This window comes from Campylobacter sp. FOBRC14 (assembly GCF_000287855.1).
Lineage (GTDB): Bacteria > Campylobacterota > Campylobacteria > Campylobacterales > Campylobacteraceae > Campylobacter_A > Campylobacter_A curvus.
The window spans coordinates 57,672-115,342 of sequence record NZ_ALJJ01000016.1; the positions used below are offsets into that span (position 1 = coordinate 57,672).

The window sequence follows — 57,671 nt, forward strand, 5'->3', positions numbered from 1 at the left end:
GCTTATCCGAAAATTTAGCTCCATTTTCTACGGCAAATTTAAAAGTATCCATATCTCTATCGACTAAAACGTTTACAAGAGAGGGATGGTTTACCTTGCCGGCACTTAAAATATCTTTCACGAATAGCTCTTTACTATCTTTAATCCCATCACGTTTTTGAAGATCGTTATTATGCACAGCGATTTGGCCACCATTTATTACAGAGTTGCCACCGACTCGCCCCATTTTTTCGACCACTAATACGTTTTTACCTCTCTTAGCGGCCGATATTGCCGCAGCAAGCCCTGCAAAACCGGAGCCAACAATAACAACGTCGAATTCTTCATCAAATTTGACGTCTTTTTGATTTAATGCCGCTTGTGTATCTAGCCCGCTTAATGCAAGCATACCCGCACCAGCCACACTCATTTTGACGAAATTTCTCCTAGAGATACTTGACATGACTACTCCTTTAAGATATAAAAAGATAAATTTACATGGATAATAATTCAAATTTTACTTTATGTCAAATGCGAATTTATCATATCTTGATAGCTTTTTAGCTATGATGCACGAAAGGATAAAAAATGAATTTTAAACAAATGCAAATAGTGATAAAAGTAGCCGAGGAAAAGAGCTTTACAAAGGCTGCAAGAAAGCTTAAAATTTCTCAGCCGACACTTAGCAAAAGCATTTTAAGTTTAGAAAAGCAGCTTGGTGTGACATTATTTAATCGTTCACAGTCTCCTATAAGCCTTACCGATGCAGGAGAGATGTATTATAAAAAAACGAAATCCATACTTGAAATTTATAACGATTTGATGACTCAATTAAATAAATATTCCAATATAAAAACGATAAATAGCATCAATATAGGCATTTCTCAGTTCGCTTACGCTCTAATGTCGGATATTTTGCCCAAAATTTATAAAAAATTTCTAAGTGCAAATATCAAAATAAAACAAGTAAATTCGACATTAGAAGTCAAAAAGATGTTACTTGATGGCGATATCGATATCGGATTTTTAGTTTTGCCGACAAATTTAGACGGACTTAAATATAAGGCTATAAAAGAGCAAAACATGGTTTTGGCGATGTCTAAATCACACCCGCTCGTACAAAATTTCAAAACTTTAATAGATAAAAACAAGAAAATTTCTATAACGAATTTAAGAAACGAAAAATTTATAATACCAAATCAGGTACATAAAACCTGTCCAACATATAATGAAATTTTTAAGAATTTTGACTTTTTACCAAATATTTTTTGCGAGAGTGACACGCTAGACATTACAAGCGACATGATAGCCTCAAATATCGGCATATCTTTCATGTTACCTCAATCAATAAAAGAAAGCAGAAAAGCCGACATAATTACTTTTGATATCGATGAACCACTGCTTAAAAGAACGCTCGTACTGGCGTATAAAAAAGACAAAAAGCTTTCGCGTATCGAGAAAGAATTTTTAGATATCGCCCTGCAAAAGGGGTGATCAGCGTATATTGAGGCTACCAGCCGGTGTATCTATACTAGGCTCGCTATCGTCGTTAAATGGTGGTCCTTTAGTCAGCAAAGTCGTGATCTCGGAGGCAGTTTTAGGATCCATTTTTGCCATTACGGTCGAAATTTTCTTTGGCTCTAGCGCATACATTATGCTAGCAGCCTGTGCACGGCTCATCTGCGAGAGCACGTCCGCGGCGGCTTGATCTTTCATTTTAGAGTAGGACTCATTGACTTTATCGGTCGTCATCGTGCGAAGCTGGGTCAAAATTTTATCGTTTTTAGCCACTTGATCGTCTATCTCTTTACGCTTTTGCTCCAGCGTTTTCATGGTCGCGTTTATGTCGGCTTCTTTTTGAGCGAGCTTTTTTAGCCCCTCTTCGTAGGCTGCTTGCGCGCTGGCACGAAACGCTTCTAGTGCTTGGCGCTGCTCATCGATGACTTCGAGCTCTTTTAAAATTTCATCTTTCCTTGCTTCAAAAATTTGCGTGCAATCAACCGGAACATCATATGCAAAAGCAAAATTTAAAACGAGCAAAAATGCAAGCACTCTACGCATCTACGGCCTTATCTTTAGTGGCGAATTTTATGATCGCAAACTCATCAAGCGCCAAGGACTCGGCTCTTTCGATACGCTTTATCTCACGCTTAAAGTCCTCTTTTTCCAGATATTTCATCTTTTCATACTCTAAATTCGCGTTTTTATACTGGTGCTCGAAGTGAGCCACCTCTTTTTTGGCAAGCTCGAGCTGCTCTTTATATGAAGCAAGCTCATCTCGCATGATCTTTAAAAGCTCCAAATCCCCTTTTAGATCGTTTGCATTGCCGCTTTTTGGCAGATCAAACTCATCTAGCTTGCCTCGAACCGCCTTGAGGCTAGCCTCCAGCCTTCGCACATTTAGGCGAGCCGCGACGAGTCTCACTTCGATCTTGTCCATCATCTGCTTTTTGACGCGGACGACACTGGAAAATTTGCTCTTCATCTAATGATGGTATCACTTCTTTCAGGGCTTGTCGATATCAGTCCCACCTTTACGCCCGTTAGCTCTTCGATGCGCTCTATGTAGCGTTTGGCATTTTTTGGCAGGTCGTCATACCTTGTCACGCCTTTGACACTATCCCAGCCCTCGAGATCCTCGTAGATCGGAGTGACGTTTTCAAGATCGGTCGGGACGTAGTCTATCGTCTCGCCGTTGTATTGATAGGCTTTGCAAATTTTAACCACCTCAAAGCCGTCTAGCACGTCAAGCTTCATTAGCGCGTATTTATCGACCGCATCGAGTCTTGAGGCGTATTTTACGCTGACTGCGTCAAACCAGCCGCATCTCCTGCGCCTACCTGTCGTAGTGCCAAATTCTTTACCGACCTCACACATTTTATCTCCGTCGCTACCCTTATCCTCGGTAGGGAACGGCCCAAAACCCACGCGAGTCGTATAGGCTTTGATGACACCGATGACTTCGCCCATCTCTTTTGGGTTTAGTCCAAGCCCGGTGCAAGCGCCGGCACTTATGGTATTTGAGCTGGTGACGTATGGATATGTGCCGTGATCGATGTCAAGCAACGTGCCTTGAGCGCCTTCTAGCAGCACTTTCTTACCATCGTCAAGCGCCTTCCAAACAAGTCTTGTGGTGTTCGTGATATAAGGAGCCAGCGCCTCTTTATATCGCTTTAGCTCCTCTAAAAGCTCGTCACGTTTTGGAATTTTCACTCCAAGTGCGTTAAATAGGCTTTTGTTCATCTCAAAGTCGCTCATCAAGGCCTCGCAAAGCCTCTCTGGCTCGAGCAGTTCGCCCACTCTATGACCGCTGCGACTTATTTTATCCGCATACGTAGGCCCTATGCCTTTGCCCGTAGTTCCGATGGCTTTATCGCCTTTTAGACGCTCTTTGGCCTGATCTATCAAGCCGTGATGAGTCAAATTCAAATGCGCCCTGTCGCTTATATAAAATCTGCCCTCAAGATGGTCAAACTGCGCCATCTCGTCTATCAAAACATCAGGACTGACGACGACGCCGTTACCGATGACGTTTACGATATTTTTGTGTAAAATTCCGCTTGGTATGAGGTGCATAGCATATCTCACGCCATCGACCCATATCGTATGACCCGCGTTATGACCGCCTTGCGAACGACAGATCATATCGTAGTTAAGCCCCAGCATATCGACTATCTTGCCCTTGCCTTCATCGCCCCATTGAACGCCTACTACTAAATCCGCTTTCCTCATCTTGTATCCTTAGATTAATTTGATTGTTCTATCAACGCATCGGTATAAACCGCAAAGCCACTGCTTGAAATGCCGTCTATCTCATAGTTTCCGCCGCCTGCCAATATGGCGTTGGCGCTTAAAAATCTAAAAAATAGCTTATCGTAATATCTCATTTTCGAGTAATATAGCGGAACTATTCTTAAATTTTTATATTTCAGCGAATTTGCAAGCTCTTTTAAACTTTCAAGCGGCGCTTTCAACTCACCGGGCACGAGAGGTATCATCTCGCTAAGCTCGCCAGGGGTCTTTAGCAGTGCCAAACGACTAAGCCAAGCGACATCTTGGGCTAAAATTTGCTCTATCTGCCCCTTTTCAAAAATTTCGATCGGCAAATTTAAAATTTTACACACCGCACGCGGGATCTCTATATTGCTAAGCTGCAAAAACGCTTCAAATTTCAGCTCCTCCAGTAGCTGCGCGACGATCTTTACGCTCTTTGAAACGTCGCTTTCACCGATCAGCTCGGCTCCGATCTGATAGATCTCCGAGCTTGGATAGCGGAAAACCGGCTGGATGTAAAACCATCTTTTATTGATATCTCCTTTTAGCCTTCTTAGCACGATACGCACGACATCGACAGTGCTGTCCGCGCGCAGGCTTATTTGGTGATTTGCACTGTCGCTAAAGCGTAGCAGCTGCGTGGCATTGACGCTAAGGTGCTGATGATACGAGAAAAACGGCGTAACTATCTCGCTAAAGCCCTCATTTTCTAAAATTTCGCTTGCCTTTTGCTCGATGCACCTTTTTAGCTTCGCGCTTTTGCCAAAATAAAGCCGACTGCCCACTGGTATCTCATGCTCATAAACGTTTAAATTTTGTATATTTTCACTCATTCATATCCTTTAAAATTTCATCACACATCGCGTTTGCTTCGTTTGCTAGCCTAAGCGCCTCGTCTTTGTTTTGAGCGCTTAAAGCCCGCTTTAACAAAGTGCAAATTTGCTCGTATGGATTTTGACTTCGTATCTTTTTGGCTATCTCGTCTTTTATGTCCTCGTTTAAATTTTCCTCGTTTTGCAGCCACGAGACGATCTCAAGAGCGCACTCTTTTAGCTCTACGCACTCTTTTAGTCGCTCAAACTGCGCATCATCGATATGACGCTTTAGATCTAGCCCGCTGATGCCCTTAAATTCATACCTTAGCGCCTCGTCCAGTCTAAGTGGCTTTGTGAAAAAGTTACCCTGAAAGCACTCAAACCCAAATCCGCATAAAATTTCAAGCGTCTTTTTATCCTCGATATTCTTGATCGTCGCCTTAAGGCCAAAAACATCCGAGATCTGCTTTATCATGCGTAGCGTCATTATCGAAGCCTTAGAGTCAAAGGCCTGACGCGAGAGCTGTTTATCGACCTTAAAGCGCTCGACTTTGAGCAAACCAAGAGCCTCAAAAGAGCTTGAATGCGACGCAAAGTCATCAAGCACGAAGCGCACGCCAAAGCGCTTGTATCTTTGTAGCGCCTTTTGAGCCGGCTGCAGGTCTTTTACAGCGTTAGCATCGACTATATCGATGACTAGCTCGCTGAAATTCAGCCTCTTGTCGGCATTTGCCAACTCTTTAAATTTTACGAAAAATTCATCCGAACAAAGCTGCTCGATGTTTAAATTCACGCAAGCTTTGGCATCTTTGCCGTTTTTGCTCCATAAAATTTGCGCTTCAAGCGCCTTTTTGATAGAAAAAAGCGCGATATCGTCGATGATGTATTGCTTTTTGATAAGCGGCAAAAAATCGTCCGGATAGATGACGCGCCCCTCGCTTTGCCACCTGATAAGCGCCTCGTAGCTTAAAATTTTGCCCGTTTTGATATCGATCTCGGGCTGATATTCGAGGAAAATTTCATCATCTCTAAGCGCTTTTAGTATCTTTGAGGCCTCTTCGTATTGGTTTTTGAAATTCCTGTCTTTGCTCGCGTCAAACACATAGTATCTGTTTTTCCCACCAAGCTTTGCTTGATACATCGCCCAGTCTGCCTGCTCGAGCAGATTTTCGGCACTTGTTTGCGCTAAGCTCGCCATACTGACGCCTATGCTCGCACTGATTTGAAGCTTCACGTTTTCATACCAGACCTCGCTTGAGGCGATGCGTAGCATATTTTGCACGATCTCATAAACTTCGCCCGCGTTTTTATAGACGATGATGGCCACAAACTCGTCTCCACCGATACGCGCAAACATATCTCTCTCGTCAAAGAGCCTATCGATGCCGCTTGAAATTTCAGTCAAAAATTTATCTCCGGCCTGATGACCGTATGTGTCGTTTATACCCTTAAATCCGTCCATATCAAGATAGGCGATCGCGATATGCCTATCGTTTTTAGCCAGCATATCTTCAAGCTTGCGCGTGAATAAAATTCTATTTGGCAGTCTGGTGAGCGGATCGTGATAGGCGATGTATTCGAGGTAGTCTTGATTTGACTCGATATCGTTTATATTTGAGACCAGCAAAACGTAGCAAAAAAGCCCTCCTTGCACGTCATTTAGCGGTGCTAGGCGCGCCAGCTCGAATCTATTCTCGCCGTTTTTGTTTTTATTTAAAATTTTACTCTGCCAAAAGCCGCCTTTGGCCGCCTTCGTCATATCCTGCGTGAGGCCGCTTAGACCGGGCTTTATGAAAGCTACGTCTTTGGCTAAAATTTCATCTCGCTCGTAACCGCACATCTGACAAAACGCGTCGTTCGCGTCTATGATCTTAAGATCGGCGCTTAAAGTAGCCACGCCCTCTTTGGCGTAAGAAAACAGCTTACAAAGCAGATCTTGATAGATGATGGCTTGATTTTGCTGGGTCAAATTTTTAAACGCGCCTTTGATGAGACACGCTTCGCCGTTTTCGTCAAATTCTAAAGCCCGCGCCCTCACGCCGATATAAACTGCGCTTTTATCCTTAGCGTGAAATTTCAACTCGCCAAAATAGACGCTCTCATCAAACCTCATGCCTTCAAAAAGCTGCTCGAAACTCGCGTAGCTACCTGCCAGCAAGGCCTTAAAACGCTTGAAATCAAGCACTCCAAGCTCGTTCGCGTCGTTAAAGCCCAGCATCTTTGCAAATCCATCGTCTACCTGCATGACACCGCTTGTTTTACTCCATGAAAAGACGACTGCTTCGCTCGCCCAGAGTATGTTTTTAAAGCTTTTTTGATCGGCGTCGTATCTTTCTTGAAGCCTCGCAAGATCGCTTAGATCGCTAAAAGAATAGACGATCTTGTCAAATTTGTTCTCCTCGTTTAGGATAAATTTCACATAAACCTTAAAAGGCGTCTTTTGGCCGCCTCTGCCGGTCATTTTTACGATGAAATCAAGCGTCTCTTTGCTACCATCTCCCATCACGAAGAGCTTTTTGGCGACCTCTATGGCATTTATAAATTCATTGAGATTCTCGCCACAAACAAGCGCTCTTAGATCGATAGGTGCGTCATCTTTTATGCCAAATACCAAATTTGCGTTATTTGTGCTTTGAGTGATGATGAAAGGCTCGTCTTTTTGGGCGATCATAATGACGCTAGGAGAGACGAACATATAGTTTTTGATGATCTCGTCGTTCCTGCTCGCGTTTTGCTCGTCAGTGATGTCTTTGGCAACGACGAAATTTAGCCTTTGTCCCTTTAGCTCTATAGGTGAGTCCATAACGCTTATGTCTCTTATCTGTCCGTTTTTGAACACGGCTTTTAGCTTAAAAGGCTTGCCCTTTTCGATAGCCTCTCTTCTATAATAGACCATATCGCTAAAACTAGAATACACGAGGTCTTTTATGTTTAAATTTAGCATCTGTTCGCGCGTGTAGCCGGTCGCTTTTAGCAGGTTGCTGCTGACATCGACTATATCGCCCGTGTATGCGTCGTAGACCAGGATATTTAAAGAGCCCTGCTCGAACACATAGCCAAACCTGCTTTTGTAGCTCTCAAGGGCTAAATTCGCCTCGTCTATCTTTTCATAAAGCGCTTCTACGCTCTTGTTTATCTCCTCAAGCTCGCTTACGGCAAATTTAGCATCTGCCTTTTTGCTCCGATCCCTTAAAAACTCCAGTATGTCTTGCAGCGGAGCCGATATATTTTTTTTAGTAAATGCCGTGTCCTTGATCCAAAGCAGCACAAAAGCCGCGAAACAAAATATCGATACGGCCAAAAGCAGGCATTGAGCTAAAATTTCATTATTTTTAGTAGAGCCGGTGATGACGAAAATTTCATAATCTTTCATATAATCGATCACTTCAAGGCTCATATCCGTTGGCGAAAATATCGTCTTACTCTCGCCAAATTCATCTCCTAGGCTAAGATATTTTATGTATTTGCTTCGCTTGAAAAATCTGCTGAATTCATCGCTTAAGAGGTTGCCGTTTTTATCACACAAAAAGGCGATATCGCTGCTTTGGCTGATGGCGTTGCTTATGCTGACGCTCAAAAGCTTTAAATTTAGCTCCACGATCAATCTTTTGCCCTGGCTCAACCTAAAAGCCGCATATACCGCCTCGGCTCGTCCGCCCTTATACGCGCGGCTAGAAACCACGAAAGGCCTTTTAGCAAGCGCATCGAGCCAAGGAAGATCGAAATTTTTAAGCTCGTGAGCGCCTGTAAATTCGCGCGAGTAGCGCAGAGTAGAGTTCGCGTCTACGATATAAACCGCATTATATAGCTCGCTCAAGCTATCATCGCTCATGGCTGCTTCTTCGCTCAAAAGGCCGCTATCTATCTTTTGAGCCCTTACGTAAAGGTCGTTTTGGATGATGTCTAAATTTCGCCTGATAGAGCTTTGGATGTTTGAATTTAGAGTGCTCACCTCGTATCTGACGTCGCTTTTTGCAGCACTATATATAAACGATGCAAGGGCTAAAAAGGCGAGTAAAGCGAGTAAATTTTTAGCGTGAAAATTTTTGATTATCCAAGAGCTAGGTCTGCTTTTTTTATTTTGTAGCATAGACTCCGAAACCTTGTTGTTAAACTTAAGCTTTAAGCGAGGATTTTAGCGAAATTTTGCTTGTTTTAGCTTATAGGGGTTTTTAAGGCTTTAAATTTATGAGATTTTGACCGAGTTTGCGCTCATTTACGGTGCCGACTACGCTGGTCATCTCGTATCCTGCCTCTTTTAGGCGTTTTAGTGCATTTTTGGCGTCATTTGCATCTACGGCTAGAAGCAGACCGCCCGAGGTTTGCGCGTCAAATAGCAGTATATCGGCGTCATTTGCATCCATGTTTAAAAATTTGGCGCAAAATTCGCGATTTTTGTAGCTCCCCTCAGGTAGCAGCCCTATTGCAGCGACTTCACGTGCACTGGCTAAAATAGGTACATCACGAGTAAAAATTTCAAAGCTTATATCATCTCGTCCCATCTCGCTAAGATGTCCTAAAAAGCCAAACCCGGTGACATCGGTCGCGGCATTTACTCTTATGCCTTCCATCGCGCCCACGGCATAAAAATTTAGTTGAGACATATATCTGGCAGCCTCTTTTATCTGCTCTAAATTTAGCATATCGGCCTTTATCGCGGTGCTTAAAGCTCCCATGCCAAGCGGCTTTGTAAGAATGAGCGTATCACCTACCTTAGAGGTATAATTAGCCCAAAATTTCTTAGGATGTACTCGGCCCGTGACGCTAAGTCCGTAGTACATCTCGGGCGTAGCGATACTGTGGCCGCCGACGATGACGCCACCGCACTCGCGCACTTTACTAAGCCCGCCTTGCATGATCTGGCTTAAAATTTCACTATCAAGGTTGCAACTGTCAAAGCCCACGATATTTAGCGCGTTTATGACCTGTGCGCCCATCGCAAAGACATCGCTAAGCGAGTTTGCCGCGGCGATCTGCCCGTAAAGATACGGATCGTCCACGACCGGGGTGATGAAGTCAAGCGTTTGCACGAGCGCGAGATCATCAGTCAGTTTAAAAACGCTCGCATCTTCGTTGGTATCGGTCCTAGTAAGTAGAGCCGGGTGCGATAAATTCAGTCCGCCAATGCTTTTGTGTAGACCCGCCGGGTCAAGTTTGGCAGCTCAACCCGCAGCGCGGACGAATTTTGTCAGCTTTTTGTTCGTATAGATCACAACTTTATCTCGTCATATTTGCTTAAGATTTCAGCCACTTCATAAGCGTTCGTCATCTCGCCAATGCTTAGTTTATCGACAAGCCCGTAAGCCTCCAAGCAGCTACCGCAGGAAAATATCTTGACCCCAAGGCTTTCAAGATCGCGAAGTGGTTTGAAGCCAGGATGAGATCTGTCGGTAGTCATTTTGACGGCCGTATTCACGCAGACTACGGCGTAAGGTTTGTTGTCGATCTGAGCAAATCCGCCTAAAAATTTTGATAGTAGCACCTCGCCTACGGCTCCGCTGCCGGCGCGATCCTCGTTTAGATATATGACCTTTTTAACGTTTTTACCAATCGGCTCGCAGACATATTCGCTAGCGTCGATCTGTTCGTTTATTTCGCCACTTTTAATAGCCTTGATGACGTATTCGCCGCCGCCAAGCTCTTTTCGTTTGAAATTTTGCCCTTGTGAGGTTAGGAATTTCGAGACGTTTTCAAAAGAAGCCACGGAATTTAGTAAAATTTCAAGCTCTTCGCCCTCTTTTAATCCGCCAATCGCATTTTTGGTTTTGATGACAGGCTCGGGGCAAGCCAAATTTCTGCAGTCTAGTTGCATATTTTTCCTTTATGTTTTCGTTTTTCAAACCTTGAAACTTGCCGTGATTATATCCAAAAAAATTTTAAATTTTGCTCTTTTTTGGCGCTAGTAATGGCGCTAAATGATGAAAATTTAGCGGCTTTGACTAGTCGTTTTATTTGTTTGTTTTGGCTTTTTGCTTATCCAAAAACAGCTCCTTAAAGCGCTTATTTGCATACTCTTCGATATCACGCTGAAGCTGTTTATAAGCGTTTATGAGCTCATAGGCGCGAGGATTTAGCGTAGTGCCGGCGTCCTCTTTGCCTCCTCGCTTCGTGTTTACCAGCTCTTCGTCTAAATTTTGAGCCAAAATTTTTAGATGCGTCCAGCATTTTTTGTAGTTCATGCCCAAAATTTCAGCTGCTTTGGCTATGGAGCCAACTTGCGCTATGACTTCAAGCACCTGCGTTTTGCCCTTTCCAAACAGCAGCTCCCCTTCGCTGTTTTCTATCCAGGTCTTCGTCTTTACTATCATTTTCTCCCCTTTGTCCGAAAATAAAAGGCACACGACAATCTAGAGCGAATTTTACGCCATTTTTTATAAATTTTAGCTCTTTTGCACGAAAATATCGATATTTTATCATGACAGCTTCGCAAATTTCACTCGCTTCAGGAGTGATCGATATCTAGAAAATAAGCAGCATTCGAGCAAAGCAGTATCTGTGACAAGGATGAAGCTATCTTGTAAATCGTCGCTTCTAGAGTTTGAACTACGCGATTAAGATAGTAAAAATTTTTAAATAAAAGCGATAAAAAAGAAAGGCTTCGCCCGTATAGACGAAGCCTGGAATTTAGCTTAGTTTGTTATAGACTTTTTCGTAGTCTGATACCGGGATCTTGTTTTTAGCTATAAGCTCTTGATACCAGTAGTGATGAAGTACATAAACCTCTTCTTCTTCCTTGTAGCCGTTGATCATCGACCAAATAGCCCCATGGATCGCGATAGCCGCCATGTAGATATGCACCAGGAAAAAGACCGCGCACACGATACCAAGCACATTATGGATCAAAACGCTCCAGCGAAGGATATTTATCTGCGCCGTTCCAACCCAAGTAGAAACGTTTGGCGTCGAAAAATCAAGAAAATACATTGCTGCACCGGTTGCTATCATGACTAGGCCACCAGGTATCGCTACCCAGTACCACGCCTTTTGTCCGGCGTTAAATTTACCTGCCGGCACAGGGCGCTTTTTCTTTGAAAGATAGCCGCCTACGATCAGCATCCATCTGATGTCGTATATAGCCGGCAGCATCCTTCTAGTCCAAAGAAGTAGCATCGGGCTGATAGAGATCGCAAACAAAACCGTAGCAAAAACGTGTAAATTTTGCATAGTGTCAACAAAAGTTCCACCGCCAAATGTGCTGCCCCACATCATTATGATACCAGTCGGCACGAGCACTATCCACGAGATCGCAGCCATACCGTGAGCGATCCTTTCTATCATGCTAAAGGCATAAACCTTTTTGCCGTCGTGGCTGAAGTGCTTTGGTCCGATTATCAAAAAATGCAAGGTAAATGCACAAATAACCGCCAAAATAAGCATTACAACGCCATAAGCGAAGTAGTCGTTCCCCTGAATAAAAGTAAAAATCGGCCCAAGCCCGTCTTCATAAGGCTTGATATTCTCGATCCTCGCCGCCGCCCAGACATTGCTGTCGTACTGGTTAGTTCCCGTTGGCATTTCGTGGGCAAAAAGGCTCATCATACAGGAGATAAAAGCAAAAAATACTCTCATACTCTGTCCTTTGTAAATAGCGATCTTTCAAGTCGGAGATTATTTAATGTCTTTGCATTACATGATCTTGCGCTGACCGAACTCGACAAATCTTGCGTATTATATCAGATGTTACCACAAGTAAATCTTTAGTAAAAAATGTTACTTTATAAATTTAATTTAAACCTAATTTCGCCTCTTGTATTCGTCGTAGCCAAATTTTCTTAAAATTTCGATCTCTCCGTTTTCCTTCAAAAGTAGCAGGTCAGGCAGTTTTATACCGTTAAAAGTCGTGTTTTTTACGATCGTGTAGTGTATCTGATCCTCAAAGATGACCTTGTCGCCGATCTTTAGAGGCTCGTTAAATTTATAGTCTGCATTTCCGGCATCTTGCCCTACGATATCGCCTGCAAGGCAGGTATTTCCGCCAAATCGGTAGCTAAATTTACCGCTCCTACTTTCGCCACGCATCGCCGGACGATATGGCATCAAGATCGTATCTGGCATATGCGCTTCGGCCGAGGTGTCAAGGATCGCGATATTTTTCTCGTTTTCCACGATGTCAAGCACGCTAGCTATCAAAAATCCGGTCTGCCAGCCTACCGCTTCGCCAGGCTCCAAATAAACCTCTACGCCGTATCTCTCGCGGAAATTTTTTATCAAATTTATCAAAAGCTGCACGTTATAATCGGCCCTTGTGATGTGATGTCCGCCGCCAAAATTTACCCATTTCATCTTTGAAATTTCAGAGCCGAATTTCTCCTCAAAGCTCATCAGCACGGTCTCCAGACTCTCCGCACTCTCCTCGCAAAGTGCGTGAAAATGCAGCCCCTCGATACCATCAAGACTGTCGAATTTGTCTAAATTCGCCCTCGTGATGCCAAGACGGCTAAATCTCGCGCAAGGATTATACGCGTCTGTCGGCGAGGCCGAGCTTTCGGGATTTATGCGAAGCCCACACGAAATGCCGCTAGCAAGGGCTTTGTCTTTAAATTTACGCCATTGATTTAGTGAGTTGAAGACTATGTGCTTTGAAAGGCTCAAAATTTCATCTATCTCCTCGTCCTTAAATGCCGGCGAATAGGTGTGTATCTCGCCTTTTATGAAATCCTTTGCAAATTTCGCCTCGTATAGCCCGCTAGCCGTCGCTCCGTCGAGATAACGACTGATCATATCCATCACGCCGCTTAGCGCAAAGCCCTTGAGGGCGACTAAAATTTTAGCCCCGCTCTCGTCTTTGACGTGCTTTAAAAGCTCTAAATTTGCGCGAAGTCTAGCCTCCTCGCAAACGTAAGCCGGGGTTTTGATGTCATTTAAAATTTCGTTCATTATCCACTTTCTCTCATAAAAATAGAAAATAAGTATATCTAAATTTTTTTTTAAGTAAAATCAAGAAAAATTTTTAATAATGAGGGTAAATTTATGGTCGAAGTCGAGTTTTTAGGACCGATAAAATTTGAAAATATCAAGCTTGAGGCGTCAAATTTAGGCGAGCTAAAAGATGCACTCAAAGGCTTTAATGAGCTTGATCTCAAAGAGTGGCTGCAAATCTGTGCCGTAGCCGTGAATGACGAGATCGTGACATCGCTTGAGACGCCGTTAAAAGACGGGGATAAAATTTCGATATTGCCGCCGGTTTGCGGAGGCTGAAATGGAAATTTACGAAGGAAGCCTCGATGTAAAAGCGATCACAAACCGCTGGTACGACGAATTTAAAGATAAAAACTGCGGCGCGCTCATCACTTTTGTGGGTATCGTGCGCGAAGAGGACGGCATCAGCGCACTTAGCTTTGACATCTATGAGCCTATTTTAGAGAAGTGGCTAAAAGGCTGGGAGCAAAAGGCGGCGGCGCAAGGCGCGTGGGTGCTCTTTGCTCACTCAAAGGGCGATGTGGCAGTGCATACGAGCTCCTATGTCGCAGGGGTCGTGAGCCCGCAGCGAAAGGTCGCACTCGCGCTCATAAACGACTTTGTCGAGGACTTCAAAGCAAACGCGCCCATCTGGAAATACGACGTCGTGGGCGGCGAGCGAATTTACGCCAAAGAGCGCAGTCATATTATAAAAGGAGCCGGGATCTTAGCCTAAAATAGCAAAGCTAAGCCCGCCAAGCTGGCTTAAAATTTAATGGCTCTGTTATAATAAATCATTGACACTTGCTTTGCTTCTGCTTTGCAGTTGCGAACGAAGTGAAGCAAAAACCTTGCTCACTCCGCAAGACGCCAAACATGTAGCACGATTTTTTGCTTCGTTGCACTCGCAACTGTAAGCAGACCGCGGTCAGCTATCGCTTCCCTGTCCTCGTAGCGAAGTCTCGTTACGAGTACGTAGCACGAAGTAAAAATCGGCGGCGATAGCGTCGCTTCACAAGGTTTTTACAGGGATGCTGTTCGCATTCTCCTGCTTTGAAAGATGAAAATCAATGAAATATTGTAACAGAAGCCTTTATATAAAATAACATATTCATAAATTTTAAATTATCAAGATGACACAAATTTATCATTTTTCATCATTTCAAAATTTTTAAAAACGAAGCTTCAATCGCCTTTTTAAGCTATTTTACCATCTAGTGTAAATTTAAAGTTAATTTTTTATTGAAATTTAATTTGGGAATAATATAATTCCGTCAATAATCATTATTAAAATCAAAGGAGGAAATATGAAATACAAATTATCCTTAGCACTGTCGATTTGCCTGATGTCAAATTTCGCTTTAGCTACCGATGATGTAAATTTAAGCGAGGTAACGACTTACGGCAACCTCTCTACGACGGAAGGCACTGGCTCATACACCACGGGTAATATGAGCACCGCAACGGGACTAAATTTAAGCATCCGCGAGACACCGCAATCTGTGAGCGTCGTGTCAAATCAGGTAATAAAAGATTTGAATTTAAACAGCGTAGATAGCGCATTATCCTATGCACCAGGAATAACAGTCAGAAATGATACTGGAAGACTTAGAATAAATTCTCGTGGATTTGATGTAGATAATATCCAAGAAGACGGCATAGCTTCGTCCGTTTCATCTTCAGTCCAAGGGCCTCTTGGCTTTTCAAAAGAATTCACCGATCTTGAATTTTATGATCGAGTCGAGGTTTTACGTGGTGCAGCGGGACTCACACAAAGTAATGGCGAACCTGGCGGAACGGTAAATCTAGTCCGTAAACGCCCTAGTAGCGAGCTTGGAATAAATGCGAGCTTAAGCGCTGGTAGCTGGGACAACTATCGAAGCACATTTGATATCACAAACGCGTTAAATGAGAGCGGTAGCATAAGAGGACGTTTGATAGGAGTTTTAAGCAAAAATGGAACTTATAAAAATTATGATGACGGTTGGCGCGGTGCATTGGGTGGAATTTTCGAATTTGACTTGACTGATGCGACACTTCTAACAACAGGATTGATATGGCAAAAAACAAAAGAAGTTTACGACATTTACGGTGTTCCTGCTATAGACAGTAACGGCAACTATCTAAATTTAAGCCGCAAAAGCTACTTCGGGGCAAACTGGAACAATAGCATTTATGAAAAATATAACGCTTTTGCCGAAATTTCACATAATTTTAATGATGATTTCAAAGCCTATGCAAAACTAAACTATACAAAAAGCGATGGCATGATAAAATTTGGCTCAATGGGGGGAGTCTCTCCATATAATGGTACTACTTCGCACGACATTCGCTTTAGGAAATACGACAATAGCTCTGATGAAGTAAATTTAAAGTTAGGTCTTGACGGTAAATACGAGCTTTTTGGCAGGAAACATGACTTTTTCATAAACGGGCAGATGTCAAGAGAAGTATTTGAGGAGCAGGACAAATGGTCTCCTGATACCTCTTTGACAGCGTTAGGGCTTGGAATTTATAATTGGAACTCATCTATAATACCACAACCTGATTGGGACTCATCAAATACAAGCGTAGTAAGCTTTAATAAAAAATTTACAAATACGATTTATCAGCAAGCTTTCGCACTAGGGACGAGATACAATTTCACTGACGATTGGCATTTGCTAGTAGGCGGGCGATTTTCACGCGTAAAGTATGACAAATTCAATGAAAACTATATAGCTAATACAAGATCGAATAACACGATTATAACAAAGTCAAAATTTACACCTTATGCAGGCTTGACATGGGACTTTACGAAAAATCACTCATGGTATGTAAGCTATGCTGAAATTTTTAAACCACAAAGTGCGACAGATAAAAATAAAAATGTCCTTGATCCAGTCGTAGGCTACAATATAGAAACCGGTCTAAAATCAGAATATTTTGATGGGGCTTTAAATACAGCTATTGCACTATTTCAAGTAATTCAAGAGAATAGAGCTATGACCGATCCGACAGATTCAAGTGCTTCGATAGCCGAGGGCAAAGTGCGAAGCCGTGGTATCGATGTTGAAATTTCAGGAGCGATAACCGACAGATGGAATATATTCTCAGGCTATACATATAACAAAAGTATCTACATGAAAAGCGAGAAAGAAAACTCAACGACAGTAGATTACAGCAGAGGTGCAGATGCCAAAAAATATATCCCAAGGCATCTATTTAAAATTTATACAAGCTATGAGTTACCTATAAATAATACTCAAAAGATTAGCTTTGGAACAGGAGTAAGATTTCAAAGTAAAACTAGTGGGATATATGTAAAAAATAATTTGTCATCAGGCGCTACGATAGGATATTACGTACCTGAGCAAAAAGCTTATGCTCTTTGGGACGCAAATATAAACTATACAATAAATAAAAATTTCAGCGTAGCCTTAGCAGTCAAAAATATCACTGACAAGAAGTATTTCGTAAATACCCACAATAGAACTGCTGGTATGAACAACTTCTACGGCGATCCGCGAAATTTCATGCTTACTCTTAACTACACTTACTAAAATTTTAGCTTTGGGGTTGTAAAATCCCAAAGCTAAATTCAGGGTCAAATTTTGGATACTTTAAAGCATTTTTTCGAGATCGTAAGCTGGTATTGGTTTAAAAAAGACGCGATAAAAGCGTGGCTCATGCTCGCTCTAACGCTTGGCTTTAGCCTCGCTATCGTCAAGGTCGCCACCCTCATGAACGCCTGGGACAAGAAATTTTACGACGCCTTGAGCAACTTTCAAAAAGAGCTCATCTTGCCGCTTGTGGGCGAATTTCTCATCTATACCGCATTTATCGTGCTTTTCATAGTGCTTGGCAGCTGGTTTAAAAAGCTGCTCGTGATCTCGTGGCGAGAGAGCCTGAGCGATAAAATGGAAAATCTCTGGCTGCAAAATGCAAATTTTTACCGTCTTGCACAAAACGAAAGCTTTGACAACCCGGATCAGCGTATCGCCGAAGATAGCCTGCTTCTAGCCGATATGAGCGTAAATTTAGTCAAGTCCCTAGTCTACAACCTCTCAAAGCTGGTCGCCTTTACCGCGATCTTGTGGGAGGCGTCAAAGGTCGTAAATTTCACCCTCTTTGGATACGACATAACAATGAGCGGCTTTTTAGCCTATATCGCCGTCATCTACACGCTCGTTTGCTCGCTTATAACGCACCTCATCGGTAAAAATTTAAAAGGCCTCAACTATGAAAAGCAACAAGTCGAAGCCAACTACCGTGCAAATCTACTCATCACTCGTGAAAATGCCGAAGCGGTCGCGTTTTTAAAGGGCAGCAAAGCGGAAAAAGAGCGCTTTAGAGGCGGCTTTTTAGACATCGTGAAAAACTGGCGCGTCATAATGAATACGGAATTTCGCCTCGAGTGCTTCTCTGCCAGCTATCTAAAGATCACGAACCTGATCCCGATATTTGCGTCGCTACCGCTATATTTCGCGCGTACGATGAGCTTTGGCGATATGATGCAGGCACGCTCGGCGTTTTATAGCGTCCAAGACGGCTTGGCGTGGTTTATGGACTATTACAAGCAGATCATGACCTGCGCGGCGAGCGTGGAGAGGATCTATAAATTCACTCACGCCACGCAGCAAAGCCATAAAATTTTAGAATTTGATCACACTCAAAATAGCGTCAAATGTGAAAATTTAGAGGTGAGGACGCCAAATCAAAAAGTGCTCACTAGCGGCCTAAATTTCACGCTCACGCCCGGTAAATGGCTCATGCTAAGTGGCAAAAGCGGAGCCGGCAAAAGCAGCGTGTTTAGGTATCTGGCGGGCATCTGGGAGTTTGGTAGCGGCCTGGTGGCGATGCCGCGCGATGGCGTGATGTTCCTACCGCAAAAGCCGTATCTAGCCAAGATGAGCCTAAAAGCGCTCATTGCCTACCCGCAAGATCCAAGCGATGAGGACGCGAAATTCGAGCGGATTTTGGAGCGCGTAGGGCTAGCGAAATTCAAAAGCGATCTAAACGAGCGTAAAGACTACGCCAAAATTTTAAGCGGCGGCGAAGCTCAGCGCGTGGGCTTTGCGAGGATCTATTTTCACGAGCCTAAAATTTTATTTATGGACGAGGCGACTTCGGCTCTGGACTCGCCTTCTGCGCGCGAGCTTTTGATGAATTTAAAGGCCGATTTTAACGAGCTTGGCGTGCTAGCGATACTGCATCAAGAAGAGCTCAAAGATATATTTGACGAGACGATCAAGATCAAATAATGACTAAATTCAGCACGAACTATCGCCTCGTAAAATTGACTTCGCTTGAAAAAGCCTTTTACTCCTTGCAAATGAGCGGACTTATCGTCCGTAACCCGCACAAGTAAAATTTAAAAATATTCCAGACATCGATAGGCATAATTTAAATAATTTTTCCCGGTCGTAAGGGGGTTTGTGTAAATGACCGAAGCGATCAATCAGAAATTTACCTAGAAAGTTGCAACGAGTGATAAATTTAAAAAGAGTAAATTTAAATATTCAAGACAAAATAGGCGTAGCTTGGATTTTGATTTTGTCCCCACGAAGGAGCGTATGCTTTATACGTGACTGACGTGGGGAGCGAAATCAAAATTTAAAATCCGTCATTTGTGGGGAATTTTGGAGCAAATTTCAAAACTATTCCAGACAGATTGTATATAGTTTATTTAAAATTTTACTCCTTGCAAATGAGCGGACTTGTTGTCCGTGATTGCAGCAAGGAGATAAAATTTTAATTAAAATCTACCCGAGCTGGGGAATTCTGCGGTTGAAAACCCCGACATATAGGGCAAAGACAAAGCCTACCGCCACTGCCCACGGAGCCGTAGCAGTGATACCTGCTCCGCTGCTTGCTAGTAAAAAGTTATGCGCGATCGCAGCACCGGCCATCATGCCGATGATGAAGATCACGGAGCTTAGATTTCCCGCACCCATTTGCACCAGATGCTTACCCGGGCAGCCCTCGCTCAGGCTAAAGCAAAGCCCCGCAAGCACCATGCCAAGGAAATTCCAAACAAAGTCATTGTGCGCGATAGGCTGGCCTTCAAAGCCGAATTTATACTGCCCGAGTACCAAATTTGCGATGCTGGCAAAAAGTATGATACTGACGATGCCGCTAAACATCGAAAAATCCCTCTTAAAAAGCCTACCGAATGCGCCCACGCTGCAAAATTTGCTCTTATGCATGAGTGCGCCTACGACTATACCCGCCACGAGCGAGATACCGACTGCTGCGTGTTGCGCTCCGGGGCCTTTTGCGGAGGTAAATAGCGCGCCGCTTTCACCGACTTTTAGTCCGAACACAAGCGCCAAAAGTAGCAAAATGCCAATTACTGCTGGCAAGATACCGACCGCAAAATTCGCCCTTTCGCCATCGCTTAGCTCATAGCCGCGCTTTTTGAGAAAAACGCCGATCGCCACGCCCGCAAATAGCCCCAAAAAGCCCGCTATCGCCGTCATATCGCCACCGCCTAGGCGCAAAAACGCTCTCCAAGGGCAGCCAAGAAAAACCAGGCAGCCTATCATCGCAAAAACACCTAGAAAAAAGCGCGTAAAAGGCGATGATCCCGTGCTTGGCGCAAACTCTTTCGTCCAAAAAAGGCTCGCTAAAAAGCCGCCTAAAATGAGCCCGATTATCTCGGGGCGCACATATTGCACGACACCAGCTCTATGAAAGCCCAGCGCGCCCGTGATGTCGCGTAAAAAGCAAGCCGCGCAAACGCCCATATTGCCAGGGTTTCCGGCAAACACGAGCAACGCACCGAGCACCCCGAGCGCACCGCCCGAGATCACATACCATTTTGTAGAATTCATGAAATTTTCCTAAAAATGAAGTAAAATCAACCTGATTTCTTAAACGATATTTTAATACGCCAAAAATAAAAAAGTAATAAATCAAGCGTTATTTTGGCAGACTAGTGACGCAAATCATAGCACAAGCCTCAAATTTAGACCGCATCTAAATCATCAATAGTGTTTAATGCAAAAATGTTAAAATAGCCAAAAATTTAGGAGCGAAAATGAAGCAAAATTTCCCGAGCTACGAAGAGACGCTACAAACGCTAAAAAGCACTATCACGCCGTGGGAGCGCGTAGAAAAGGTAGCTATCACCGACGCACTTGATCGCCACATCGCATTTGACGTCATCGCAGCGGACAACTACCCTGCGCGTGCGACTTCGGCGATGGACGGATACGCCTTTGCGTGGAGCGAAGGTTTGAGCGAGCTCACGCCGCTAGCCGACCTACCGGCAGGCAGCGACAAGGGTATCGTCGTGAGGCGGGGCGAGTGCGTAAAGACCTTCACTGGCTCGCTGATGAGCGAGGGCACGGACACGCTCGTCCCGGTCGAAAACGTGGAAATTGCGGGTGGCAAAATCATCATCAAAACTCCCGTCAAAAAGGGCTTTGCCGTGCGCGAGATCGGGGAAAGCTACAAAAAAGGTGAAATCTTGATAAAACGCGGCACTCGCCTAAACTACGGTGAGATCGCACTTTTAGCCGAGCTCGGGCTGTTTCACATCAGCGTTTTTGTGCGCCCAAAGGTCGCGATATTAGCCACGGGAAGCGAGATAAAAGACCTTGGCGAGCCGCTGCTAAATGCCGCGCAGATCCACAGCTCAAACCACATCGGGATCGCCGCCATGGTGCGTAAAATGGGCGCTGAGCCGATGCTATGCGAGATCGTGCGCGACGAGGCGGACGCGGTCAAAACGGCGATGCTAAACGCCCTAAAAACCGCCGACATCCTCGTCACCACGGGCGGGGTGAGCATGGGAGATTATGACTTTGTAAAGGGTGCGCTGGGTGAAAATTTCACGCTCATCATCACGGGCGTGGCGATCAAACCGGGGCGACACATCAAAGTCGCAAAAGCCGGTGAGCGATACGTCTTCGCGCTGCCTGGCTTTCCCTACACGGCGATGGTGACGTGCGCGCTTTACGTGCGGGTGCTACTAGAGGCGTGGCTGGGGCAAGAGCAACACAGGCTCACGGCGATCATGGACGAGGATTACAAAAAACGCTCGCCGTTTTTGGAATTTACGGCGGTAAATTTAACGAGCCGCGAGGGCAAAAATTTCGTAAATTTAAACGGCAAGAGGCTTGGCAGCTCGGCGATCGTAAATAATCTGCTAAATGACGCCGCACTTTTAGTCATCCCGCAGGAGAAGGACTTCCTCGCCAAAGGCGAAGTGGTCGAAGTGCTGAAAATGGTTTGAATTTTACTCAAATTTGTAAAAATCGCAGTAAAATAACGCCGAAATTTCACTACAAGGAACAAAAATGCTCGTCATCGGCGAAAACGCCCTTTATAAATTCGACATCGATTCAAAAGAAATAATGGAAAAATACCTCTGCGAGCTTGGCGAGGAGCTGGAGGTCGATATCAGCGACTACACCTTTGCTGCAAACTACATCTGGCTCTCAAACGTCAGCGGATTTTACGCGATCGTGAGCGAGTGCTTTTGCCTGTTTGCGATGAGCGGTAGCGAGCTAAGCATGCTGCTTCCGCCTATCGGCAGACTCAAAAACCTAAAAACCGCGATAGAAAAGTGCTTTGAGATAATGAATCAAAACAACAGCTCGCAGCATTTCTCGCACATCGACTACGTCGCGGAGTGTATTTTGGAGAAATTTGCCATCTCGATCGACGAGAGTGCCAATATCTTTGACGTTTTCGAGGATTATTTGTTTGAAAAGCGGCTGGCAGACTACATTTATAAGGCCGAAAACCTGATCGAGCTAAAAGGCAACTCCTATCACACCAAGCGCACCGAGATCAATAAATTTAAAAACACATACCCAAATTTCAGCGTCCAAACGCTCATGCCCGAAAAGCACAAGGGCGAGATCATCGAGCTTTCAAACAAATGGGCTAAGGAGCGCATGAAATACATGCCAAAAGAGCAAGCCGACGCCTTTATGGAGGGCATCTATCAAGAGCATGCCGCGATAAAACGCATGCTAGATCACTACGACAAGCTGGAGCTAATCGGCATCGTGCTTTACATCGACGGCGTGATGCAGGGCTTTACGGTCGGTGAGCGTATCAACGAGGGCGTAGCGAGCGTCATCCTGGAAAAGACGAATTTTGAGATCTTAGGATGCGCGCAGTTTATTTTCAGGGAATTTAGCAAAATTTTAAAGAGCGAATACAGCTGCGAATTTATAAACGTGGGCGATGATATGGGCTTTGAAAACCTAAAAAAGGTCAAGATGAGCTACCGCCCCGAGCGGCTTGATATCAAATACACGATCTTTCAAAAGTGAAATTTAGATGATAGAACGGGCGAATTTAGATGATGCCAGCGAGCTTAGCCGCCTTGAAAACGAGGTCTTTGATAAATTCAACAGCCCGCTTTCAAAGCGCAGCTTTGCTTATCATATCCGTAAAAATTTGCTCCTCATTTTTAGACAAAATGGCGAAATTTTGGGCTACGTCCTAGTCTTTATCTACCTTAAGACCCCGCGTATCTACTCGCTAGCCGTCAGTCCAAAAGCCCGCGGCAAAGGCATCGGCAAAGCCCTTTTAGCGGCCATTACGGCTAAATTTGACACGCTTAGGCTGGAAGTGCGCACCGACAATCAAAAAGCGATAAATTTATACGAAAGCTTTGGCTTTAAAAAAGGCAAAATTTTACCGCACTACTACGACGATGGCTGCGACGGGATAGAGATGAAATTTAGCAAAATCACCTCGAAATCAGCTCTCAAGGAAACAAAACGAACGAAATTTTAGCGACCATATTGACCGTCGTAACGGCGCATTTTCTAGCTCTCATCAGCCCCGGACCTAATTTTTTGTTCATGGTTAGAAGCTCACTTCGTAACAAAAAAATCGGTCGCTATCGCCACCGCACTTGGTATCGCCGTAGCAAACGCCCTATACATCGCACTTTGTATCATCGGCGTGGGCTCAGTGATCGCTCGCTCGCTTGTGCTGATGAGTGTGCTAAAACTACTTGGCGGAGCGTTTTTGCTAAGCGTCGCATATCACGCGCTAAAAGCAAGGCGGAGCGACTACACGTTTATAACGGACCTTGAGACTGGCAGCAAAGCACAAAACTCGTTCGCGAAAGAATTTGCACTAGGGCTTTTCTCGGGTCTGTCAAATCCCAAAAGTATCATCTTTTATCTTAGCCTATTTTCGGTCATCCTAACGCCAAATGTGAGCCCTGCTCTTAGCATCGTGCTTGGAGTGTGGATGAGCCTGCTCGTATCTTTGTGGAATGCGGCGATAGTTTTGGTACTTTCCGGTAGGCGCGTGCGAGCGGCCTTTGGCAAGGCGGCGTTTTACATAGACAAGCTTGTCGGCGTGCTACTGGGACTGATTGGACTAAAACTGCTTCAAAGCGCGCTGCAAAGGGATCCATAAGAGGCTTTGTTACGGCTTTTATAGGGCTAAATTTTGACCTGCTCTGTTTTAATGTCTCAGACGAGCCCCTCGCAAGATGAACAACGATACTCAAAGGGCATTTTAATGAAAGCGAAGCGACCGAGTCCTGCGGGCTTCCTTAATTTTTCATTTCTTTGCACTACTTAAACGCTGTTTGTGCTTTACCTACAAGCAGAGCGTTGCGAACGCGTAGCATGAAGCGTCTTGAAAAGCAGAAGCGAAGCAAGTGTCAATAATTTATTGTAACAGAGCCTAAATTTATATCCCTTGCCGCAGTGAGCGCACTTGCAAAGGCAAAATGCAGATTGTATCCGCCAAGCATTCCGGTCGCATCCAGCGCCTCGCCGACAAAGTAAAGCCCGCGCACATTTTTGCACTCTAAATTCGCACTAAGTCCGCTCGTATCGACTCCACCGCGACTGACCTCAGCCCGCTCAAAGCCAAACGTCCCAGCTGGAGCGAAGCCGTAGTCAAAAAGCCGCAAAACCTCGCCCTTTTGCGCCTCGCTAAGCTCGTCAAACGCACCGTCACGCACGTCGATCGCCTGCAAAAACCCAAGCGTGAAACGCCGCGGCAATGGCAAGAGCGTCGAGATTTGCTTCTTCGTGCCACGCAGGTTTCGCGGGTCAAATTTGGGCGCGAAATTCACGCTTATCACGCCATTTTGCCAAAAAAGCGAGGCATTTAGCATCGCTGGCCCGCTGATACCCTTGTGCGTGAAAAGCACGTCGCCATCGAGCTCACGCTCCGCCACACGCACCCGCACACCAAAGCAAACACCGCTTAAATTTTTAAACCAAAATTCGCTTCTTTGCACGGTAAATCCCACGAGCGCGGGGACAAACGGGCTAAATTTGAGCCCAAAATTTGAGGCGATTTTAAGCGCGATATCGCTTGCTCCAAACGATTTGTAGCTCGCGCCTCCACTTGCGACGACGACGTTTTTAGCGTGAAATTTCTCACCGCTAGCGGTCAAAATTTTAAAAATTTCGCTTAAATTTCGGCTTTGAGATACCGCCACCACTTGCATGCCATAAAAAATTTCCGCCCCGCTTTGTCTAGCGCGCTTTAAAAGCACGCCCAAAACGTCACGCGAGCCGCTATCGCAGAAAAACTGGCTTTGCTTTTGCTCGCTAAATTTCAGCTCGTTAAAAAATTTCAGCACGTCGTTAAATTTGAGATTTTTTAGGATATTTGAGATAAAGTCGTGATCGCCTACGTAGTTTTTCGCGCTGATGTGACGGTTTGTGATATTGCAGCGTCCGCCGCCGCTTGCGACGATCTTTTTGCCAGCGGTGGCGTTTTTCTCGAGGATCGCGATGCTTTTACCACGTAAATTCGCAGCCGCAAAGAGCCCGGCCGCTCCGCCTCCGATGATCAAAACATCGTATATCACGCTTTTAAGATATCTCTTATGTGTGCTTCGTCTATTATGGTGTTGTCAAATTTCACGACTTGGTTTTTACCGGATTTGTAGCACTCTACGATACCCCTGACACCGTCAAGAAGCCTAAGATCAGGCGCATTTGAGGCGTCAAAATAGATATTTTTAAACGCACGCGGATCTTTTAGCCTAAAAAGTAGCACGAACCACACCGCACAAAGCACGATACAAATCACCGCCAGCACCTTGAAATCATGCTCGTGAAGTATGTGTCCGCCGATCACTCCGCCCATGAAACTGCCAAAATATCCAAACGAATTAAACACGCCAAGAGCCGCGCCTTTTTGATTTGATTTGGCAAATTTCGTTGCGCAAGACTGCATTATCGGCTCGTGCAGGTTAAAACCTATGAAAAATATCACGACGCCAACGATAAAAATACCGGCAGTGCCGCTGACCGCAAAAACGCCGTAAGAAAGGATAAAAAGCGCCACTCCAACGATCAAAATGCCCTTACTAAGGCCCTTGCCATCGCCTAAAAAGCCGCCAAGTCCCATTGCCACAAAGCCAAAGCTCGTACTTACGGCATAGACCCTCCACAGATGCGCCTGTTCGTAGCCAAGCTCCTTGACAAGCACGATAGGGATCGCCAAAAATGCGACGCTAGTGAGCATCTTTTGCATCATGCTGGTGATATTCATAAGCATCAGATCTTTTTGAAAGATAAGCTTTTTAAGCGGGACTTTCTCATCGTGATGGACGAATATAGGCTCGCTTGGCACGACTATATAAAGCAGCAAGATGCAAAATACGCTAAGAGCAGCGCTTATATAAAACAGGCTATCAAGGCCGAATCTCTCGCTTAAGATCGGGCTTAGCACCATAGAAAGCGCGAAACTAAGCCCTATGAAAGCGCCCATGATCGCCATCGCTCGCGACCTGATCTCCTCCTTGGTATAGTCGCTTATCATCGCCGTAGCCACCGCACCTATGGCACCCACGCCCTGAAGCAGCCGCCCGGCTATCATCGTGTAGATATCCTGTGCTCCTGCACAAACAAATGAGCCGACGATAAAGATACAAAGGCCTACTGTCAGGGTCTTTTTGCGTCCGATCTTATCAGAAAGCGTACCAAAAGGCACCTGAAAGATCATCTGCATGATCGCATACGCACCGATCAAAAGCCCGATCAAAAACTCATTTGCGCCCTTTAAATTCAGCGCATAAAGGCTAAGTACCGGCAGAACGATAAAGATACCAAAAAATCTGCTGCCAACTATAAATGATAACGGCAAAACGCTTTTTAACATGAATTTCCTTTTGCTAAGAGTGCAAATTTTATCATCAAAACGCTAATATAAATTTAAAACACTTATGTTTTTAAACGGGTTTAAGGTAGAATCATGCAAAATTTTAGATGAATTTTGCGTAAGATGGCTGGGAATTTATTCCAGACAGATTGTGTGTAGTTTGGATAAAATTTATGCGCTGGCAAGGGAGCGTATGGGCTATACGTGACCGCCGCGAGCGTATAAATTTTATTCAAAATCCAGCCGATATGGGGAATTTCAAAAATGAAAATAGTTTTGGCAACGAGCAATCAAGGCAAAGTTCGGGAGATCAAAGACTTCCTACGAGGCTATGACATCCACGCTCTAAGCGAGATCTGCGAGCCGTTTGAGATCGTCGAGGACGGCACGACGTTTCAGCAAAATGCACTCATCAAGGCGCGCACGGTTTATAGCAAAATTTGCGAGCTGAATTTGCAGGACGAGTTTATCGCGCTTAGCGATGACAGCGGCATTTGCGTCGATGCGCTTGGCGGCGAGCCAGGGATATTTTCGGCGCGTTTTAGCGGTGCGGGTGCGAATGATGCCAGCAACCGAGCAAAGCTTATAGCGCGACTAAAAGAGCTGAATTTAAGCAGCTCAAAGGCCCACTACACCGCCTGTATCGCGGTCGCGTCAAAATTTGGCGAGTTTAGCACGCATGGCTTCATGCACGGCACGGCGATAGCGGCCGAGCGCGGAGAAAACGGCTTTGGCTACGATGCGCTTTTTATCCCGGAAGGCTTTGATAAGACGCTTGGCGAGCTTGACGACGAGACAAAGCTCAAAATCTCTCACCGCTCAAAGGGGCTGAATTTAGCGAAATTTATACTTAAAAATTTGCGGCAAAAATTTGAATCAGCCGACCTGGCGGCCACAAGCAGAGCCAAATTTAAATTTTGAGCGCGCAAAAGCCTTCGAGGCGCGAGATATCAAGTCACTAATCGAAAAGTTAGCATAAAAATGACTACTGGAATTTGGAGATAAAATGAGCGAAATTTTACTGCGCGGCTTTTTGCTGGGAGCTAGTCTCATCATCGCTATCGGCGCGCAAAACATATTCGTCTTAAAGCAATCTTTAAGCAAAAATCATATCTTTGCCATCTGCTTAACGTGCGCACTGTGCGACACGGTGCTACTTAGCATGGGCGTGTATGGTGTGGGTGAAACGCTTGGGCGCAGTAAAATTTTTAGCATCATCATCGCTGTTTTGGGCGCTATATTTTTGTTTGCTTACGGCGCACTCGCGTTAAGATCGGCATTCAAGGCACAGAGTGAAGTAAATTTAAACGCACAAAAAACAAGAGCCACGCTAAAAACGACACTAGCCAAAACCCTTGCCATTACACTACTAAATCCGCACGTTTATATCGATACCGTCGTCATCGTGGGCGGTATCGCCGCGACTATCCCAGCATCGCAAAAGGCGTTTTTCCTTTTGGGTGCAGTAGTAGCGTCTTTTGCGTGGTTTTTTGCGCTTGGATACGGCGCGAAGGCAGCATCCGTACTTTTTAAAAGCCCCAAAACATGGTGCATTTTAGATCTGGTGACAGCGGCAATAATGTTTTACATTGGCGCACTGCTCGTGAAATTTGTGATAGAAAATTTATAAATTCCTGTCTTTAAACAGATCGCGTAGGCTAAATAACTAACGATTTTAAAAATTCACTGCACATTTTCATCGCAAAGCATGAAAAGTATCCTGCCCTGCTTTCTCGTATCGCTTTCAAAAAGCTTTTCTTTGCTTGATTTCACGTTTTCAAAGTCCTTTTTGCCAGTTTCACTCGTTAAATTTGGCGTCAAAAAAGCCGCGGATTTTATATCAACGCCGTCCTTTACAGCTAGCGTCGCACTTATATCGGTCGTAAAATACTCTTTTTTATCGTCACTAACGTAGTAGTTTGTCACACTTTTCGCACTCACTTTTTCGTTTGCCAAAAACGCTGCACAGACGGATTTGTCGCTATTTGAGGTATAGGCGATAGACTCGATGATACCTAGACCGATGTCGTAAAATTTAAAGCTCCTTGCCGCACGAAACTCCGCCATATCGTCTTTGTTTGTCGGCACGACGTTTTTATGCGTATCTAAATTTATGACGATGCTACTTTTATCGGGCGCGAGCGAATACATATGTCCCAAAAATTTCACGCTATCTTTTTTCTTTAAAAATGCCTTACCGACGAGCCCTCCTTGTGAAGACTGCCCCTGCGAATACGCCGTATATAGCGCGGCAAAGCCTATCTGCTCTTTTGAGCCGTTGTTTTCGACGTAGCTTATCCACTCGGCCGGCTTACTAGGATCACGCCCCGCCAGATCGTCCATGATCCAGCCGCAACTACTGAAAATCACCGCTAAAATGGCGCAAAGGACGTAAATTTTGAAATTCATAAGGACTCCTCAAATTTTGACCATGATTATACCTTACAAAAATTAAGTTTTAGGGCAAATTTGCTATAATCTCGTAAAAATTCAAGGAGATAGTTTATGGATTCTTACGATGTAGAAAGAGATATTGTTGAATGCGATGAGGAAGTTGATTCAGAAAACGGATCTTACGATATATCATACAAACTAACTAGTTATGGCATGGATCTTCCTGCAGATGTATTATTCTATAGATACCAAGGAAAGCAAATGTATTTGCCAGATTTCCAAAGAAATTATGTATGGAACAAAAAACAAGCATCTAAATTTATAGAGTCATTATTACTGGGACTTCCAATACCTGGTATTTTTTTGTATAAAGAAAAGAATGAAAAAATGCTTATACTTGATGGTTATCAAAGAATAGAATCTCTTGCTAGATATAGAAATAATTTATTTGAGAACAATAACTTCAAACTTAGTGGCGTAAATGAAATTTTTAACAACAGAAACTATCAAGAACTTTCAGATAGAGAACAAAATAAAATAAATAACTCTATAATACACGCAACAATAATTCAAGCAGATGACCCAGAGGATAAAAACTATCACGCCGTATATGAAGTTTTTGAAAGATTGAATACTGGTGGAATCAAACTTAGTCCTCAAGAGGTCAGAAACTGTGTGGCAGACGGGGACTTTAGAAAAAGAATCTCAGAATTAGCAAATAATAAGGATGTTAAAAATTTTCTATCAATCAGCAATAAACGAAAGAAAGATGAAGAAGTTGTACTTAGGTTAATAGCTTTATGCCTTAGGCCATACAGTGGAAACATGAAGCAATTTCTAAATAGTTTTATGTTTGATAACAAAGATCTAATAGATAAGAATGTCAAACAAGTATTAGAAAATTTTATAAGCATAGTGCAATTTATGGATAAAATTCAAGCCAATAAATACTTCAAGGTAAATGATAAATTAAGCTTAGCGATATTAGATTCGATATGGGTTAGTGTATATAAAAACTACGATAATCTAAAAAATATATCAGTAAAAATAATAAAACAAAAATTAGATGAACTAATGAAAGATTCGAAATATGAAAATGCAATAAAAACCGGAACAACACACAATAAGACCAGTGTTGACGACAGATTGAAAAAAGCAGTAGAGTTTTTACAAAATGTTTGATGATTTTAATAAATTTAATCAAGCAATATATGAGTTAAACGGGCAGATAGATACTTTAATAAAAGAATTTAGCGTTGACAAATATGAGATAGTAGGGCACTTAACAAAATATTTAATCTTATTAATATCTGGATACTTTGAAAAATATTTTTATTTCATTATCGAAACCTCTTTGGTAAGCAAACAAACATCTGAGGAATTTAAAAAATATATTTTAGATGATTTAAAAAATATAACAAGCTTAAAACCTAGCAAACTAAAAACCATTTTAGATAAATTCGATGAAACATGGAAAAATCAACTAGATCAAAACCAAATAAGTGCATTAGGCAATATTATCCGTACAAGAAACGATATTGCTCATTGTAATAATACAAATATCTCAAAAGAGGATTATATTAACCATTTTGAACAAGCAAAACAATTATTAAATTTTATAGAAAAAGAACTTTTTGGGAAAATTTAAGGAGCGAAAATGGCAAATATTTTGATAATCGGAGCGGGTGGCGTGAGTCAGGTCGCGACCGTAAAATGCGCGATGAACGCGGACGTCTTCACGAAAATCACTCTCGCAAGCCGCACAAAAAGCAAGTGCGATGCGATCGCAAAATTTATAAAAGAGCGACTTGGCGTTGAAATCGCAACCGCGCAGATCGATGCTGACGACACGGATGCAGTGGTAAATTTGATCCACGAAACGGGCGCGCAGCTACTGCTAAACGTCGCACTGCCGTATCAAGACCTAACACTGATGGACGCGTGCGTGAGAGCAGGCATCGCCTACATCGACACCGCAAACTACGAGCACCCAGATACCGCGAAATTTGAATACAAGTTGCAATGGGCGAAGGACGCGGACTTCAAGGCGGCTGGCACTATGGCGCTGCTTGGTAGCGGGTTTGATCCGGGCGTGACGAACGTATTTTGCGCCTACGCGCAGCATTATTTATTTGACGAGATCCACGAGATCGATATCCTAGACTGCAACGCGGGCGATCACGGTTATGCGTTTGCGACGAATTTCAACCCTGAGATCAACCTGCGCGAAGTGAGCGCAAAAGGTCGCTACTGGGAGCGTGAAAAGGGCTGGATCGAAACCGAGCCGATGGAGATTTCGTTTAAATGGAACTACCCGAAAGTCGGCGCGCGGGACAGCTACCTGCTCTATCACGAGGAGCTCGAAAGTCTCGTGAAAAACATCAAGGGGCTAAGGCGGATCCGCTTTTTCATGACATTCGGGCAAAGCTATCTCACGCATATGAAATGCCTCGAAAACGTCGGTATGCTGCGTATCGACGAGGTCGAGCATAACGGCGTAAAGATCGTGCCGATCCAGTTTCTTAAAACGCTGCTGCCCGACCCTGCGTCACTGGGAGCTCGCACGAAAGGCAAAACCAACATCGGCTGCGTGATCCGCGGCGTAAAAGACGGCAAAGAAAGGCAAGTGTATATCTACAACGTCTGCGACCACGAAGCGTGCTACGCCGAAACGGGCGCGCAGGCGGTGAGCTACACGACGGGCGTGCCTGCGATGATCGGAGCGATGATGGTCGCAAAGGGCGTGTGGAGCGGCAAGGGCGTGTTCAATATGGAAAATTTTGACGCCAAACCATTTATGGACGAGCTGAGTAAACAGGGCTTACCGTGGGAGATCATCGAGATGAAGCCGGGGGAGAGGTATGAGGTAGAGTAAATTTTAGGCGGAATTCGCCTAAAATTTAATATTGGAAAATAAAATGAGCAAGCAAGAAAAACCAAAATTAAGCATTAAAAACCAAATAGAAAAACTTAAACAAAAAGGTGTTAAATTTGAAATTTTTAATGAGGATAAAGCCACCAAATTCTTACAAAATAACAGCTATTTATTTAAAGTAAAAGCATATTGTAATACTTACAAACAAAAAGACAAAGATGGTAAAACGCTTCCATATCAAAATTTAGATTTTGCATATTTGGTCGATCTCTCTACAATAGATATGCATTTAAGGAGATTTATCATAAGACTTACTTTAGATATGGAGCATATATTAAAAACGAAACTTATGCGTGATTTCAATAATAGTGCTAGTGATGGTTATGATATAGTGGCTGAATTTTTAAAAAAAGATAGTTATGTAGATAATTTTATTGACGAGCAAATTAAAAAATCATCTAAACCAACGGCACCCGCACAATTTATTTTACGCGACTACAAAAAAGAGGATTTGGCGATTTGGAATTTTATAGAAGTCATTCAGTTTGGGCATTTTATAAATTTTGCAAAATTTTTTTATGAGAAATATACAAATGATGATTTTAATAAAATAAAAGATAGTTTATTTAATATAAAATGTATAAGAAATGCTTGTGCTCATAACAATTGCATATTGGCTGATCTAAAAGATAATATTTCACAGCCACAAAGGCAAACAATAGATAAAATCTTTAATAAAAAGATTTTTAAAAATTTAACACCAAAAGGTATAAGTAACAATCTTAAAAATCAAACAATCAACGATTTCATAACACTACTTTTTGTCTATGATGAAATTTGTAAAAGTAAAGATATGAAAAAATATTGCTATATAGAGCTAGTAGAACTTTTAACAAAAAGTCTTTTAAGAAATAAGGTATTTTATAAAAACAATATCCTTATAAAGGCTCGTTTCAGATTCTGTACCAGAATTATTAATTATTTAAAATAAGCATAGTTTAAATACTAGTATTATATAATTCGACCATCGTTCGCGGAATGAGATATAAAATTTGATTTCTGCTAAAAGAATAAGGTAGGATTTATTCTTGCCTTATTCTTGGATTTTATTATAAATTTGTTTTCAAATTTATCCAAGCTGACTCTCAAATTTCCCCTTCAACTCCCTAAAAATCTCACTCTTTGAAAGCTCGTATTTGTCTAAGATCACGGCGTCGTTATCGCCGATAGGCTGTATGAGCCCGTAGGCGGCATCTCGGTCTAGTTTCGCGCGCTTAAATTTGACGTTTAAAACATCGATCTTGCGTTTGGCATCGATCGTTTTGACGCTGATTTCTTCTATATCTTTAAAGTAAAATTTAGCAAATCTTGCGCCCTTTTGCACGCCAAATCCATCATCATCGATCTGCAAAAAGCCCACCTGAGCTATCTTTCTCACACAAAACGCCGCACAAAGCAGTCCCATTATCATCGTAAAAATGCCAGATCCAGCAAGCTGGTAGTAAAAGTACCCCGCACATCCCGCCGCAAATAGTACCACAGACAGCACCAGCACGGCCACTGCGCCCTTTTTGTTCTCGTTTATTCGCATATTTTTCCTTTATTTTTTCGCTGATTATACCTTAAATTTAGCGCCAAAGCCCAAACGCCGCACTAAAAACGATATAATTATTACATCATTTTAAAAGGCCTAAATATGAGCGTAAATTTTAAAATTTTATGCCTGTGCTTGCTGCTTGCAGGCTGCGGAAACGGAAATGAAAGCGAGTATTTTAGCGGCTATTTGGAAGGCGATTATCGGTACTTAGCGCCCTCCACCAGCGGCCGTATCGTAAAAATAAACGTCAAAGAGGGCCAGCACGTAAAGGCGGGCGAGCTGCTTTTCGAGCTCGAAAATACCGCGCAAACGGCAAATCTAAGCGCCGCAAATGAAAATTTAAACGCGCTAAAAGCCGAGCTCGCCGACCTAAATTTAGGCAAGCGCGAGCAGGAGCTAGAGACGATCCGTGCGCAGATCGCCGAGGCAAAAAGCAGGCTTTGGGCGGCGGAGCAAAACTACAAAAGAGCTGTCACGTTAAAAAAGCAAAGCTCCATCTCGCAAAAAGAATTTGACGCCGCAAAGGCGGAATTCAACCGCCAAAACGCACTCGTAAAACAGCTCGTCGCAAGCCTTGAAGTGGCAAATTTACCCGCACGTATCAATCAAATAAAAAGCCTCGAAGCAAAGATAAAAGCCGCCGAGGCCAACGTGCAAAGCTGCGAATACGAGCTTAGCAAAACGAGGCTTGCCGCTAATGAGAGCGGGCTGATCGAGCGCGTGTTTTACAAAGAGGGCGAGTGGGCGAGCAGCACCCGTCCCGTGCTCTCGCTGCTACCGCCAAACGAGCTAAAAGTCAGATTTTTCGTGCCGGCCTCGGTGCTGCCTACGCTAAAAGAGGGGCAAAAAGTGAAGCTTTCTTGCCAAAACTGCCCGAAATTTAGCGCTACTATCAGCCACGTCGCCACCCGGCCAGAATACACCCCGCCGGTCATCTACACCCAAAACCAGCAAAATACGCTGACATACCGCATAGAGGCAGTGCCGGAGGAGCCAAGCGAGTTTTTACACCCATCTCAGCCGGTCGAAGTTAGGTTAAGATGAAAGAGATGTTACATTACATCGCATCGACCCAGCCAAGAGAGAGCGCTCAAATTTCAGACGAATTTGCGATCGATGTTAGAGGACTGTCAAAGAGATTTGGCAAGCGCATCATAATCGACAACGTCGATATCCGCGTGAAAAAGGGCTCGGTCTGCGGCTTTTTAGGGCCAAACGGCAGTGGCAAGACGACTACGATCAGGATGCTTTGCGGGCTTTTGAGCGCAGATAGCGGCGAGGGGCAGTGCCTTGGCTTTGACTTTCGGCGAGACTCCGAGCTCATCCGCTTAAACACAGGCTACATGACGCAAAAATTTGGCTGGTACGACGACCTCACTGTCAGGCAAAATCTAGAATTTATCGCGCGGCTCTTTGGCATGGCCGACATCAAGGGCGCGATGGGCGAAATTTTAGAGCAAATGGGGCTGGAAAAAAGAGCAAACCAGCTTGCAGGCGCACTTTCAGGCGGCTGGAAGCAGCGGCTAGCGCTTGCTATGTGCCTCATCCACAGACCAAAGTTACTGCTGCTTGACGAGCCCACGGCGGGTGTGGATCCAAAGGCCAGGCGTGAGTTTTGGGACATCATACATCGCCTGGCAAACGGCGGCATCACGGTGCTGGTTTCGACGCACTACATGGACGAGGCCGAGCGCTGCGTCGAGCTCATCTACATCGCTTACGGCAAAATTTTAGCCAGGGGCAGCGAGGAGGAGATCATAGCAAATAGCGAGCTTGACGTCTGGGAGCTTAGCGGCAAGGACGCGGCAAAATTTGCAAATTTGCTGAAAAACGAGCCTTGTGCGAAGGACGTCTCGGTCTTTGGCAGTAGCTATCACATCGTGGCAAACGACGCTGATGGGCTACAAAAAGCGGTGGCGGATTTTAACGCAGCGGGGTTAAATTTACGCAGGATAAAAACCAGCCTCGAAGACGTTTTCATACATCTTTTGAGCGCCAGTAGCGACAGCAGGTACTAGATGAAGGCGTTTTCGCTCTCACGCACCGCAGCGATGATAAAAAAGGAATTTCGTCAAATTTTACGAGACAAAGGCACTCTAGCGATGATAGTGGCGATGCCGCTACTGCTAATGCTACTCTTTGGCTACGCGATAAATACAAACCCGCGCCACATGCCGACCGCACTCATCACAAGCGGTCGCGGAGAGCTCGTGCGCTCGATGACAAAAGCGCTTGAAAATACGCAGTATTTCGCACTAAAATACATCGGTACCGACGAGGGATACGCGCAAAATTTGATGAAAAGGGGCGCGGTGCAGTTTATCGTCTATTTCCCGCCAAATTTAGAGCGTGCGCTCATGCGAGACGAGCGTCCAAGACTACTCATCAGCATCGACGGAGCCGATCCCTCAGCCTCGGCACAGGTCGCGCAGGCGCTAGACATCGCGCTCGCTCAGGCTCTAGCGAGGGATAAATTTAACTCGGCTGCGAGCCAAAGTGCAGATAAGGGCGAATTCGAGCTAATCGTGCATACGCGCTACAACCCAGAGCTTCTCACGCGCTGTCAGATCGTGCCCGGGCTTGTAGGCATACTGCTCACGCTCACGACCATCTTGCTCACCTCGATCTCGATGACTAGGGAGTATGAGCGCGGCACGATGGAAAATCTCCTCGCCACGCCGCTGCGCCCGCTTGAAGTGATGACTGGCAAAATTTTGCCCTATCTTTTCATCGCTTACGGGCAAATTTACGCGATATTTCTCATCGCCAGATACCTTTTCGGACTGCCGCCTATCGCGGATTGGGGCTCGCTTTTCGTCGCTGCGACGCTGCTGATGCTCGCAAATCTTGGCGTTGGCTTCACATTTAGCACGCTCGCGAAAAATCAAATCCAAGCCATGCAGATGACTTATTTTTTCTTTATGCCTTCGCTTTTGCTTTCGGGATTTATGTTTCCGTTTTACGGCATGCCGCTTTGGGCGCAGGCGCTTGGCGAAATTTTTCCGCTCACGCATTTTTTACGTATCATTCGCGGCATCTGGCTCAAAAACGCCTCCGCGATGGAATTTAGCTACGACATCGCGGCGATTTTCGCCTTTTTATGCGCCAGCACGGCTATCTCGCTTTGGAGATACAAAAGGACGCTGGATTAGTTTTAAATTTTAAGTTTTATAGATAAAATTTTGTCTTTCTTAGTCAAACATAAAATATAAATATTAATATATCTATCTATACTAATATAAATTTTAAGCTTTATTTATGTTATATTTCATTATTATTTTCTTATATTTTTAAATTTTACTGAGAGGAGATAATTAAAATGAAATATTTTGTAAAGAAGCCTCGATGCTGTCTAGATATCGTAAAATTTAGCTTAGCGGCGGCTGGAATTTTACTCGCCGTCTCGGCATCCGCTCAGACGTGGCGTTCGGTAAATTCGAACATGGAAAGAGACGCCGTTGCTAGCAAATACTACTATCCCAAAACCAACGAAAAGGTCATCAACGTAACAAAACAGGTCATCGACGACAATCACATAGACGCCAATATGATCGGCGCGATAAGCGATGAAAATTTCGGTAATAACAAAGATCTAAGCGGCTACACGTTAAATTTCAAAGATATGCAGTCTCCAGGCCGTAAATTTTGGCTATTTGGCGCCGGCTCCAAGCTAGGCAACGTCTCGCAAAACGTCGTAAATTTGACCAACATCACGGGCGGATACGATATGGACGTTCGCGGTGGACACTCTTACAAGGGCGTATCCAGCGGCAATGCCGTAAATGTCGTAAATTCCAAAGTGGATGAAGCAAAAGGCGGCTCGACCAACAGAGGCTCGGCTATAAACAACAAAGTAACCATCAGCTCGAATTCCGAAGTCAGGGTCGTTCATGGAGGGTTGGGTCTTTATAACGCTAACGGCGAGGTAAAAGGAAACGAAGTGAGCGTGAACGGCTCGAACGCATTTTTTATCTACGGCGGAGAGTCGCAGTCGGGCACGATCAGCAAAAACAAAGTCGTCATCAAAGCTGACGGCGCGAAAAGATCGTTATCGCGCGGCGTATTTGGCGGCATGAGTGCTAGCGGCAGAGGTGACGTCGTAGAAAACGAGGTCTTCATCTCGGGCTCGGATGTAGAGAGGAGCTACGGACGCGATATCGGCGTATACGGCGGCAAATCCAACGTCGGAAGGGCGAATTTAAACAAAGTCACGATCACCTCGGACGCTAACGGCAAATCAATAATCGGCGTGGATATATTCGGCGGTGCGAGCGGCTCGCAGCTGATGGGCGATCCTAGAATTCAAGCGCTTCAAAACGAAGTCAATATTATAGGCTCGGACGTGAGGCAAATTTACGGCGGCAAAACGCCTAGCGGCGATGCGAGTGCGAACAAAGTCACTGTAAAATCGGACGGTGTAAATCGCTCTAGCACGCAAAATATTTGCGGCGGCAAGTCAGACGCCGGTAGTGCGGATGAAAATTTAGTTAGTGTTCAAAATTCTGATGTAAACGGCGATGTATACGGCGGCATAACGGGTTTTGGGCTGGGACATGCGAACTCAAACGTCGTGACGCTTGATGACGCGACAGTAAGCGGAGGGGTTTATGGCGGATACAATGACGGATACGCAGGAGATACGATAAACAATGTCGTAAATTTGAAAAATAGCGTCGTGATAGCGGGCGATCTAAGCGGCGGATACGGCACGGGCTCGGATGATTACATCACGGGAAACACGCTAAATATCTACTCCAAAAGCGTGAAAGCCGGTAACATCTTAAATTTTGAAAATATAAATTTTTTCTTGCCTAAGAGCGTAACAAACGGCGATAAAATTCTAACGCTTACCGGAAAAGACGATACCGATCTAAGCAAAACGAACATATCGGCTAAAATCGACAACGAAGCAAGACTTGAAATGGGCGATAAATTTGCCCTGATAGATAAAGAGCAAGGTCATATCACGGCGCCTAAAAAGATGATAAACGCCAATCAAGGCATCTCAAATACCTATCAGCTCTCGCTTGAAGCAAGCGATCATCAAATCGTAGCCAAAGTAGAGGGAAAATCATACAATCCAAAGCAAAAAAACTTAGCAGAGACTAGTGCGGGTATGCAAGGCATGCTTCAAAGTGGCAGCGACCTCTCAAGCTCGCAGGGAAAATCAGCGATGATGAGCTCTCTTGCAAACACCTCAAGCGGGTCATTTGGTGCCGCCGGAGCTAGCAGCGTAAAGCTAAAATCAGGCTCTTACGTAAAGTCAAGGGGCGTAAATTTAGTCGCGGGGCTTAGCAAACAAGTAAACGACACACTTAGCTACGGGGCATTTGTGGAGCTTGGGCTTGGTAGCTACGACAGCTTTAATAGCTTTGGCGGTGCGAGCGTCAAAGGTAGCGGAAACAGCCGCTATTACGGAGTGGGCTTGATGTCGAATTTCGACCTGGCAAATCGATTTTACATAGAAAGCTCTGCAAGAGTCGGCAAGATAAGGGCTGATTATAAAAGCGAGGACTTTGACGGATACGTACCAAGCTATAAAAGTACGAGGACTTACTATGGATTTAGCCTAGGAGGCGGCAAGATCGTTGAGATAAACGAAATTTCAAGCCTTGATCTCTACGTAAAAGCGTTTTACAACAGGATGCTTGGCGACGAGGTAGAGATCCTTAATACGCAGTATAAATTTAAAGCGGTAAATTCCATAGTAGGTAAGCTAGGTATGAAATTTAATCAAGACATAAACGAGAATTCGGCGTGGTATATAGGCGGTGCGTACGAGAGGGAATTCGACGGCAAAGCACGAACTAGAAACCTCACTTTTAGCCAAGATATCACGGCTCCAAGTATGAGAGGAAATACCGGCGTAGGTGAGATCGGGTTTAAATTTTTACCAAAGCAAAATTTACAGATCGATCTGAATCTGCAAGGGTTGGTCGGCAAAAGACAAGGTATTAGCGGCGGGCTCAAGATAGATTATAAAATATAACCAAAGGGCGGAGCTTTCGCCCTTTACTCCGGATCTTCGGTAAATTCATTGTCTCTAAATATCGCGTAAAAATTTATCGCCCAAAGCATGAAAGAGACGGCAAACAAAACCGCAGGTACGCCGATATAAAATTTATCGCTAAAGATCGCCAGTACCGAGCGTGAGATGCCTGCAGCAAAAAGCAGCACGAGTCCAAGGCGCGAAAGGCGTAAAAATACAAGCTCTTGACCGCTATGACGAAGCCCCGCGACATTGAATATAAGCATGATGACGCCCATGACGACGCAAAGCGCGATGAGATGGATGGCGTTGCTGCTAAGGGCCAGATCCAAAATTTCGCTAGCTCCCAGCCAAACGTAACCGACTCCCGAAAAAAGGCTGATCAGATAATAAAATATCACGAAATGATGCCTCAAAAGGCAAAGATGATGCCACTCGCTAAGGCGCGCCAGCAAAATAAATCCGCACCCAAGAGCCAAAAAGCCCACTATCTGGCTCGAAGCGTCCAGCAAAAGCGCAGCAATAAGCAAAACAAATGCACTGATGGCTAAATTTTTATAAACAAAGCTCGGTGCAAACACCGCCTCGTTCATGTCAGGCTCCAGCTTGAAAGCTTCCTTTGCCATCACGATACTCACGCGAAAGCTCACCACCAAGATAGCGATCATATTTAGGTGGATCTGAGCGTTTAAAAATTTCTCATCGCCGCTAAAAACGTATAAAAAATCAAACGCACAAAATGCGATCAAGATGCTAGCGACGCTGAAATTTTGATCGTTCCTATCGCGAATGATGAGCACGAGGCTAAATACGCTAAGATAAAGCCAAAAGCAGCCCATGAAAAAATAGCCAAATTTTAGATCAAGAAACATCGCTACAAGCGAGAGGACAAAGAGCGTGAACATAGCCACGCTGTGCTTTTTAAGATCGCCCGGGAAATTCGTCCAGTCAGGCACGGCCGTGAATAAAAACCCGCCGTATGCCAAAGGGCAAACGAGCCCCAAAAAGGCAAATTTATGAAAGCTGACGAAGTCACCCGCCACGAAAAAGCTAATACAGCCAAGCACCACGCAAAATACGCTACTTAAAAAAAATATCCGCATAGGATGAGTGAAAAAATCGTTAATCAAAATATATCCTTGAGCCAAAATTTTCAGTAGCCATGCGGCTTATAAAATCAAAATCGCGCTCACAAGCCGGCGTGTCGATACGTAAAATTTGCTCCACATTTGCGCCTTTTTGACTTAAAAAATATATCTCATCACTTAGCATAACAGCCTCAAATCTATCGTGAGTAACGAGCACGACGCTCATGCCTCGCTCTTTACGAGATAAAATTTCATCGATCATTATCTCTCTCATATCAGCGTCCAGTCCCGAAAAAGGCTCGTCCATTAGCAGCAAATCAGGCTTTGTCACAAGCGCTCTTACAAAGCTCACGCGCGCCCTCATGCCGCCGCTCAGCTCGTCGGGGTATTTTAGCGCGTCTCTTTTTGAGAGTCCGAATTTCGCCAAAAATGCGTAAATTTCATCGTCGCTTACATCATCGGCGACTAGTTTGATGTTTTCAAGGGCGTTTCTCCACTCAAGCAGGCGATTTTCCTGAAAAAGATAGGTCGTCTTTTTAAAATCGTTTGAAATTCTGCCCCGTTTAGCGTCGTTTAGCCCGGCTATCAGCCGCAGTATCGTGGTCTTGCCACAGCCGCTTGGGCCAAAAAGCGTCACTGCCTGACCTCGCCCTACTTCAAGGCTGAAGTCTCGCACGACGCGGTCTCTTAAAATTTCATACTCCAAATTTTTAAGCTCCAGCATGTCTCACCTCTTCCACGGCATCAGTAAAATTTTAAGCGGCTCGATGATGAGATACTCAAAAAGCATCACAAGAGTGATCACAAGCACCACATAAGCCATCACGCTTGGAGTATCCAGCATCACTCTGGCGTCTGCGATCTTTGAGCCCACACCGTCGCTAGCGCCAAGAAGCTCGGCCATGATGACGATCTTTACGCCCATGCCGACCGCCACGCTTAGCGAGCTGATGATATAGCTGGTAAGATGAGGCAGATAAAGGTGGCGGATCTTTTTTAAAATCCCAAGATCGTATGCGTCAAACATCTCTTTAAGCTGCTCGTTCACACTCATCATGCCGACCATCGAACTAGCGAAAGTTAGCGGTATGCTGGTGATTATGATCGTAAAAATGGTGCTCACATTACCAAAGCTGAACCAAAACAGCGCGAGCACGACCCAAATGATCGGCGGCATCGATAAAAGTATCGTGATGAAGGGCTTTAAAAACGCCGCAAAGCTCTTGTAGTATCCGGCGATGAGCCCCAGCGTGATGCCTACTACGCACGAGACCCCGACGCCAACGACCGCGCGAAAGAGCGTCACACAGATACCGCTGCTTTTATAGTCGGCTAAAATTTCATACGCCCGCACGAAAACGACCTTTGGAGACGGCAATAAAAACTCCCCGAAAATTTGCGAGCCAAGCTGCCAAAGCGCGATAGCCAGGCAGATGACGCCAAGTCCGCTAAGGCCTGAGAGCAAATAATCCACCACTCGCCAAATAGCGGCGCGAGGAGCCTTGATGCCGTCGATTAGTATCATAAAAAGAGCCTCTTTTCAGCCATTTTGCCGCCAAGCACTTTTGGATTTAGCTCGAATAAAATTTCAAAAAAGCTCATCAGCTCGTCTGAAATTTCGCTTGCTTTGATGACGGTGAGGTTTGATCGCTCAAAGCTATTTGCAAGAGCCGGCACCGGGGCTGGTAGATAGTTTGCACCGATCTCTGCGGCACTTTGCTTGTTAGCAAGTATCCAAGCAAGCGCGTTTTTAAGATCGCTATCAAGAGTATCAAAAAGCGGGCGGTTTTGCTCGTAAAATTCTAAATTTACGATGATGCCAGCTTGCGGTATGAAAGGTTTTGTGTTGAATGTCTCGCCCCAAACTTTAGGTAGCTCGAAGCTTCTTATCACCTCTATGCCGCTTTTTTTACCGCGAAGTATGGCAGCAGAGCTCATCGGCTCAATGGAAAGTACCGCGTCAAAATCTTTTTGCAAAAACATACCGATGGCCTCGGGAGGGGTTTGAGCGTAGGTGATGTTTAGCTTGTTAAAGTCCAGTCCGCGCTTTTTGCATAGGGCTTGGACGATGAGGTCTGGCATATCGTTTTTAAATGGCATGACGAATTTCTTGCCGACTAGATCCTCAAGGCTTTTTATCTTTTCATCCTTTACGAGGATGTTTAAAAGCCCGGTCGTGAGGATGTTTAACATGGCAAAATTCAGCCCCTGGTTAGCTAAATTTACGCCTACGTTAGATGGCGCCATCGTGACTTTGATCGTGCCGTTAGCCACGCCGGCTCTTAGCTGGTCAGGACTGCGCCAAATTTTAAGGCTCACGTCATGGCTTTTAGCAAGCTCTCCTTGCTGGCTGGCAACCGCCATTATGACGCTTGGGATCGCGGGCGCTCCCCACATCTCAAAGCTCTCTTTGGCAAACAAGCTCGGAGCAAAAGCACTCGCACCAAGCGCAGCGTTTAATGCTAAGAATTCTCTTCTTTTCATTGTTTCTCCTTTATTAAATTTTGAACTTCGTTTTAGATCTTATACACTACGCAAAGTGGCAAAGCTGACAGTTGCGAACACTAGGCACGAAAATCTGCCGTGGGTTTGGTTTTCTCTCACAAGCCAGATTTGCGTAGTGCAAATCGTTTCATAAAATTTGACCATCAAAAACTAGCATGCACACTCAGCCAAAACGTCCTTCCCGGTGCATTTACTAAATTCGGAGCGAGCGCGCCTACATGCGCACCGCTGATAAACTCGGCGTATTTTTTATCAAAGATATTATTCACGCCAAGCCTGATGCCGACCTTATTTTTAAACTCGATCCCGCTGTAAATATCCATCGTCGTAAAGGACTTCGCCGCCTCTTTTAGATCGATGCCAAAGCCCGTTCTCTTATCAAAGTCTCCTCTGGTTTGCTTGGCTACGTATCGTAGCGCCGTGCCTAGGTTGAAGCTGCCAAAGCTAGCGTAGTCGCGGTAATCAAGCTGCAAATCAGCCTCGAAAGGCCTCATCTGATAAAGCGGCCTGTCGTCGGTTTTATTTTGTCCGTAGCTGTAATACGCATTAAATTTAGCTCCAAAATTTCTAGCGAAATTTAGCTCGGCGCCTAAATTTGCAAGATACAGTCTAGCATCGACGTTACGCGAAGTGACGGCGTTCCTATTTACGGCCGGTATGCTCGCAGCCCCGTGTCTGCGGTCATATATCACGAGGTCATTCGCATCGTCTGCTATGAGGTATCCCTTTAAAGCGAACGAATCCTCGCCATACATGGAATTTAGATAGCTCTTATAGGTCTCGCTCGCAAATTTAAAGTCGGCCTTCACGCGGTTGTGACGCTCCGGCTTTAGGAAAGGATTTGATATCCAGCCGTTATCGCCCGCTCCAAATAGCGCGTTGAAGCGCTCCATGTTTGAAGGCACTCGATAAAGGCTCTCTAAGGCAAGCGAATAGCTATCTTTTTCATTAGGCTTAAATTCATACTTGAGCGCTCCGCTTAGCCCGTCGTGATTTATACTGCCATCAAAGTCCTTGCCGTAAATGCTTCGCCAAAGCTTCCTCGTGGTGTTTAGGTTATTTGACATCGCAGCAAGCATGCCCGGCATCACGAAAACCTCGTCAAGGCTCTTTGTCTCGCTCTTGTTCCAAACGTAATCAAGCCCGAAGCTCAGCCTGTTTTGCTCGTTTAGATCGTAGCTTATGGTGTCATAAATTTGATAAATTTTAGTATCGATTTTTGGAAATCTATTTCCCGTATGCACAAAGCCCGCGTTTGTCAGAGTATAGCGCCTGCCCTCGTGTCTGTCGCGGGTTATTTTAAAGCCTACGAGGTTATGAAAGTCGCTAATATCCGTGTCGTATTTCGCACCGAAATCAAAAATTTTACGCTTTATCTCGACGCGAGCCTTTGACGAGGAGTTGCGAAGGGCGTAGTTGTTTGCCTCTCGCTCGACTTGCCTATACATGAATTCTAAATTTAGCGTATTGCCAAGAGCCTCATCGCCGATCCTCGCATCAAGCTTCGTCGCGTATCGCTCGGTCTTTACCGCGTCCATTTGGTGCTGTGGCTGCTTGTCGTCATCTATCCTGTCGTGCAAAAACGTAGCTCTGATCTCGCTGATATCGTTTGGCAAGTAGCCTACGATGAAATTTTGCCCGTAGCGCTTATAGCCAAAGCCGACTTTATCGCCGTCACCGTCTTTGTAGTCATTAGCTTTGGTATAGTGAGCGTTTAAGATCGTATAAAAATTCGCTCCTCTGTAACGATATAATGCCGAGCCGTAAAAGCTGCCGCCATATATGCCCGAGCTTAGGTGAAATTTATCCATAGATTCGTCGAGCTTGTTCGTAACGAAGTAGTATCTGCTTCGATCGGCTCTGTCGAATTGATTTTCCAAGAATGCGCTTTGAGCGATATTTGGAGTGATCAAAGGCGGCGGAGCAAACTCTTTTATAGGGCCTATGGCCGCACTGGAAGCTATATTGTCAGCGCCAAAAAGCGATGCCACGATCGCGCCTGAAAATAAGATATTTCTCATATTTGCCCTTAAATTTTAAATTGAATATGAGAAAGTATATCATTAAATTATTTAAAAACAATTGACAATAGTCAAGATGATTTTTATCCTAAATAATATTCTAATTTAGCTTTTTGCCACAGTGTTGATTTTTAAAATGGCTCTGTTACAATATTTCATTGATTTTTAACTTTCAAGAGCGAAGTCAAACCTTGTGAAGCGACGCTATCGCCGCCGATTTTCAGAGAAGCCACAGGCTGAACGCGAAAATCGTGCTATATGTTCGGCGCTTTGCAGAGCGAACAGGGTTTGCGAAGCAAGTGTCAATGTTATAACAGAGCCTTTAAAATTTAGCTACTTTTGCTGGATATTGTAGAAAAATCCTACGATCTGCCTAGCCAGACGCTCTTTAAAATACGGCCAAATATAGCTTTTAGAATAGGTATTGCCACCTTGATAGAGCGTGATATTCGTGCTTTTATCAGGATATCCCTTTTGGCGTATCAAGACGCTTGCTTGCATGGTGTAAAAGTAGCTGTTAGTCACGAAGTCATCGTCATCAAACGGAAAGCCAAAAGAGTAGCCAAACATCCCAAACGGTCGCCTGCCAAAGCCGTATCCCATGTAAAACCTGGAGTCAAAATCGCGCCTTATCAAGCGATCAAAGCCCTGAACGTCACCAAGCACTACAAAATCAGCCTTAGCCATATTTGATGTAGAAATAAAGCCGTTTTTTACGAATTCGGCTATTATCTCAGAATTTACGTCCTCACCGGTCGCGGTATTTTTAAAATTTACAAAGACGCTGGCGTTAGCGTCTTTCATGGTTATGAAGATCGGCGCGCTGGTCCTTGAGGAGATAGTCGGGGCGTTAGAAGCGCATCCTGCAAACAAAATCGCAGCAAATATGACGAGTAAAGTTTTCATAAAAGCTCCTTATAAAGCGGACTTTATAGCACTCTCCAATACGCTCTTTGGTGTAAGTCCGATGAATTTGCCAGACATTTTACCACTTTTATCGAAAAAATATACAACGGGCACTCCCATGACGCCGCCTACGGCTTTACTGAAATAATCAACCGAAACTTTATCGCTCGTAGTCTTAAACTCTATGCCGTGCTCTTTTAGCAGGGCCATATCTTTGTCAAAGCCTTTGCTAGGGCCCAAAACTCCGATAAATTCCATTCTATCGCCGTAAATTTTATATAGCTCGTTGAGGTCTGGGATCTGCTTTTTACAAACTCCGCAATCCGTGCCAAAAAAGAAAAGCATATAGGGTTTATCGCCCATTTTTAGGCGCTGCTGACTAGGGAAAAACTGCGTATCTATGCCTCTTGGATCGTTTAGTGTTATGTGATGCTTCTCATACTCTTTTGCACATCCGGCAAAAAGCAACGCCGAAAAGATAAAAATTTTAAACCAAAATTTCATCATGCGTCTCTTTTTAGAGTGCGGATATTTTCAAGCTTACCGTATCTTAGGTAGACGATCTTATCGCCGTATTCGCCAAGCTCGGGGTTGTGCGTGACAAGAAGTATCGTTTTGCCCTGCTCTCTTAGCTTGCAAAATAGCTCCAGCACGACCTTTTCGTTCGCTTCGTCGAGGTTGCCCGTAGGCTCGTCCGCTATCAAAATTTCAGGATCGTTTATGAGCGAGCGTGCGATACAAAGGCGTTGTTGCTCGCCGCCACTTAGCTGACTTGGTCTATGCGTCAAGCGATGAGCCAGACCAACTGCTTCAAGCGCCTTTTTAGCATCCTCTTCATCGACGCTACTATGATAATACTGCGCTATCATCACGTTTTCAAGCGCACTAAGATAGGGCACCAAGTGAAACTGCTGAAATATAAGCCCGATCTTTTCACGTCTAAATTTAAGCGTATCTTCGGCGTTTAGGTTGCTCACATCATCGCCGCCTAGCATATAAACGCCACTTGTTGGCGTATCCATCAAAGAGAGTATATTTACAAGCGTGCTCTTACCGCTACCGCTTGGGCCCATCACGCTGACCCACTCGCCTTTTTTGACCTCGAAATTTATATCATCAAGCGCGCTTACGTCGCCAAATTTCTTACAAATATGTTTAAGTTCCAATGCGTTTGACATACTATTCTCCTCTTAATGTATCTGCCATCTTGTTATCAAGCGCCCTTTTTATCGGGTAAAATGCTGCGATCGCAGCAAAAATGAGCGATATGATGACGGCTGTAGGGATACTCAAAATTCTAAAATCGATACTCGAATCAAATATCGCGTATCCTAAAATTTGAGCCAGCAAGTAGCCCAAAAATGCGCCTATGAGCGCCGAAACGAAAGCCGTAGCGAAAGTCTCGCAGCCAAAGAGCTTTAGCACATCTCTTTTGCTCGCACCTATGGCTCTAAGCAGCGCTATCTCGCGCGAACGAGAGAGCAAGATCGCACTTAGCGTCGTATTTACGCACATCGACGTGATGAGCAAGATGACAAGACTCACTAACGCCATCAAAAGCTTGATTTTTTCTAATATGAAGCCTTCTGATTTCGAGACCTTTGCGACAGGTTTTGCAGCGATATCGGCGTTGCTTATGTTTTTCGAGATAGCGCTTATTTCGTCGAAATTCCCAAGTACGACAGCCTCACCGTAGTTTATCTCACCTTGTTTGTTCGCTATCTTTTGAGCCAGCGCCAAAGAGGTGATGAGTAGTGCGTCCTCTTTATCGCCGCTTGCTACTATACCTTTGATCTTTACGTTTTGACTGTCGTTTGCACCGATAGCTCTTATCTCTATATTGTCGCCTACTTTAAAGCCCGCCTGTCTTGCCAGATCGACGCCTATTAAGACGTTTTTATCGTCAAAATCGATATTTATCATATCTCCGTCGCGAACCTCCAAAAACGGTTTCACGACCTTAAGTTTGCTAAATTTAGCCCCCATGATGATGGCGTTTGTCGGTCCGATGTTTGCCTGAGTGAAGATATATCCGCTATCTCCAAGCAGCTTATCAGATGGGATCTTAGCTATCATCGAGCTATATTCCGTATCGTTCATATCATCAGTCGCGGCTATATCTGCCGGAGCGAAGATCATATTTGCTCCATACGTTTTTAGCTCGCGCGAGACCTTAGAGTCGATGTCAAGATATACGTTGATGAACGCACCGCACACGCAAGCGCCAAGAAGTATCGAGACTACGATGACCATCACGCGAGACGAGCCGTTCCTTAAGCTTTTATAAATGATATTGAAAAAGAATTTGCTATTTACGGTCATATAGCACCTCCGCCGGTAATAATTTTACGACGCTCCTCATCGGTATAAGCGAGCCTACGACTGAAATGAGCAGCGCAAAGGCTACGCTTATAGGAAGCACGATCCATGCGATGCCGATGCCGTGAGCAAATATCGTATAAGCCATCACGTAGCTTAGTGCGTATCCTAAAAACGCACCGCAGATACCAGCTACAAACGCTACCACCAGGCTCTCGCTCGCAAAAAGCGTATAAATTTCAAAATTGCTGGCGCCTATGGCCTTTAAAAGTCCTATCTCTTTTTTGCGGCGGTAAATTTCGCTAGTCATCAAAGAGGTTATGCCGATAGCAGAAACCACGAGCGCCAAAATGCTCACGATACCCATCAGGCTTTGGATCTTCTTCACGATATTACTCTCTGCATCGCTTACTTGAAGGCTGGCCTTAGCGCTGATGTCAGGGATGCCCTCCTCTATCTGATAGGCGATCGAGCTAACATAAGCCGAGCAATACCACAAGTCGTATTCGGCGCTATCTAGGTTGTCTAAATTTCGCCTGGCCTTTAGCGATAGGTCGTTTTCAGGTATGGTCATCGCCGATACTTCGGCTTTTGAATATTGACCCTCATGCCCCGAGAGCTCGCCGGCCAGCTTTAGCGAGCTTATTAATTTATGCGACTCTTCGCCGGCTCCTTTTAAGATACCAACGATCTTGACCTCTTTGCTGCCGTTTTTGGCGCTTAGCCTCAAAGTATCTCCGAGCTTTAAATTTTCGCGGCTAGCTAGGGCGTCGCCGACTAAAATTTCATCCTCGCTGTCATCTTTGACCCAAGTGCCCTCGACTCCCCAAAATCTATAAAGGCTCTTAACGCCCGTGCTGAATTCCGGCTCGTCTTTAAGCCCGATATTTTTATCAAAATATGTCCCCTCAAGCACGAATGCCCTACCACTCGCGTCTTTGACGTCCACATCTAAAAACGGAGCGAAGGCTACGATATTGTTTCGCCAAAATATCTCTTTTATCTTATAAAGATTTGACTCTGGCAAGAAATTCTGAGACTTAAGCGGAGTAAAATTTTTGCCCTCTATCTCGATACTTAGGCTCTCACCGCGTGGCAAGATCACGATATTGGAGCCGTAGCTCCTAAGCTCGCCCGCGACTTGATCGCCGATCTTTAGCGTGATGTTTAGCATGCAAGCAACAAGGATCGTAGCGAGCAGTATCGTGATAAACGCCATCGTCTTTTGCACTTTCGAGCCGGTGATCGAGCTTTTTATCAGCATTAATTGCATATTTTTCATTTTAGTGTTCCGTTCGTATCTACGTAAATTTCAGGATTGGCTTCGAATTTCGCCTGAGTCTCGTTGTTTTCAAAAAAGTATGTGTGGCCGTAATATAGATAAGACCTTGAGCTTAGATTGCTCACTTTTTTGCGGCTTACGGGATCTAAGACCATCCTTTCGACGACCTTGCTAAAGTAGTTCGAGCCGCCGACTATCGTAGCATAATCGACTATGACATGCTTACCGTCAAAGGTAAACGGCATAGGTATCGGGTTGCAGCCACCCTCTTTGCCCACTGACGGCAAAAATATCCTGACATTGCACGAGATACAAATAAGATCGTCACCTTTTTTGATATAGCCCATATCGCCGCAGATCATGCACGAGTCAAAGACGATGACCGGCGACGGGCGATCAGGGAATCGGTTTAGCAAGAAAAATCTCACCTGCTTGCCCTCATCCGTGATATATGCGAAGCGGTGCAGGGCATTGTCTTTTAGCATATCCACATCAAATATAAATTTATCTCCCTGTGGCTCGACTAGTACCGGCTCTGAAATTTGAGGCGGGCGAGATGCGTAAAGGTCGTAGTAAAGCGAGAACGTAAGCGATACGGCGATGATGACGGTGGCAAAATTTACATTTGTCGATATCTTTTCTCTAGCGGCTTTCGTAAAGCGAAAAGATATCGAGCCGACCGCGTTTTTATCAGTCATAGCAGGACGAGAGGCGAAATTTAAAACAGCCAGGACAAGGATGATAAAAGCATAAAAATACGCCGAAAACGTAGCGACGTAAATTCCTTTTGCCACGATAGATAGCATCTGCGGATGCGTCTGCAAAGACCCGGCTCGCATTAGCTCGAGCGCAGCACTTGAGAGCTTATCTATCACAAGGCATGCCAAGACCAGCAGGCTGAAAATTTTTAAATTTAAAGGCTTTAACGAGCTTTTTAAATTCGATACCAAAAAGAACAAAACGAATACACAAAGCATCGCAAAAAGCATCAAGAAAAAGCTGATAACAGACTGTGTATCCAAAAGCTCGCCGCTAAATAGCGGGAAAAGCGCGCTGATGGCGCTATAATTTAGCCCGTATCCGACGCCCAATGCAAAAAACGTGAGAATTTTTGCTGGTTTAAACTCAAAAAATATCCACAAAAGGCTCAAAAACAAAAATCCAAGCGTGATACAATCAAACACCATTTTCACGCGATCGTCAACTAGCGCATGTCTAGCGACCTTGAAGATCAAGATACCAGCGACGATACCTAAAAATGACGGCAAAAATATGGTTTTTAGGCTTTTATCTTTGTTGTTTAAAGCAGCAAAAAGGACAAAACCAAGCAGGGCGGAAAGGACCTGAACGAAGTAGATTGACATAACTAAACCCTAGGAATTTTCTTAAATTTGGTTTGAAAAAGGGCGATCGCTCGCCCTAAAATTATTTGACAGGACCGCCTGTCCATTGGAATTTGTAAGTTGTTGTGAAAGGTTCGAACCATTTACCAACACCTGTCTCTTTGTCCGCATGGCGACCAAAGCCTTGTTTTTCAGGATTGTCGATGTGGAATTTTAGCTCATAGTTGCCTACGCCGGTATCCATTTTGATATTTGCACCGTAGTGAGGTCCGTCGCTAGCGACCATAGGCATAAATGTTCCTTTTTTGACTTTACCGTTATCAAGGTTCTTTAGCTCGTAGTTGATCTTTAGATAAGGTATCCACTCGCCCTCACCAAAGCCGTTTTTGTTACCGGCGATAGCGTGGATGTCAGCCTCCATGTGCATGTCGGCTAAGCTTGGAGCTAGATCTACGCCTTTTGGCTCCATGTCAATAGGCTGTAGATAAACAGCGGCGATCTCCATACCGTTAGCCTCAACAGGCTCGCCAATAGGGTGCTCCCCCGCAACCGCGAAACTTGCAGCAAGGCTGAACGCCAAAGCTGAACTTAAAATTTTATTCATACTTTCTCCTTTTGATAAGATTAGTTTGTTTTTTCTTTTCTTTTTTTCATTATGATTATGCCAACGACCAAAGCCGTGATCATCAAAATTTGCGGTATCAAGCTCTCATAGTATGGCTTCAAGCCAAACCAATCGCCCATCCATTGCGGGAATTCTAGTCCGTTTATGATAGTCGGAACGAAAATTTTACCCTCGACCAGCTCCATCACGCCCTTACCGACAAAGACGATCGACATATAAAATATGATCGCTGATGTAAAGACGAAAAACGGCTTGATAGGAATTTTAATAGAAAATTTCTTAAATACAAAATATACGACTAGCAGTATCACGAGACCGGCGATGAAACCAGCACCGATAGCCGAATAGCCGCTGCTGTCTTTGGCATCAAAGATAAGCGACTGATAAAAGAGCACTGTCTCTGCACCCTCTCTAAATACGGCTAAAAATACCGTCCACCAAAGCGCCATAGCCGAGTCATTGGCTAGCGACTCAGTCACATGAGACTTGATATACTCGTTCCATTTTTTAGCACCCGCATTTGATAGTAGCCAAAAGCCCACGTAAAAGAGCAGTCCTACGGCTATGAGCATGACGATACCTTCCATCAGCTCGCGCTTTTGACCGGCTGCTTGACCAAAAATGAGGTTCATGATCCACGCCATGACAAAACTTAAAACGACTGCTACGCCGACTGAGCTATATACGACCTTGCCCATTTTAGCGTCATTGCCGGTTTTTACCAAGTATGCGACCACGGCTGCTACGATGATAAGAGCCTCAAAGCCCTCACGCAAGATGATAGTAAATGCTGAAATGAATAAAAACCAAGGTGAAGTCGGGGCGCTGGTTTTGCCTAGTGCCGTGTTTAGCTGATCGCTCATAGTGGCTGCAGCGGCTTCTATCTTATCTATGCTAGCACCTGATTTCATCAGGGCTGGGATAGCACCGAAGCTTCCCTCGATAGCGGTTTTTAAATTTACATCGCGAGCTCCGACGCTATTTTCCATACCGCTGCCTTCAAACTCATCAAAATATAGATCCTGCACGTCAGCGATCGCCTTTTTAGCGTCTCCGGACTTGTAGGTTTGTATCGCGGCAGCGATTTTATCATTGATATTTTTAACGACCGGTGTGTAGTCGGTTTGGGTATCTGCCTCGTCGCTAGTTTCGTTACTCATATCCACTGCAGCGATCTTAGCGGTATCTGCGGGTAGTTTAGCTACCGCATCATAGGTTATTTTTATAACTTCATTTAGTTTGCTTTTAAAGTCGTCTTTGCTGATACCATTGCTTATGCCGCTTATCGCTTCGCTCATTTTTCGTTGTATGTCAGCATCTACGCTTTTGCCGTTATCTATATGCTGACGCACGGCGATCTCGAGTTTTGTATTGCGATAATCTACGAATTTAGCATTCTCCACATCTCTTTGAGCGTCATCTTTTTTATCGTTATCATAAGCATCGATAGCGCTATTTATATCCTTTGACATACTTTCAAACGCTACTCTCCACTCAGGCACGAATTTAGACGTATCAAAGCCACTGCTTGCCGGTGCAGCGGGAGTATCCGAATACTCTCCTACAAGTCTATGTCCACTTATGATCGCAGGTAGGACTTCGGCGATTTGAGAATTTATCTTTTCTATCCTGGCAGTGACATCATCTACCGATTCTCCGGCCTTGATAGCCTTTCTGATCTCGCCAAACTGCTTTTCCATATCGTAGGCCTTTTTCTGACCTAAATTTATACGTATAGCGCCTTCGACATCTTCAAACAAGCCAAAGTAGGCCTCTTGCGTATGAGTGACGGCATCTTGGGTGTTACCGGCTTTGTATTCGGCTAGGACTTTTTCGAGTGAAGTTTTGATCTGTTCGGCTACCTGGGCGTAGTCTTCGTTCTTTGCGTTTAGCCATAAAGGCAACAGCATGATGAGTAGGAATTTTATGAAATTTTTCATGTTTACAAATCCAATGAATTTAAAATAACAAATTGAGTGGAAAGATACCATATTTTGGCTTTAACTAAAATAAAAATGATTATCATAAAGCAAGAGTTTTTGAAAAGAGATCAAATTCCGCAGTAAAGAGGGCTGGCGCCCTCTTTTTGATTATTGTATTGTATTTGAGACGATGCCTACATCTTTTAGCATCACACGTTTCCTATAAATGTTTGAAACGTCCGTAGCATCGCCGACTAGGAGTGCATTTGTGGAGCATACAGCCGCACACATAGGCACTTTACCCTCCGCTATACGATTTTGTCCGTATAGCTCGAATTCCTCGTGGGTATTTGTAGGCTCAGGACCGCCTGCACACATGGTGCATTTGTCCATCTTGCCCTTTATGCCAAACGCTCCGTCGCGTGGGAACTGCGGAGCTCCGAACGGGCAGGCGTATAGGCAGTATGCACAGCCTATACATTTATGCTTATCATGAAGGACGATGCCATCAGCCCTGATATAAAAACAATCCACCGGACATACTTGCTCGCAAGGTGCGTCAGTGCAATGCTGACAAGCGATAGTGGTGGAAACCTCTTTGCCCTCGATACCGTCATTTAATGTTATGACCTTACGGCGATAAAGACCAACTGGAAGCTCATGAGCCGAGGAGCACGCCACCTGACAAGCAAAGCAGCTTATACACCTGCTGTCATCTACGAAAAATTTCATTCTTGCCATTGTTTACCTCCTAGCCATTGTGCGGATCAGATTCGCCGTATTCATTGAAAAATTTTGTCTTAAAGCCCATTTCATCAGCCTTTTCTATCCTGCAAAGTCCGGCATTGAATTCTGAAATTTGAGTAACAGGGTCAAAACCGTAGTTTGTGACGGTATTTGAGCTCTCGCCTATAACATAAGGCTTAGTTCCCTCAGGATATCTATCTGATAAATCAACACCTTGCATGATACCAGCAAAGTTATAAGGCAAGCAGATACGATCCGGGGTGACCGTATGATTATGGAAGCATTTTACCTTTATCTTTGTGCCTTGCGGGCTATGTATCCATATCATGTCACCATCTTTTATGCCTTTATCCATAGCAAGCTCAGGATTTACGTAGGCAAACATCTCAGGCGTGATCGCAGATAGATATTTACTAGTCCTCTCGATCATGCCTGCACCACTTAAATTTACTAAGCGCATAGAGCTGATGATAGTCGGGAAGTCCTTGCTCCAGTCCTCTTTTTGCTGTTCGCTGATAAACCTACTTGCAACGCGGAAATTTCGCGCTTGATCGTCAAACGTAGGATATTTTTTGACCAGATCCCAGCGCGGAGAGTGGATAGGCTCGCGATGTTTTGGAATTTGATCTGTAAATTCCCAAACGATCGCACGCGCTCTTGCGTTACCATAAGGCACGATACCAAATTCACGGCATTTAGCATTGATGATACCGCTATAATCATCGCTCCAGCTATTTCCGATCTTTGCCCTTTCTTCTTCTGTAAGCGTGATACCAAGCACTTTTTCAATATTATCTTTTGTGATCTGAGGGTGTCCGCCCTTGATCTTAGAGTCTTTTACAGTCACGCTCTCATCAGCCAACTGACTAACTCCGTTGTGCTCCAAGCCAAAGCGATTTCTAAAGCCACTTCCGCCCTCGGCATAAGGCTTGCTGATATCATAAAGTATCGGGGTGCCAGGGTGTTTTTCATCCCAGCAAGGCCATGGAAGCGAATAATACTCACCCTTGACCTCTCCGCCTATGCCCATAAGCGTATCAGGGTCGAAATTTTCCCAGTTTGCTTGATGCCTCTTTAGTCTTTCCGGAGTTCGTCCTTGCATACCGATAGAATGTCCTGTCATAGCTATCTCGCGAGTAGCGTCGTCAGGCCATACGAAGTCTTTATTGACCTCTTTTGGCTCGCCATCGACGATCCTCATACGAAGTGCCCTAGTAAACTCTTCATAAAAGCCAAATTTCTTTGCAAATTCAAACATGACCTCATGATCGCCTTTGCTCTCATATAGAGGTTTTACGACTTGGGTCCTCCACTGACCCGCACGGTTTGTTGCATTTACGCTGCCCTCGTTTTCAAAGGCGCTCGCGACCGGTAAGATATAAACTCCATCTTTTCTATCACTAAGGATCGCGATCTCATTGACAAACGGCTCTGCAACGACAAGCATATCAAGCTTACTAAGAGCTTCTTGAATTTTGACCGTATGAGCCATAGACGTTAGGCCTGTTCCTTGAACCCAAAGAACCTTTAGCTCGCCGCTGGAGAAAGTCTTTTCTTCTTTAAGCACGCCCTGCCACCATTTTGATAGTGACCAGCCTTTTTCATTTCGCCAGTTTCTATCTTCCGGATTTTTTGGATCGTGATAATAATACTCTTCAAAATTCGTGCCTTTTACCGGTGCACCGCCCTGCTTTGGCTCTTTTGTCGAGACCGCAAAGCGTTTTACGAATTCATCAAAATCAACGCCCCAGCCTTTGCAGTAGTGCTTCCACGCAGCATCAGCAAGACCGTAATACATCGGCAATGTATCAGCAAGGTTACCCATATCGGTAGAGCCTTGAACATTGTCGTGTCCTCTGATGATGTTACATCCGCCACCTGGTTTACCCATATTTCCTAGCACCAGCTGTAAGATAGATAAAATTCTGGTATTTGAGCTTCCTACGGAGTGTTGAGTGATACCTAAAGCCCAGATAAGCGTAGCTGGCTTAGTCTTAGCAAAAATTTCAGTAACTTTCATAAGTAGATCGACTGGTACCCCAGTGACATTGCTAGTCTCTTCAGGAGTCCATTTCTCGGCCTCTTTTCTGATCTCATCTATACCGTAAGAGCGAGTCCTGATGACCTCTTTGTCTTCCCAGCCATTTTTAAAGATAAGATGAAGCATACCGTATATGAATGCTATATCCGTTCCTGGTCTAAGCCTTACGAAATAATCAGCCTTTGCAGCAGTTTTTGTAAACACAGGATCTACAATGATTAATTTTGCGTTATTTCTATCGCGAGCTTGAAGCATGTGTTTCATACCGCCGACAGGATTTGCAACGGCAGAATTTGCACCTATACATAAAATAGCTTTTGAGTTCGCAGCCATATCACCAAAGTGATTCGTCATCGCGCCATAACCCCAAGTATTCGCCACACCGGCGACTGTTGCGCTATGTCAGATACGTGCTACGTGATCGTTATTATTCGTGCCCCAAAAAGCAGCAAATTTTCTAAAATAATATGATTGTTCGTTGTTAAATTTAGCCGAACCTAAAAACTCAACGCTATCTGGTCCGTGTTTTTTACGAATCTCAAGCATCTTATCGCCGATCTCATTTATGGCAGTCTCCCAGCTGATACGCTCCCACTTACCATTTACTTTTTTCATCGGATATTTTATACGTTGCTTGCTTTTTGTTAGATCGATTTGATCGATTCCCTTGCAGCAGTGGCTTCCTTGTGAGATAGGATGATGCACAGCCATATCTTGGCGGACCCAAACACCATCATGCACCTCAGCCTCGATACCACAGCCAGCAGAACATATCGAACATATCGTCCTTACTGTTTTTGAACCCGGATACGGATCTGGTATCCCGTTTAACTCGTCTTTTTTCTTGATAGTTTCGTTTTCACTGCCAAAAGCGACGGCGCTACCAGCACCAAGCGCAGCAAGCTTTAAAAACGAACGTCTCGCAACTCTTGCATCACTCATAATTTACTCCTAATAAGCGACCTTGTAATATTGCTCCCACGCTTGTGTTTTTCTATAGAGCACCTCTTTTTTGTTCGACTTGCCGATCACTACGCCATTATCATCAGCCTCCAAAGCGGACTTTGAAGTAGCGGCAAGAGACGTCGCGGCAACGGCAGCACCAGCTATCGTCGTAGCTTTTAGGGATTTTTTTAAAAATTCCCGTCTGTCTTGTTTCATTCCGGACAACCTTTCTAAAAATACGTAAATCTTGCGCGTTTCGATCCAGCTTCAGCGCAAACGCAGGCAAAACGGCAAAATTTTACTCGCAACGGCCCATTTTTAGGGCAACTATAATAAACCTTACAAATTCAAATACAGGTAATGTATCATAATTAGTAGAAAAACGATTTAAAATTTAAAAATAACTTTTTTAAATTTATAAATTTTTAAAAATATATAATGTTTTATTAATGAAATTTAAAAATTATGATCCGAGCCAAAGAAAACTCGGATCGTTTGAAATTTATAATGCAGT

At 44.4% G+C, this 57,671-nt stretch carries 51 protein-coding genes and 2 pseudogenes (2 of these 53 cut by a window edge); 19 read left to right on the forward strand and 34 right to left on the reverse strand.

The genetic code is table 11. The features are described from left to right. On the reverse strand, positions 1-442 hold the 5' end (the start) of the coding sequence (locus tag HMPREF1139_RS07620; RefSeq protein ID WP_009650854.1) for a flavocytochrome c. The gene continues 1,085 nt to the left of window position 1, outside the view; the window shows 442 of its 1,527 coding nt (coding positions 1-442); it begins with the start codon at positions 440-442; its stop codon lies off the left edge, out of view. Between the two features lie 125 nt (positions 443-567). On the opposite strand from HMPREF1139_RS07620, the gene HMPREF1139_RS07625 reads away from it, so the two are divergent. Beyond that, complete coding sequence (locus tag HMPREF1139_RS07625; RefSeq protein ID WP_009650901.1) at positions 568-1,473, forward strand: LysR family transcriptional regulator; 906 nt, start codon at positions 568-570, stop codon at positions 1,471-1,473. On the opposite strand, the gene HMPREF1139_RS07630 is transcribed toward HMPREF1139_RS07625, so the two are convergent. The 10 genes and pseudogenes from HMPREF1139_RS07630 to nspC all read right to left on the reverse strand — a co-directional run bounded on the left by HMPREF1139_RS07630 (position 1,474) and on the right by nspC (position 13,445). Beyond that, entirely contained in the window at positions 1,474-2,040 is a 567-nt protein-coding gene (locus HMPREF1139_RS07630) for a MotE family protein (RefSeq protein ID WP_009650858.1), read from the reverse strand. It abuts the gene before it with no gap. After that, positions 2,033-2,464, reverse strand: coding sequence for a flagellar export protein FliJ (locus HMPREF1139_RS07635; protein ID WP_009650832.1), 432 nt, complete (start codon positions 2,462-2,464; stop codon positions 2,033-2,035). Before HMPREF1139_RS07635 ends, HMPREF1139_RS07630 begins: the two co-directional genes overlap by 8 nt. Further along, on the reverse strand, positions 2,461-3,711 hold the full coding sequence (locus HMPREF1139_RS07640; protein WP_009650792.1) for an adenylosuccinate synthase: 1,251 nt from the start codon (positions 3,709-3,711) through the stop codon (positions 2,461-2,463). Before HMPREF1139_RS07640 ends, HMPREF1139_RS07635 begins: the two co-directional genes overlap by 4 nt. A gap of 14 nt (positions 3,712-3,725) precedes the next feature. Next, positions 3,726-4,586 (reverse strand): ATP phosphoribosyltransferase regulatory subunit, encoded by an 861-nt coding sequence (locus tag HMPREF1139_RS07645; protein WP_009650913.1) that lies wholly within the window; start codon positions 4,584-4,586, stop codon positions 3,726-3,728. Further along, positions 4,579-8,658 (reverse strand): EAL domain-containing protein, encoded by a 4,080-nt coding sequence (locus HMPREF1139_RS07650; protein ID WP_009650959.1) that lies wholly within the window; start codon positions 8,656-8,658, stop codon positions 4,579-4,581. The genes HMPREF1139_RS07645 and HMPREF1139_RS07650 overlap by 8 nt, the downstream gene beginning before the upstream one ends. 82 nt (positions 8,659-8,740) lie before the next feature. Further along, complete coding sequence (gene selD, locus HMPREF1139_RS07655; RefSeq protein ID WP_083236304.1) at positions 8,741-9,781, reverse strand: selenide, water dikinase SelD; 1,041 nt, start codon at positions 9,779-9,781, stop codon at positions 8,741-8,743. Then, on the reverse strand, positions 9,778-10,380 hold the full coding sequence (gene yedF / locus HMPREF1139_RS07660) for a sulfurtransferase-like selenium metabolism protein YedF (RefSeq protein ID WP_009650912.1): 603 nt from the start codon (positions 10,378-10,380) through the stop codon (positions 9,778-9,780). The genes selD and yedF overlap by 4 nt, the downstream gene beginning before the upstream one ends. Positions 10,381-10,516: 136 nt before the next feature. Further along, a pseudogene (locus tag HMPREF1139_RS07665) lies at positions 10,517-10,888 on the reverse strand (winged helix-turn-helix domain-containing protein); the annotation flags it as partial. Between the two features lie 304 nt (positions 10,889-11,192). Beyond that, on the reverse strand, positions 11,193-12,137 hold the full coding sequence (locus HMPREF1139_RS07670) for a formate dehydrogenase subunit gamma (protein ID WP_009650828.1): 945 nt from the start codon (positions 12,135-12,137) through the stop codon (positions 11,193-11,195). Between the two features lie 165 nt (positions 12,138-12,302). Further along, positions 12,303-13,445, reverse strand: a complete 1,143-nt coding sequence (gene nspC / locus HMPREF1139_RS07675; RefSeq protein WP_009650968.1) for a carboxynorspermidine decarboxylase — start codon at positions 13,443-13,445, stop codon at positions 12,303-12,305. Between the two features lie 93 nt (positions 13,446-13,538). Here nspC and HMPREF1139_RS07680 point away from each other — a divergent pair, with 93 nt between their 5' ends. The 4 genes from HMPREF1139_RS07680 (at position 13,539) to HMPREF1139_RS07695 (ending at position 18,709) form a co-directional block, all read left to right on the forward strand. Then, positions 13,539-13,766, forward strand: coding sequence for a MoaD/ThiS family protein (locus HMPREF1139_RS07680; protein ID WP_009650916.1), 228 nt, complete (start codon positions 13,539-13,541; stop codon positions 13,764-13,766). A gap of 1 nt (position 13,767) precedes the next feature. Then, a complete protein-coding gene (locus HMPREF1139_RS07685) occupies positions 13,768-14,202 on the forward strand; it encodes a molybdopterin synthase catalytic subunit (protein ID WP_009650965.1) in 435 nt (144 codons plus the stop codon). Positions 14,203-14,773: 571 nt separating this feature from the next. Beyond that, the gene (locus HMPREF1139_RS07690; RefSeq protein WP_009650892.1) at positions 14,774-17,008 is read left to right on the forward strand and encodes a TonB-dependent siderophore receptor; all 2,235 of its coding nucleotides are present in this window, start codon (positions 14,774-14,776) and stop codon (positions 17,006-17,008) included. Between the two features lie 51 nt (positions 17,009-17,059). Then, a complete protein-coding gene (locus HMPREF1139_RS07695) occupies positions 17,060-18,709 on the forward strand; it encodes an ABC transporter ATP-binding protein/permease (RefSeq protein ID WP_009650945.1) in 1,650 nt (549 codons plus the stop codon). A 501-nt stretch (positions 18,710-19,210) separates the two neighbouring features. Here HMPREF1139_RS07695 and yedE read toward each other — a convergent pair. Continuing rightward, positions 19,211-20,281: a YedE family putative selenium transporter gene (gene yedE / locus HMPREF1139_RS07700; RefSeq protein WP_009650823.1), complete on the reverse strand. Its 1,071-nt coding sequence runs from the start codon at positions 20,279-20,281 to the stop codon at positions 19,211-19,213. Positions 20,282-20,487: 206 nt separating this feature from the next. Here yedE and HMPREF1139_RS07705 point away from each other — a divergent pair, with 206 nt between their 5' ends. From HMPREF1139_RS07705 to HMPREF1139_RS07720, 4 genes are all read left to right on the forward strand, one after another. Then, positions 20,488-21,687 (forward strand): molybdopterin molybdotransferase MoeA, encoded by a 1,200-nt coding sequence (locus HMPREF1139_RS07705; RefSeq protein ID WP_009650800.1) that lies wholly within the window; start codon positions 20,488-20,490, stop codon positions 21,685-21,687. Between the two features lie 64 nt (positions 21,688-21,751). Continuing rightward, entirely contained in the window at positions 21,752-22,738 is a 987-nt protein-coding gene (locus tag HMPREF1139_RS07710) for a DUF2156 domain-containing protein (RefSeq protein WP_009650847.1), read from the forward strand. Positions 22,739-22,745: 7 nt separating this feature from the next. Further along, positions 22,746-23,207: a GNAT family N-acetyltransferase gene (locus HMPREF1139_RS07715; protein WP_009650942.1), complete on the forward strand. Its 462-nt coding sequence runs from the start codon at positions 22,746-22,748 to the stop codon at positions 23,205-23,207. Positions 23,208-23,315: 108 nt separating this feature from the next. Continuing rightward, a complete protein-coding gene (locus tag HMPREF1139_RS07720) occupies positions 23,316-23,843 on the forward strand; it encodes a LysE family transporter (RefSeq protein ID WP_269479234.1) in 528 nt (175 codons plus the stop codon). A gap of 250 nt (positions 23,844-24,093) precedes the next feature. On the opposite strand, the gene HMPREF1139_RS07725 is transcribed toward HMPREF1139_RS07720, so the two are convergent. Together HMPREF1139_RS07725 and HMPREF1139_RS07730 are read right to left on the reverse strand one after the other, a co-directional pair. After that, a complete protein-coding gene (locus tag HMPREF1139_RS07725; protein ID WP_009650835.1) occupies positions 24,094-25,260 on the reverse strand; it encodes an aminoacetone oxidase family FAD-binding enzyme in 1,167 nt (388 codons plus the stop codon). Next, positions 25,257-26,558 (reverse strand): MFS transporter, encoded by a 1,302-nt coding sequence (locus HMPREF1139_RS07730; protein WP_009650934.1) that lies wholly within the window; start codon positions 26,556-26,558, stop codon positions 25,257-25,259. The genes HMPREF1139_RS07725 and HMPREF1139_RS07730 overlap by 4 nt, the downstream gene beginning before the upstream one ends. 264 nt (positions 26,559-26,822) lie before the next feature. Between HMPREF1139_RS07730 and HMPREF1139_RS07735 the strand changes: the two genes are divergently transcribed. Together HMPREF1139_RS07735 and HMPREF1139_RS07740 are read left to right on the forward strand one after the other, a co-directional pair. Continuing rightward, positions 26,823-27,479 (forward strand): non-canonical purine NTP pyrophosphatase, encoded by a 657-nt coding sequence (locus tag HMPREF1139_RS07735; RefSeq protein ID WP_009650807.1) that lies wholly within the window; start codon positions 26,823-26,825, stop codon positions 27,477-27,479. 85 nt (positions 27,480-27,564) lie between these two features. Beyond that, positions 27,565-28,188 carry a LysE/ArgO family amino acid transporter gene (locus HMPREF1139_RS07740; protein WP_009650784.1) on the forward strand — a complete coding sequence of 208 codons (624 nt, stop codon included), beginning with the start codon at positions 27,565-27,567 and terminating at the stop codon, positions 28,186-28,188. A 53-nt stretch (positions 28,189-28,241) separates the two neighbouring features. Here the strand turns inward: HMPREF1139_RS07740 and HMPREF1139_RS07745 are convergent, their stop codons facing one another. After that, the gene (locus tag HMPREF1139_RS07745) at positions 28,242-28,967 is read right to left on the reverse strand and encodes a hypothetical protein (protein ID WP_009650883.1); all 726 of its coding nucleotides are present in this window, start codon (positions 28,965-28,967) and stop codon (positions 28,242-28,244) included. A 96-nt stretch (positions 28,968-29,063) separates the two neighbouring features. Here HMPREF1139_RS07745 and HMPREF1139_RS07750 point away from each other — a divergent pair, with 96 nt between their 5' ends. From HMPREF1139_RS07750 to HMPREF1139_RS07765, 4 genes are read left to right on the forward strand one after another with little or no spacing between them, the layout of a single operon-like run. Next, complete coding sequence (locus HMPREF1139_RS07750; protein ID WP_009650795.1) at positions 29,064-30,134, forward strand: DUF262 domain-containing protein; 1,071 nt, start codon at positions 29,064-29,066, stop codon at positions 30,132-30,134. Continuing rightward, a complete protein-coding gene (locus HMPREF1139_RS07755; RefSeq protein WP_009650909.1) occupies positions 30,127-30,600 on the forward strand; it encodes a HEPN domain-containing protein in 474 nt (157 codons plus the stop codon). The genes HMPREF1139_RS07750 and HMPREF1139_RS07755 overlap by 8 nt, the downstream gene beginning before the upstream one ends. Positions 30,601-30,609: 9 nt before the next feature. After that, positions 30,610-31,827 (forward strand): saccharopine dehydrogenase family protein, encoded by a 1,218-nt coding sequence (locus HMPREF1139_RS07760; protein ID WP_009650935.1) that lies wholly within the window; start codon positions 30,610-30,612, stop codon positions 31,825-31,827. Positions 31,828-31,870: 43 nt separating this feature from the next. Further along, a complete protein-coding gene (locus tag HMPREF1139_RS07765; RefSeq protein WP_009650844.1) occupies positions 31,871-32,818 on the forward strand; it encodes an Abi family protein in 948 nt (315 codons plus the stop codon). Between the two features lie 138 nt (positions 32,819-32,956). Here HMPREF1139_RS07765 and HMPREF1139_RS07770 read toward each other — a convergent pair whose 3' ends face one another. Beyond that, positions 32,957-33,418 carry a hypothetical protein gene (locus HMPREF1139_RS07770; protein WP_009650937.1) on the reverse strand — a complete coding sequence of 154 codons (462 nt, stop codon included), beginning with the start codon at positions 33,416-33,418 and terminating at the stop codon, positions 32,957-32,959. A 105-nt stretch (positions 33,419-33,523) separates the two neighbouring features. On the opposite strand from HMPREF1139_RS07770, the gene HMPREF1139_RS07775 reads away from it, so the two are divergent. From HMPREF1139_RS07775 to HMPREF1139_RS07790, 4 genes are all read left to right on the forward strand, one after another. After that, positions 33,524-34,468 (forward strand): HlyD family secretion protein, encoded by a 945-nt coding sequence (locus HMPREF1139_RS07775; protein ID WP_009650843.1) that lies wholly within the window; start codon positions 33,524-33,526, stop codon positions 34,466-34,468. Next, entirely contained in the window at positions 34,465-35,442 is a 978-nt protein-coding gene (locus HMPREF1139_RS07780) for an ABC transporter ATP-binding protein (protein ID WP_009650906.1), read from the forward strand. The genes HMPREF1139_RS07775 and HMPREF1139_RS07780 overlap by 4 nt, the downstream gene beginning before the upstream one ends. Continuing rightward, entirely contained in the window at positions 35,443-36,576 is a 1,134-nt protein-coding gene (locus tag HMPREF1139_RS07785; protein WP_009650851.1) for an ABC transporter permease, read from the forward strand. It abuts the gene before it with no gap. A gap of 167 nt (positions 36,577-36,743) precedes the next feature. Continuing rightward, entirely contained in the window at positions 36,744-39,413 is a 2,670-nt protein-coding gene (locus HMPREF1139_RS07790; protein WP_009650882.1) for an autotransporter outer membrane beta-barrel domain-containing protein, read from the forward strand. A gap of 23 nt (positions 39,414-39,436) precedes the next feature. Here the strand turns inward: HMPREF1139_RS07790 and HMPREF1139_RS07795 are convergent, their stop codons facing one another. The 18 genes and pseudogenes from HMPREF1139_RS07795 to HMPREF1139_RS07880 all read right to left on the reverse strand — a co-directional run. Further along, positions 39,437-40,543, reverse strand: coding sequence for an NnrS family protein (locus HMPREF1139_RS07795; RefSeq protein ID WP_009650779.1), 1,107 nt, complete (start codon positions 40,541-40,543; stop codon positions 39,437-39,439). Then, the gene (locus HMPREF1139_RS07800) at positions 40,536-41,225 is read right to left on the reverse strand and encodes an ABC transporter ATP-binding protein (protein ID WP_009650887.1); all 690 of its coding nucleotides are present in this window, start codon (positions 41,223-41,225) and stop codon (positions 40,536-40,538) included. The genes HMPREF1139_RS07795 and HMPREF1139_RS07800 overlap by 8 nt, the downstream gene beginning before the upstream one ends. A gap of 3 nt (positions 41,226-41,228) precedes the next feature. Beyond that, entirely contained in the window at positions 41,229-42,026 is a 798-nt protein-coding gene (locus HMPREF1139_RS07805) for an ABC transporter permease (RefSeq protein ID WP_009650776.1), read from the reverse strand. Next, positions 42,023-42,985 (reverse strand): ABC transporter substrate-binding protein, encoded by a 963-nt coding sequence (locus tag HMPREF1139_RS07810; protein ID WP_009650895.1) that lies wholly within the window; start codon positions 42,983-42,985, stop codon positions 42,023-42,025. The genes HMPREF1139_RS07805 and HMPREF1139_RS07810 overlap by 4 nt, the downstream gene beginning before the upstream one ends. A gap of 164 nt (positions 42,986-43,149) precedes the next feature. Continuing rightward, positions 43,150-45,027 (reverse strand): TonB-dependent receptor domain-containing protein, encoded by a 1,878-nt coding sequence (locus HMPREF1139_RS07815; RefSeq protein ID WP_009650881.1) that lies wholly within the window; start codon positions 45,025-45,027, stop codon positions 43,150-43,152. 333 nt (positions 45,028-45,360) lie between these two features. Beyond that, positions 45,361-45,933 carry a hypothetical protein gene (locus HMPREF1139_RS07820; protein WP_009650794.1) on the reverse strand — a complete coding sequence of 191 codons (573 nt, stop codon included), beginning with the start codon at positions 45,931-45,933 and terminating at the stop codon, positions 45,361-45,363. A 9-nt stretch (positions 45,934-45,942) separates the two neighbouring features. Further along, the gene (locus tag HMPREF1139_RS07825) at positions 45,943-46,440 is read right to left on the reverse strand and encodes a TlpA family protein disulfide reductase (protein ID WP_009650957.1); all 498 of its coding nucleotides are present in this window, start codon (positions 46,438-46,440) and stop codon (positions 45,943-45,945) included. Continuing rightward, positions 46,437-47,111: an ABC transporter ATP-binding protein gene (locus HMPREF1139_RS07830; protein WP_009650952.1), complete on the reverse strand. Its 675-nt coding sequence runs from the start codon at positions 47,109-47,111 to the stop codon at positions 46,437-46,439. The genes HMPREF1139_RS07825 and HMPREF1139_RS07830 overlap by 4 nt, the downstream gene beginning before the upstream one ends. A 1-nt stretch (position 47,112) precedes the next feature. Beyond that, on the reverse strand, positions 47,113-48,255 hold the full coding sequence (locus HMPREF1139_RS07835; RefSeq protein ID WP_009650838.1) for an ABC transporter permease: 1,143 nt from the start codon (positions 48,253-48,255) through the stop codon (positions 47,113-47,115). Continuing rightward, a complete protein-coding gene (locus HMPREF1139_RS07840; RefSeq protein WP_009650948.1) occupies positions 48,242-49,534 on the reverse strand; it encodes an ABC transporter permease in 1,293 nt (430 codons plus the stop codon). Before HMPREF1139_RS07840 ends, HMPREF1139_RS07835 begins: the two co-directional genes overlap by 14 nt. After that, a complete protein-coding gene (locus tag HMPREF1139_RS07845; RefSeq protein WP_009650818.1) occupies positions 49,531-50,898 on the reverse strand; it encodes a Fe-S-containing protein in 1,368 nt (455 codons plus the stop codon). The genes HMPREF1139_RS07840 and HMPREF1139_RS07845 overlap by 4 nt, the downstream gene beginning before the upstream one ends. Before the next feature lie 61 nt (positions 50,899-50,959). Beyond that, complete coding sequence (locus HMPREF1139_RS07850) at positions 50,960-51,481, reverse strand: iron transporter (RefSeq protein WP_009650791.1); 522 nt, start codon at positions 51,479-51,481, stop codon at positions 50,960-50,962. A gap of 20 nt (positions 51,482-51,501) precedes the next feature. Beyond that, positions 51,502-53,442 carry an FTR1 family iron permease gene (locus HMPREF1139_RS07855; protein WP_009650955.1) on the reverse strand — a complete coding sequence of 647 codons (1,941 nt, stop codon included), beginning with the start codon at positions 53,440-53,442 and terminating at the stop codon, positions 51,502-51,504. 150 nt (positions 53,443-53,592) lie between these two features. Beyond that, a complete protein-coding gene (fdh3B, locus tag HMPREF1139_RS07860) occupies positions 53,593-54,165 on the reverse strand; it encodes a formate dehydrogenase FDH3 subunit beta (RefSeq protein ID WP_009650862.1) in 573 nt (190 codons plus the stop codon). Between the two features lie 10 nt (positions 54,166-54,175). Beyond that, entirely contained in the window at positions 54,176-56,905 is a 2,730-nt protein-coding gene (locus tag HMPREF1139_RS07865) for a formate dehydrogenase subunit alpha (protein WP_269479235.1), read from the reverse strand. Next, positions 56,888-57,154, reverse strand: a pseudogene (locus HMPREF1139_RS11885) (twin-arginine translocation signal domain-containing protein); the annotation flags it as partial. The pseudogene HMPREF1139_RS11885 and the gene HMPREF1139_RS07865, both read right to left, overlap by 18 nt. Before the next feature lie 9 nt (positions 57,155-57,163). Then, complete coding sequence (locus HMPREF1139_RS07875; RefSeq protein WP_009650953.1) at positions 57,164-57,373, reverse strand: hypothetical protein; 210 nt, start codon at positions 57,371-57,373, stop codon at positions 57,164-57,166. A 286-nt stretch (positions 57,374-57,659) separates the two neighbouring features. Continuing rightward, positions 57,660-57,671, reverse strand: the 3' end of a protein-coding gene (locus HMPREF1139_RS07880; RefSeq protein ID WP_009650919.1) for a TorD/DmsD family molecular chaperone. It continues 705 nt past the right edge of the window; 12 of the gene's 717 nt are visible here — the last part of the coding sequence; the start codon falls outside the window, past its right edge; its stop codon occupies positions 57,660-57,662.

Excerpts from the sequence above, each read along its gene's own strand:
- HMPREF1139_RS07705 (WP_009650800.1), top strand. The coding sequence starts at position 20,488 with ATGAAGCAAAATTTCCCGAGCTACGAAGAGACGCTACAAACGCTAAAA.
- HMPREF1139_RS07785 (WP_009650851.1), top strand. The coding sequence starts at position 35,443 with ATGAAGGCGTTTTCGCTCTCACGCACCGCAGCGATGATAAAAAAGGAA.
- HMPREF1139_RS07640 (WP_009650792.1), bottom strand. The coding sequence starts at position 3,711 with ATGAGGAAAGCGGATTTAGTAGTAGGCGTTCAATGGGGCGATGAAGGC.
- HMPREF1139_RS07625 (WP_009650901.1), top strand. The coding sequence starts at position 568 with ATGAATTTTAAACAAATGCAAATAGTGATAAAAGTAGCCGAGGAAAAG.
- HMPREF1139_RS07835 (WP_009650838.1), bottom strand. The coding sequence starts at position 48,255 with ATGACCGTAAATAGCAAATTCTTTTTCAATATCATTTATAAAAGCTTA.
- HMPREF1139_RS07875 (WP_009650953.1), bottom strand. The coding sequence starts at position 57,373 with ATGAAACAAGACAGACGGGAATTTTTAAAAAAATCCCTAAAAGCTACG.
- HMPREF1139_RS07685 (WP_009650965.1), top strand. The coding sequence starts at position 13,768 with ATGGAAATTTACGAAGGAAGCCTCGATGTAAAAGCGATCACAAACCGC.
- HMPREF1139_RS07780 (WP_009650906.1), top strand. The coding sequence starts at position 34,465 with ATGAAAGAGATGTTACATTACATCGCATCGACCCAGCCAAGAGAGAGC.
- HMPREF1139_RS07715 (WP_009650942.1), top strand. The coding sequence starts at position 22,746 with ATGATAGAACGGGCGAATTTAGATGATGCCAGCGAGCTTAGCCGCCTT.
- HMPREF1139_RS07820 (WP_009650794.1), bottom strand. The coding sequence starts at position 45,933 with ATGAAAACTTTACTCGTCATATTTGCTGCGATTTTGTTTGCAGGATGC.
- HMPREF1139_RS07755 (WP_009650909.1), top strand. The coding sequence starts at position 30,127 with ATGTTTGATGATTTTAATAAATTTAATCAAGCAATATATGAGTTAAAC.
- HMPREF1139_RS07730 (WP_009650934.1), bottom strand. The coding sequence starts at position 26,558 with ATGTTAAAAAGCGTTTTGCCGTTATCATTTATAGTTGGCAGCAGATTT.
- HMPREF1139_RS07855 (WP_009650955.1), bottom strand. The coding sequence starts at position 53,442 with ATGAAAAATTTCATAAAATTCCTACTCATCATGCTGTTGCCTTTATGG.
- HMPREF1139_RS07650 (WP_009650959.1), bottom strand. The coding sequence starts at position 8,658 with ATGCTACAAAATAAAAAAAGCAGACCTAGCTCTTGGATAATCAAAAAT.
- HMPREF1139_RS07635 (WP_009650832.1), bottom strand. The coding sequence starts at position 2,464 with ATGAAGAGCAAATTTTCCAGTGTCGTCCGCGTCAAAAAGCAGATGATG.
- yedE (WP_009650823.1), bottom strand. The coding sequence starts at position 20,281 with ATGAATTCTACAAAATGGTATGTGATCTCGGGCGGTGCGCTCGGGGTG.
- HMPREF1139_RS07670 (WP_009650828.1), bottom strand. The coding sequence starts at position 12,137 with ATGAGAGTATTTTTTGCTTTTATCTCCTGTATGATGAGCCTTTTTGCC.
- HMPREF1139_RS07825 (WP_009650957.1), bottom strand. The coding sequence starts at position 46,440 with ATGATGAAATTTTGGTTTAAAATTTTTATCTTTTCGGCGTTGCTTTTT.
- HMPREF1139_RS07750 (WP_009650795.1), top strand. The coding sequence starts at position 29,064 with ATGGATTCTTACGATGTAGAAAGAGATATTGTTGAATGCGATGAGGAA.
- fdh3B (WP_009650862.1), bottom strand. The coding sequence starts at position 54,165 with ATGGCAAGAATGAAATTTTTCGTAGATGACAGCAGGTGTATAAGCTGC.
- HMPREF1139_RS07690 (WP_009650892.1), top strand. The coding sequence starts at position 14,774 with ATGAAATACAAATTATCCTTAGCACTGTCGATTTGCCTGATGTCAAAT.
- HMPREF1139_RS07805 (WP_009650776.1), bottom strand. The coding sequence starts at position 42,026 with ATGATACTAATCGACGGCATCAAGGCTCCTCGCGCCGCTATTTGGCGA.
- HMPREF1139_RS07680 (WP_009650916.1), top strand. The coding sequence starts at position 13,539 with ATGGTCGAAGTCGAGTTTTTAGGACCGATAAAATTTGAAAATATCAAG.
- HMPREF1139_RS07815 (WP_009650881.1), bottom strand. The coding sequence starts at position 45,027 with ATGAGAAATATCTTATTTTCAGGCGCGATCGTGGCATCGCTTTTTGGC.
- HMPREF1139_RS07810 (WP_009650895.1), bottom strand. The coding sequence starts at position 42,985 with ATGAAAAGAAGAGAATTCTTAGCATTAAACGCTGCGCTTGGTGCGAGT.
- HMPREF1139_RS07765 (WP_009650844.1), top strand. The coding sequence starts at position 31,871 with ATGAGCAAGCAAGAAAAACCAAAATTAAGCATTAAAAACCAAATAGAA.
- nspC (WP_009650968.1), bottom strand. The coding sequence starts at position 13,445 with ATGAACGAAATTTTAAATGACATCAAAACCCCGGCTTACGTTTGCGAG.
- HMPREF1139_RS07850 (WP_009650791.1), bottom strand. The coding sequence starts at position 51,481 with ATGAATAAAATTTTAAGTTCAGCTTTGGCGTTCAGCCTTGCTGCAAGT.
- HMPREF1139_RS07840 (WP_009650948.1), bottom strand. The coding sequence starts at position 49,534 with ATGAAAAATATGCAATTAATGCTGATAAAAAGCTCGATCACCGGCTCG.
- HMPREF1139_RS07710 (WP_009650847.1), top strand. The coding sequence starts at position 21,752 with ATGCTCGTCATCGGCGAAAACGCCCTTTATAAATTCGACATCGATTCA.
- HMPREF1139_RS07760 (WP_009650935.1), top strand. The coding sequence starts at position 30,610 with ATGGCAAATATTTTGATAATCGGAGCGGGTGGCGTGAGTCAGGTCGCG.
- HMPREF1139_RS07645 (WP_009650913.1), bottom strand. The coding sequence starts at position 4,586 with ATGAGTGAAAATATACAAAATTTAAACGTTTATGAGCATGAGATACCA.
- HMPREF1139_RS07735 (WP_009650807.1), top strand. The coding sequence starts at position 26,823 with ATGAAAATAGTTTTGGCAACGAGCAATCAAGGCAAAGTTCGGGAGATC.
- HMPREF1139_RS07770 (WP_009650937.1), bottom strand. The coding sequence starts at position 33,418 with ATGCGAATAAACGAGAACAAAAAGGGCGCAGTGGCCGTGCTGGTGCTG.
- HMPREF1139_RS07845 (WP_009650818.1), bottom strand. The coding sequence starts at position 50,898 with ATGTCAATCTACTTCGTTCAGGTCCTTTCCGCCCTGCTTGGTTTTGTC.
- HMPREF1139_RS07630 (WP_009650858.1), bottom strand. The coding sequence starts at position 2,040 with ATGCGTAGAGTGCTTGCATTTTTGCTCGTTTTAAATTTTGCTTTTGCA.
- yedF (WP_009650912.1), bottom strand. The coding sequence starts at position 10,380 with ATGCAACTAGACTGCAGAAATTTGGCTTGCCCCGAGCCTGTCATCAAA.
- HMPREF1139_RS07800 (WP_009650887.1), bottom strand. The coding sequence starts at position 41,225 with ATGCTGGAGCTTAAAAATTTGGAGTATGAAATTTTAAGAGACCGCGTC.
- HMPREF1139_RS07745 (WP_009650883.1), bottom strand. The coding sequence starts at position 28,967 with ATGAATTTCAAAATTTACGTCCTTTGCGCCATTTTAGCGGTGATTTTC.
- HMPREF1139_RS07790 (WP_009650882.1), top strand. The coding sequence starts at position 36,744 with ATGAAATATTTTGTAAAGAAGCCTCGATGCTGTCTAGATATCGTAAAA.
- HMPREF1139_RS07830 (WP_009650952.1), bottom strand. The coding sequence starts at position 47,111 with ATGTCAAACGCATTGGAACTTAAACATATTTGTAAGAAATTTGGCGAC.
- HMPREF1139_RS07740 (WP_009650784.1), top strand. The coding sequence starts at position 27,565 with ATGAGCGAAATTTTACTGCGCGGCTTTTTGCTGGGAGCTAGTCTCATC.
- HMPREF1139_RS07775 (WP_009650843.1), top strand. The coding sequence starts at position 33,524 with ATGAGCGTAAATTTTAAAATTTTATGCCTGTGCTTGCTGCTTGCAGGC.